Origin of the sequence: Curtobacterium sp. MR_MD2014, assembly GCF_000772085.1 — a bacterium.
GTDB lineage: Bacteria > Actinomycetota > Actinomycetes > Actinomycetales > Microbacteriaceae > Curtobacterium.
This window is the reverse complement of record NZ_CP009755.1, coordinates 3,041,584-3,099,254: the sequence shown is the minus strand read 5'-3', so window position 1 is coordinate 3,099,254 and position 57,671 is coordinate 3,041,584. Positions and strand designations below refer to the sequence as shown.

Below are 57,671 nucleotides of genomic sequence, written 5' to 3'. Positions count from 1 at the left end.
CTTCTGGGTGAGCAGGTCCGCCTGCGTCCAACGGCGGAACTCGTCGCTCGCCTCGGTGTCCGACGGGTAGGCGTCCGGGAACATCCGCGCGGCGACGGGGTCGGACGCGAGGTCACCGCCGAGCACCTGTTGCAGCTGTTCGGTGAGCGACGTGAGGACGGCGCGCTCACCCTCGGACATCGCGAGGTGCACACCGTCCTGGCGCCGGCTGAAGGGGATCACGCGTCCGGTCCCGCCGCGCGGTCGACGGTGGCCTGCAGGCCGTAGCCGTGCATGGCCTCGACGTGGCGCTCCATGGCCTCGCGGGCGCCGGTCGCGACGATCGCCCGGCCGTCGTCGTGCACCTGGCGCATGAGTCGCTCGGCGCGGGCGTGCGAGAAGCCGAAGTAGCTCTGGAAGACGTAGGTGACGTAGGACATCAGGTTCACCGGGTCGTCCCAGACCACGGTGACCCACGGCACGTCGAGGCGCGCGGCGAGGTCGGTGCGCTCCTCGACGTCGGGGCTGATCAGCGTCATGCGTCGACGGGGATGCTCGGGTGCATGTCCCCAAGGGTGACACGAACGTGCGCGCTCGGTACGATCGACGGGTCGCGACTGGCGTTGGATGGGTCACCATCGGGGAGCGACACCTGACACGGAGCGCGGCCGTACGCCTGGGCCGCGCCCACCCGTCCACCTCGTCGCGTCCGCGCGGCGACTCAGACAACGAGGAGTCCCGTGTCCATCACCGATCTGACGCCTGCCACCGCGCAGTCCACGTTCAACGCCCCGCTCGCCGAGGTCGACCCCGAGATCGCCGCCGTGCTGCAGAACGAGCTCGGCCGCCAGCGCGACACCCTCGAGATGATCGCGTCCGAGAACTTCGTCCCGCGCGCCGTCCTCGAGTCGCAGGGCTCCGTCCTGACGAACAAGTACGCCGAGGGCTACCCGGGCAAGCGCTACTACGGCGGCTGCGAGTTCGTCGACGTCGCCGAGCAGCTCGCCATCGACCGGGCGAAGGCCCTGTTCGGTGCCGCCTACGCGAACGTGCAGCCGCACTCCGGCGCGAGCGCGAACGCCGCGGTGCTGCACGCCATCGCCTCCGCCGGGGACACGATCCTCGGCCTCGAGCTCGCCCACGGCGGTCACCTGACGCACGGCATGAAGCTCAACTTCTCCGGCCGCATCTACAACGCGGTGTCCTACGGCGTCGACCCGGAGACGTTCGAGGTCGACTACGACGACATCCGTGCGAAGGCCATCGAGCACCAGCCGAAGGTCCTCATCGCCGGCTGGTCGGCGTACCCCCGCCAGCTCGACTTCGCGAAGTTCCGCGAGATCGCGGACGAGGTCGGCGCGACGCTCTGGGTGGACATGGCGCACTTCGCCGGGCTCGTCGCCGCGGGCCTGCACCCGTCGCCCCTGCCGCACGCCCACGTCGTGTCGTCGACGGTGCACAAGACGCTCGCCGGTCCCCGCTCGGGCATCATCCTGTCCAACGAGGAGTCGCTCTTCAAGAAGCTGAACTCCGCGGTGTTCCCGGGCCAGCAGGGCGGTCCGCTCATGCACGTGATCGCCGCGAAGGCCACCGCGTTCCTGCTCGCCGGCCAGCCGGAGTTCAAGGACCGCCAGGAGCGCACGCTGCGCGGTGCCCGCCTGCTGGCGGACCGGCTCACGCAGCCCGACGCGAAGGCCGCCGGCATCGACGTCCTCACCGGTGGCACCGACGTGCACCTGGTGCTCGTCGACCTCCGTGAGTCCGAGGTCGACGGCAAGCAGGCCGAGGACCTGCTGCACGAGGTCGGCATCACCGTCAACCGCAACTCCGTCCCCTTCGACCCGCGCCCGCCGATGGTCACCTCCGGTGTCCGCATCGGCACCCCGGCGCTGGCGACCCGCGGCTTCGGCGACGCCGAGTTCACCGAGGTGGCCGACATCATCGCGCTGACGCTCATGCCGAACCCGGACATCGCAGCGCTCTCGGCACGGGTGAAGGCCCTGACCGACGCGTTCCCCCTGTACGCGTGAGCGCCGCGCTCCCACGTGAGCGCTGGGCGGGGGAGGGCAGTGCCGTCCGTATCGACGGCACCGCCCTCGCCGCGCGCACGCTCGACGACCTGAAGGTCCGCATCGACCGCCTGCACGACCACGGGTTCCGGCCCGGGCTCGGCACGATCATGGTCGGCGCGAACCCGGGGTCGGTGTCGTACGTCGCCGGCAAGCACAAGGACTCGGCACAGATCGGGCTCGACTCGGTCCGCATCGACCTCCCGGAGACCGCTTCGGCTGCCGACATCCGCGCCGCGATCCTGCAGATGAACGACGACCCTCGGGTCACCGCGTTCATCGTGCAGCTCCCGCTGCCGCAGGGCATCGACCCGATCCCGATGCTCGAGCTGATGAACCCGGCGAAGGACGCCGACGGCCTGCACCCGACGAACCTCGGTGAGCTCGTGCTCGCCGTGCCCGGTGGGGCCGGCACGATCGACGCCCCGCTGCCGTGCACCCCGCGGGGCATCGTCGCGATGCTCGAGGCCTACGACGTCCCGATCCGCGGGCAGCACGTGACGATCATCGGGCAGGGCCTGACGGTCGGTCGTCCGCTCGGCCTGCTGCTCACCCGGCTCGAGGCGACCGCCACCCTCACGCACTCGCTGACCGAGGACGTCGCCGCCGAGTGCCGTCGCGCCGACATCATCGTCGCCGCGGCCGGGGTCGCCGGGCTCGTGCAGCCGGACTGGGTCAAGCCGGGTGCTGCGGTCATCGACGTGGGCATCAGCCGCGTCGTCTCCCCGGAGACGGGCAAGGCAAAGCTGCGCGGCGACGTCGACCCCGCCGTGGCGTCCGTCGCCGGGTTCCTGTCGCCCACGCCGGGCGGGGTCGGGCCGATGACCCGCGCGATGCTCATGAAGAACGTCGTCGAGGCCGCCGAGCGCCACCTGCGGTAGCGCGAGCCCGGTCGACCGAGACTCGGCCAGGCGGACACTTCCGTCCCCTGTGCAGGACGAAACTGTCCGCTCGGCCGAGTCTCGGTGTGCGGCTTCGGACGGGAGGCGCGGATCACCCCCGCCACGCGCCTCCCGCGGTGCTACGGTCACGCCATGGGGGATGAACGACAGCTGACCGAACCGGTGCTGCGCCCGCGGCCCGAGCCGTCGCAGCTCACGAAGGACGCCCGCTGGCTGGTCCTCATCGTGGTGCTCTGCATCCTGTTCCAGCAGCCCGGCTCGAGCTGGAGCACGACCTTCGTCCACGCCGGGCAGGAGTTCGACTTCCGGTCGTCGCCGGCCCTCGGGACGACGCTCCTGACCGTCGGCATCGCCCTCGTCGGGTTCGCCGTCGCGGTCGCCCGCCGAGGCGCGAGCCGGTTCGACGAGCACACCGTGATGGGACTCACCCTCGCCGGCGTGCTCGGCGTCACCGTGGCGGTGTGGCTGCTCATGCCCGTGCAGACGGCGTGGGTGCAGTGGGCCGTCGAGCACGGTCGGACGCACCCGTTCGTGCTCGGGAACGTCGTCGAGACGACGCGGTACGCCGACTACGGAGGCTGACCGGCGGGCCGGCGGGCCGGTCGGCCGCTCGTGGCCGTGCAGCGTGCAGCGCTCGCTGCAGACCGTCCTGGCCCCGCACAACGAGAAGCGGCTCGCGCCACGGGACTCCGTGGCGCGAGCCGCTTCCGGTTGTGCGGAAGCGCGACGCGCTGCCGCGCGTCAGTCGCGCCGGGCGCCCTGCGCGGCGTGCACCGTGAACACGGTGGGCTCGCGGTACCCGGCCGAGGCGAAGGCGGACATGACGGCGTCCGTGATCGCGCCACGGGCCTCCCGGTCGACCAGCGCGATCGCCGCACCGCCGAAGCCGCCACCGGTCATGCGTGCGCCGACAGCGCCGTGCGCCATCGCCGTCTCGACCGCCAGGTCGAGCTCCGGCACCGAGATCTCGAAGTCGTCGCGCATCGATGCGTGCGAGGCGACGAGCAGCTCGCCGATCGCGCGCGGACCCTGCTCGCGGAGCGTGCGCACCGTGTCGAGGACCCGCTGGTCCTCGGTGACGATGTGCCGGACCCGTCGGAAGGTCTCGTCGTCGAGGAGTTCCTGTGCGCGGGGCAGGTCCTCGACGGCGACGTCGCGGAGTGCCTCGGCGCCCATGGCCGCAGCGCCGCGCTCGCACGAGTCGCGCCGGGCCTTGTAGCCGCCCGTCGCGTGGGCGTGCTCGACGCGGGTGTCGATGACGAGGACCTCGAGGCCGTTGGCCTCGAGCGCGAGGTCGACCACGGCGGTGTCGAGCGTGCGGCAGTCGAGGAAGACGACCGCGTCCTGCTCACCGAGCAACGAGGCGGACTGGTCCATGATGCCGGTCGGGGCGCCGACGGCGTGGTTCTCGGAGTACTGCCCGACGCGGGCGAGTGCCTTGCGGTCGAGGCCGAGCTCCCACAGGTCGGTGAAGGCCAGCGCGACGCCGCACTCGATCGCGGCGCTCGACGACAGGCCGGCGCCGACCGGGACGTCCGACTCGATGAAGACGTCGAAGCCGGTCTTGTCCGACAGGTCCGCACCCGCCTGCTCGCGCAGCGCCCAGGCGATGCCGAAGACGTAGGCGGACCAGCCCTCCATGTTCTCCGGTGACAGCGCGTCGAGCGAGAGCTCGTGCACCGTGTCGGGCTCGAAGGCCGACGCGACCCGGATCAGCCGGTCGTCGCGCTGCGCGATCGACGCCACCGTCCGGCGGTCGATCGCGAACGGCAGCACGTAGCCGTCGTTGTAGTCGGTGTGCTCACCGATCAGGTTGACGCGGCCGGGAGCGGAGTACCGCACCGCCGGCTCGTACCCGTAGACCTGCTGGAACGTCATGCGCGTTCGATCCCTCCTCGGATGAACTCGGCCGCCTTCTCGGGCACGAGGTCCCCGATCCAGGCGCCCATGGCGGCCTCGCTGCCGGCCAGGAACTTGAGCTTGTCCGCCGCGCGACGCGGGGACGTGATCTGCAGCATGAGCCGCACGGTGTCCCGCGCAGTGTGCACCGGCGCCTGGTGCCACGCCGCGATGTACGGCGTCGGGGTGTCGTAGAGCGCGTCGAGCCCGCGGGTGAGCCGCAGGTGCATGTGCGCCAGCTCGTCCTTCTCGGCGTCGGTCAGGCCGGCGAAGTCGGGGACGTGCCGGTGCGGCAGCATGTGGATCTCGATCGGCCAGCGTGCTGCGAACGGCACGAATGCGGTGAAGTGCTCGCCCTGCAGCACCACGCGCTCGGAGACGCGCTCGTTCGCGAGGTGCTGCTCGAACAGGTCGGGACCGAAGCGCTCGATCGACGCGAGGAGCCGCTGCGTGCGGGGCGTGACGTACGGGTACGAGTAGATCTGCCCGTGCGGGTGGTGCAGCGTGACGCCGATCGCCTCGCCCCGGTTCTCGAACGGGAACACCTGCTGGATGCCGGGCATCGCCGACAGCGCCGCGGTGCGGTCCGCCCAGGCCTCGACCACGGTGCGGGCGCGCGACTCGCTGATCGAGGCGAACGAGCCGCTCGTCTCGGGGGAGAAGCACACGACCTCGCAGCGACCGACGCTCCGGAGCTGGCGGTTGAGGCCGACGTCGGACAGGGACTCGAGGGACTCCGGGCCGTCCTCGGCCTCGAGCAGGGGCCCGAACGACGGCGAGCGGTTCTCGAACACCGCGACGTCGTAGCGGCTCGGGATCTCCGACGGGTTCGCGGCGGTCTGCGGCGCGAGCGGGTCCTGGTCGGCCGGCGGCAGGAACACGCGGTTCTGCCGGCTCGCCGCGATGGACACCCACTCGCCGGTCAGGACGTCCTGCCGCATCCGAGCCGTCTCCGGTCGGGGGTCGAGGACACGCTGGTCGATGCTGCGCTCGGCGGGCAGCTGCGTGTCGGCGTCGTCGAAGTAGATGAGCTCGCGGCCGTCGGCGAGCGTCGTCACGCGCTTGGTGATCACCGACCCACCCTACCGCGCTCGTGAAGCGTTGCGAAAGGCTCCGTAAGTGCGCGAAACTCGTGCCGTGGACGACGACCTCTCCTTCCTCGCCGGGTCGCTGCCCGCGCCGCTGCGGCAGGACCGCATCGTCTCCATCGTCGAGGGCGCGCCCGGGCTGGTCCGGACCGCCGCCCTCGCGGCGGCGCTGGGCACGAGCGAGGTGACCGTCCGCCAGGACCTCGCCCTGCTCGACCAGGAGGCCCGCATCCGGCGGGTGCGCGGCGGTGCGGTCCGCCTCGGGGTCGGTTCCACCGAGCGCCCCTTCGAGGAGACCGCCGTCGAGCACCAGGTGGCGAAGGCCGCGATCGGCCGCGCTGCGGCCGACCTGGTCCGGTCGGGGCAGTGCGTCGTGCTCGACGTCGGCACCACGCCCGCAGCGGTCGCGGAGGCCCTGGTCGCGCGGTCCGACCTGGTCGACGTCACCGTCGTCACGAACTCGCTCACCACCGCACTCGCGCTCGAGCGGGCGGTCCCGCGCTTCACCGTCGTCGTCACCGGTGGCACCCTCCGGCCGCTGCAGCACTCCCTCGTCGCGCCGTTCATGGGTGCCGTGCTGCCGATGATCGCCGCCGACCTGGTGTTCCTCGGGGGGACGGGACTCGACGTCGGCCACGGCCTGACGAACGTGAACCTGCCCGAGACCGAGGCGAAGCGGATGCTCGCCGCCGCGGCCCGGCGTACCGTCGTGGTGGCGGACGGCTCGAAGTTCGGCCGGGCCCACCTCGGTGTCGTCCGTCCGCTCGAGGACATCGACGTCGTCGTCACCGCCGGGGTCACGGCGGACGCGGTCGCTCCGATCCGGGCGGCCGGCGTCGAGGTGGTCGTGGCGGACGAGGACGGCCGTGCAGCACCAGACGGAAGGAAGTCGCAGCCATGACCGCAGCAGCACCCACCGGAGGGCAGTACCACCTCCGGCACGCAGGACCGGACGGGGTCGTCGAGGCCGTCGTCACCGAGGTCGCCGCGGGGATCCGGGAGCTCCGGGTCGCCGGGTTCGACCTGACCGAGCCGTTCCCGGTGACGTCGCTGCCGCCGGGCGCCGACGGCATCGTGCTCGTGCCGTGGCCGAACCGCGTCGCCGGTGCCGTCTGGGAGCTCGACGGGAAGCGGCAGCAGCTGGACGTCTCCGAGCCCAAGTACGGCAACGCCTCGCACGGGCTGCTGCGGTTCTCGCCGTACCGCGTGGTGTCGCAGACCGGGTCGTCGATCGAACAGCAGGCGACGATCCACCCGCAGCACGGCTGGCCCTTCACGCTCGAGACCCGCGTGCACCACGAGCTCGTCGACGACGGGATCCGGGTGACCCACACCGTCGTCAACCGCTCCGGCGTCCGCGCTCCGTTCGCGGTCGGCGCGCACCCGTACCTGCGTGCGGGTGACACCCCCGCCGAGGACCTCGTCGTCACGCTCGACGCCGCCACGGCGTTCACGGTCGACGAGCACAAGATCCCGGACGGCACGGTGTCCGTCGAAGGCACGCCCTACGACCTGCGATCGGGGCAGCGCGCCGGGGACGCCGACCTCGACACCGCGTACCGGGACGTCGCCGCCGACGAGCACGGCGTGCGCCGCACGTCGCTGCACGGTCCGGAGGGCGACGGCGTCGAGCTCTGGCAGGACGAGTCGTTCCCGTACGTGCAGGTCTTCACGTCCCGCGAGTTCCCCCGCGGCGACGGCACCGGGCTCGCCGTGGCGGTGGAGCCGATGACCGCGCCCGCGAACGCCCTGAACTCCGGCGAGGGCCTGCGCTGGCTCGAGCCCGACGAGTCGTGGACCGGCACCTGGGGCATCCGCCGCGTCTGGTCCTGAGCGCCGCGGTCTCGCCTGGGACCGCTCTGCCGGACCCGGACCCGGACCCGGACCCGGCCGGACCCGGTCGTGGTTCCTGGTCGCGAGACATGCCGCTCAGGTCTTCGGCCAGCGGCACGTCGTGCGACCGGAACGATCTCGGGCGGCGCGTTGTGCGACCAGGACGGCGGGCACGAGACCTGCGAACGCGAGATGCATGCGCAGCACGTGAGCGACCACGAGACCTCCGGACACGACGAAGGCCGCCCCGTCCGGGGCGGCCTTCGTCGTACGTGCTTCCGGTGCGTCAGGCGCGGCGCATGCGCAGCGCCTCGACCGCGAGGGACTCCGTGCCGTAGCGCCCGATCTCCTGTGCCCAGGCCGGGTCGTCGCCGCGCAGGGCCGTGTACTCCTTGCCCTGCCGGCACACGTAGCCGAGGACGGCGGTGGCGGTGGCGACCTCGACGAAGTCGGTGCGGATGTGCCGCGTGGTGACGCGGGCGTTCCGGCGGAGGGTGTCGAGGAGGAGCTGGTTGCTCATCGTGGTGTTCGTCGCTGCGGCGAGCTCGACGATGCGGCGCGCGTCACCGGTGGTGCTGGCCTGCGTGGCGTCGATGGGCTCGGTCACGGTGTACCCCGTTCGTTCTCTGGTGCTGCGGTCCTGTTCGGTCCGTGGATCAGGACCGGGAACGACACTATCGGCGCTGTGCAGGCAAACCGCTGAACAGGGTCTGGACTGTGCACAAGACGCACCATGAACATCCTGTGACGGAGTTGTACCCCGGTAGGCGTCTCACGGAAGAGGAGGTGGGCCCCGTGGGGCTCGAACCCACGACCCTCGGATTAAAAGTCCGGTGCTCTACCGACTGAGCTAGAGGCCCTCACCCGCAAGGCTAGCGGGTGAGGGCCTCCAGACGAGAACCAGTGCTGTCGGTCAGCTGCGGCGCCCGGTGAGCGTCCGCAGGAGCCACATGACCACCGCGATGACGAGCAGCACGATGCCGACCCACAGCAGGAACTTGAGGCTCGCGGTGAAGCCACCGACGAACAGCAGGACGACCGCGATCACGGCCAGGATGACGAGCAGGGCGTTCATGGAGTCTCCTCTTCTCAACGTCCGGGAGGAGTGCCTCCCTGCCGGAGCACGGTACCCGTGCGCGCCCCGTTGCGTTCGTGGCGAACGGGGGACGTGGGCGTCGGCGGCCGCGCCTACACTCGCCGGGTGCCTCGCGATCACCACCGTCCCGTCCACTTCACCGACCAGGAGTTCGCCGCGATCCAGGGCGGCGAGGACCCGGCACTGGTGAACCGTGTCGCGCACGAGACGGCGAACGCGCTGCTCCACCGCGTGCGGCAGGACCCGGACCCGGCGGTGGTCGAGCGTCTCGTGACGTACACGGACGTGCACGGCATCGATGCGATCGCCGAGCTGTGGGCCCGCGTGGGCGCGCACACGCTCCCGGGGGCACTGTGGCGCATCTACCTGGTGCGGGTCGTCATCCGGCAGAACCCGGAGGAGATCGCGTACTTCTTCGAGCGGGGCACGGAGCGGATCGGCACGATCGACGAGGCCGTCGCGGGTGCCGAGCAGCCGACGGGTCCTGCGGAGATCCTGACCCTGGCGGACCACATCCTGCACGGCCTCTACACGGGGGACCTCGCGGTGGCGCTCGACCGCGGCGCGGCGTTCTGCCGGCTGACCGCGGCGGGCGCGACCTCGGTGGCGGACGACGCCGACCTGACCGCGGGGGACCGCGCGAGCGAGCTGACGCGTCGGGCGCTGCGCTTGACGGAGCTCGCGGCCGACCTGACCGAGGCGGCGGCGCTCTGGCGTCGCGACAGCCTGGACTGAGCGAGGGGCGGGGCGGATCGACGCCGCGCCTCCAGACCGGCTACCGCCCACGCCGGATCGCGCCCCCGCTCGGACGTCACACGCCTGAGCACACGGGGCGACATCCGGGCGAGGGCGGGGCGCAGCGACAGACCGCGACGGCGGACGGCGACGAGCAGGGCCTGCGACGGTGGACGGCCTGACCCGACCGCCCCCGGACATGCGAAGACCGGGCCGCAGAAGCGCCTCTCGGCGCGAGGCCGCTCGAAGCGGCGAATTTTGGAGCCCGGGGCTTGCTGCGGCCCGGCGAGATCGATCCTACGAGACACGTCCTGTGCACGTGGCCGTGTTCACTCTCGGTGGACACGTTGCGCGGTCGGGCGCGTCACGGACACACGCAGCCGCAGCGCACGCAGCCGCAGTACGCACGGCCTCGCAGACGTCCCAAGCGCACAACCGCACATCCGCACCCTGCACACCGGGCGGGCGGACGCGCAGCAGGCGACCAGCAGACACGACCCGAACACAGTTCCTGCACCCGGGACGGGCACGTCGCCCAATCCGCTCGGGCGACGGTGCCGAACAGATGGTGTGACGCTCCTCGCGGACGTCACAGCGAGGGCCCGCTCGACCCGGTCCGGTACCCGCCGGTCAATTCCCTGCGGGTCGTGCGGCCCTCGCCCAGACTCCACCGCCGCGAGGATCCGAACCACCCGAACCCGACCTGCGAAGTGATTGCACATGTCGGAACCGATGCCACCGAGAGGGGGGAAACCTGCAATGCTTGCGCTCGTGGAACACGACACCGAGGCCTGGAGCTCCACCGAGCCCACCCCCGTGTCGCCTGACGATCTGCTCGCCCGCGTCGCCTCCGGCGACCAGGCAGCCTTCTCCGACCTCTACGACGCCCTGTCGGGTCGTGTGCTCGGTCTGGTGACGCGACTGCTGAAGGACCGCGCCCAGTCCGAGGAGGTCACGCAGGAGGTCTTCCTCGAGGTGTGGCAGCAGGCCACCCGCTTCGACCGTTCGCGCGGCACCGCCGCCAGCTGGGTCCTCACCATGGCCCACCGACGAGCGGTCGACCGGGTCCGGGCATCGCAGGCGTCGCACGACCGGGACACCAAGATCGGCATCCGCGACCTGGAGTCCGGTTTCGACCAGGTCTCCGAGTCGGTCGAGATCCGGATCGAGCACGAACGCGTCAGCCGCGCGCTCGCCAAGCTCACCGAGTTCCAACGCCAGGCGGTGCAGCTCGCGTACTACGGCGGCTACTCGCACAGCGAGATGGCCGAACGGCTCGGTGTCCCGATCGGCACCGTCAAGACCCGTCTCCGTGACGGGATGATCCGACTCCGAGACGAGATGGGGGTGACGTCATGACCGAACGCCACGACGACCCTGCCCTGCTCACCGGGTCGCACGCCCTGGACGCCCTCTCGGACGACGAGCGCGCGCTCCTCGAGCACGCTCTGACGACGTCGCCGGAACTGCAGGCCGAGACGGACTCGCTCCGCGAGACCGCGCTGCAGCTCGCGTACGCCGTCGAACCGATCGACCCTCCGGCGTCGCTCAAGGCGTCGCTGATGGCACAGATCGCACGGACCCCGCAGGCCGCGCCGACGGACCGCACGGCGCCGGTTGCCGGCCTGGAGGCTCCGCTCGCCTCCGCCGCGTCCCCCGCGCCCGTCGTCGGAGCAGCTCCCGCCCCGGCGCCGGTCGCCGAGACCGGGAACGTCATCGGTCTCGGAGCGGCTGACGCCGCCGGGTACGCCGACGGTGCGGCATCCGCGAAGGCCCGCCGCCGCTGGTTCCAGCGTCCGGCAGCCGCCCTGTCCGCCGCAGCCGCCGTCGCCGTGGTGTTCCTCGGTGTCGGGCTCGGCGTCGGCACGAACTTCGGCCAGACCGAGGGGACCAGCCCCGGGACCACGCAGGCCTCCGGCACGCTCGACTCGATCTACGCCGCGTCCGACTTCCAGCGCACGACCGCGAAGGTCCCCGGTGGGGGCTCCGCGACCGTGGTCTGGTCGCATGACGTGGGCAAGTCCGCGGTGATCCTCGACGGCGTCGAGCAGGCGCCGCAGGGCAAGACGTACGAGCTCTGGTACATCGGCTCCGAGGGTGGCGAGATCGTCCCCGCCGGTCTGGTCGACAGCGCCCGCAACGGCGTGCACACGGCGGTCCTCGACGGCAAGCTCACGCCGGGTGCGGCGATCGGCATGACGGTCGAGCCGGAGGGCGGCTCCGACCAGCCGACCTCGACGCCGCTCATGGCCGTCCCCACGACCCAGGCGTAGCACCAGCCCACCCGGACGGCGGGCAGCGGATCATCCGCTGCCCGCCGCTCGTCCGTGCGGGGCCGTGGAGCGCACGACGGAGGCCCGGTGCCGTCCGTGGCGGACGTGCGCCGGGCCTCCAGGCCGACCGTCAGGAGACGGACCGGGTGCCGATCACCCGAAGCGACCCGAGACGTAGTCCTCGGTCGCCTGCACCGACGGGTTCGAGAAGATCGTCGCGGTGTCGTCGAACTCGATGAGCTTGCCGGGCGCACCGGTCCCCGCGATGTTGAAGAACGCGGTCTTGTCGCTGACGCGCGACGCCTGCTGCATGTTGTGCGTGACGATCACGATCGTGAAGTCCTTCTTGAGCTCCTCGATCAGGTCCTCGATCGCGAGGGTCGAGATCGGGTCGAGCGCCGAGCAGGGCTCGTCCATGAGCAGGACGTCCGGCTGCACGGCGATCGCCCGGGCGATGCAGAGCCGCTGCTGCTGCCCACCGGACAGGCCCATACCGGGCTTCTCGAGGCGGTCCTTGACCTCGTTCCACAGGTTCGCGCCCTGCAGCGAGCGCTCGACGACGTCGTCGGCCTCGGACTTCGAGACACGCTTGTTGTTGAGCTTCACGCCGGCGAGCACGTTGTCGCGGATCGACATCGTGGGGAACGGGTTCGGACGCTGGAACACCATGCCGACCTGCCGGCGGACGAGCACGGGGTCGACGCCCTGGCCGTAGAGGTCGTCGCCGTCGATCTTGACGGAGCCCTCGACGTACGCGCCGGGGATGACCTCGTGCATGCGGTTCAGCGTGCGGAGGAAGGTGGACTTGCCGCAGCCCGACGGGCCGATGAAGGCGGTGACGGTGCGGGGCTCGATCGTCATGTCGACGCCCTCGACGGCCTTGAACTTCGAGTAGTAGACGTTGAGGCCGTCGACCTCGATGCGCTTGGACACGTGGTTTCCTCCGGGGTGGGTGGTCGTTGCCGCTCCGCTGACGCGGTGCGCGGGCGGGCCGTGCTGGCCGATGCTGTCGGCCGGAGCGCGGGCGCTCGGTGCTAGCGGGGGAGCTTGGGGGCGAAGAGTCGGGTGATGAAGCGGGCGAGCAGGTTGAGCACCATCACGATGAGGATGAGGACGAGTGCCGCGGTCCAGGCCCGGTCGACGAACGGCACCGGGTTGGCGCCCTGCTGCGAGTACTGCGTGTAGGCGAACACCGGCAGCGTCATCATCGGGTCCTTGAACAGGTCGTAGTTCATGCTCGCGGTGAAGCCGGCCGTCACGAGCAGCGGCGCGGTCTCGCCGATGACGCGCGCGATCGACAGCATGACGCCCGTGGTGATGCCGGCGAGGCTCGTCGGCAGCACCACCTTGAGGATCGTCAGGTACTTCGGCACGCCGAGTGCGTAGGACGCTTCGCGGAGCTCCATCGGGACGATCTTCAGGACCTCCTCGGTGGAGCGGACGACCACGGGGATCATCAGCACGCTCAGGGCGATCGAGCCGACGAGACCGAAGCGGGCACCGGGGCCGAGGAACAGCGCGAACAGCGAGTAGGCGAAGAGACCGGCGACGATCGACGGGATGCCCGTCATGACGTCGACGAAGAAGGTGATGCCCTTCGCGAGGGCGCCCTTGCCGTACTCGACCAGGTAGATCGAGGTGAGCAGGCCGATCGGTACGGAGATGAGCGCGGCGAACAGCGTGATCTCGAGCGTCCCGACGAGGGCGTGCAGTGCGCCGCCGCCCTCGGAGATGACGCCGCGCATCGACGAGTTGAAGTACTGGGCGTCGAAGCGGGCGAGGCCGTCGGCCAGGACCGTCCAGAGCAGCGACACCAGCGGCAGCACCGCGATGACGAAGGCCGTGACCACCAGCGAGGTGATCAGCCGGTCGACCGCCTTGCGCCCGCCCTCGACGATGCGCGAGACGACGACGATGAGCACGTCGAACAGGACGGTGCCGAGGAACAGGGCGGCGACGACGTTGAAGTCCTTCACCGCACCGCCCGCGTTCAGCAGGGCGAAGACCGCGACCAGGGCGACCCAGGAGCCGACGAGGAGGAGCCACGGCACGGACTTGTGCAGCTTGCCGTTGGCGTAGACGTTGCCGGCGGTGCCGGTCTGACGGAGGGCGAGGGACATCGGGCGTGACCTCTCAGGAGACCCGCTTGCGCACGATGTAGCGCGCCAGCATGTTGATGACCAGGGTGATGACGAAGAGGATCAGGCCCGACGCGACCAGTGCGTTCAGGGCCGTGCCCGACGCCTCGGCGAACTGCAGGGCGATGTTCGCCGCGATCGTCGAGGGGTTGAGCGACGTCAGCATCTGGAAGGTGACGTTCGTCGAGACCGACAGCACGAGGGCGATCGCCATCGTCTCGCCGAGCGCACGACCGAGGCCGAGCATGATCGCCGACACGATGCCGGACTTCGCGAACGGCAGGACGGACAGGCGGATCATCTCCCAGCGCGTGGCGCCGAGGGCGAGCGCGGCCTCCTCGTTGAGGGTCGGCGCCTGCAGGAAGATCTCGCGCATCACCGCGGTCATGATCGGGATCGCCATCACCGCGAGGACGATCGACGCGGTCAGGATCGTGCGGCCGGTACCGGACACCTGGCCGGAGAACAGCGGGAACCAGCCGAGGTACTCGTTGAGGAAGCCGTAGAACGGCTTGAGGAGCGGCGCGAGGACCACGATGCCCCAGAGGCCGTAGACGACCGACGGCACCGCGGCCAGCAGGTCGATGACGTACCCGAGCACCGGCGCGATGCGGCGCGGTGCGTAGTGCGAGATGAAGAGCGCGATGCCGAGGGAGAGCGGGACGGCGATCACGAGCGCGATGAGTGCCGAGTAGACGGTGCCGAAGACGAGCGGACCGACGTAGACCCAGAAGTTCGAGGCGTTGTTCGGCAGCTCACCGACCTTCGCCGAGAAGGCCGGGAGGCTCTGCCACACCAGGAAGGCGGCGACGAGCACGAGCACGAAGAGGATCAGGCTGCCGGCGACCACCGAGGCGGTCGAGAACACCCGGTCGCCGACGCGGACGACGGCCTTCGGCTTGGCGGGGGAGACGGTGGCCCCTGGCTGGGCCGGTGCGGTCGTCATGGGACTCCTGTCGGAGGGGAGGCCGGGCTCGTGGAGGAGCGGCCGGGGGAGGCGACGGGGTGGTGCTGGTGGGGCCGGGCGTGCCCGGTGGTGCTGGTGCTGCGTCCGGGCCGGACGGGCGAGAACCCGGACGCCGGTCAGGGTGGGTGGGACCGGCGTCCGGGTGCTCAGCGGGCCTTACTTGATGGAGGCGACGGCCTTCGCGGCCTTCTCCGACAGGTCGGAGGAGAGGGCGGCCGACTTGGCCTCCTTCGCGGCGGCCTCCTGCGCGTCCTGCGTGACGACGTAGTCGAGGTAGCCCTTCACGAGCGCACCCTTGTCGGCGTCCTTGTACTCCTGGCAGGCGATCGCGTAGGAGACGAGGACCAGCGGCCACGCACCCTCGGCGGTGTCCTTGCGGTTGATGTCGATCGCGAGGTCGTTCTCCTCACGGCCCGAGACCGTCTCGGAGTCCGCGACGACCTTGGCAGCACCCTCGGCCGAGATCTCGGTGGCCTTGTCGCCGACCATGAGCTTCGCCTTGTCGAGGTCACCGGCGCCCGAGTCGTCGATGTAGGTGATGGCGTTCGAGGCGCTGGCCATCGCCGAGGCGACGCCCGAGGTGCCCTTGGCCGAGTCGCCGACCTGGTAGGGGAAGGTCTGGCTGGGCTCTTCGGTCCAGACGTCCGACGCGTTCGCCGAGACGTACTCGGAGAAGTTCTGCGTGGTGCCCGAGTCGTCCGAGCGGTGGATCACGGTGATGTTCGAGTCCGGCAGGTCGACGCCCTTGTTCAGGTCGGCGATCTCCGAGGCGTTCCACTTGGTGATCTTGCCCGAGAAGATGCCCGCGATGGTCTTCGCGTCGAGCGTCAGGTCGGAGACGCCGTCCACCTTGTAGGCGATGGCGATCGGGGAGATGTAGACCGGGATGTCGATGGCCTTGTCCGTGCACAGGTCGAACGAGCCCGAGAGCTCCTCGTCCTTCAGTGCAGCGTCGGAGCCGGCGAAGTCCGCGGCACCCGAGATGAAGTTCTTGCGACCGGCGCCGGAGCCGTCCGGCGAGTAGTTGACCGTCACGCCGGAGGCGACGTTCTGGAAGTTCGCAGCCCAGGTGGCCTCAGCGGTCTGCTGCGCCGACGAGCCGGAGCCGGTCAGCGTGCCCGAGAGCTTCGAGTAGTCGGTGCCCGAGCTCGAGGTCGGCGCTGCGGTGTCGCCGCTGCCGCTCTCGTTCGCCGCGCAGGAGGACAGCACGACGGCGCCGGCGATCGCGATCGCTGCGATCGAACCGATTCGCTTGATGTTCAACAGGGGTCCCTTCGGGAATGTCAGTGCAGGCGGGACCGCTGCTGGTCCCTCGGGCCGGTGCTGACCCGGGAGCGACTGTAGGGACGCGAGGTGACGGGGATGACGCTCCTCGGTGAACGGGAGGTGAACGAGGGGTTGTCCCGGCTCGGGTGCCGGACGACCGAGCCGTGGTGGGTGCAGGATCGGGTCACCGTGCGTGGGTGAGACCCATGCAGGTGCATCGGTTCACGCGGCGGCGGCGCGGGTCGGATCGCCGCGCCGAGCGCTGGTCCGAAGGGTCTCCGTGGTGGCCCGTCCGGAGGCGCGGCTCACGACCGTCGCGGAGCCCGGCCTGGAGGCGCGGCTCACCACCGCCTCGGCGCTCGGCCTGGTGTTCACCGAGCGGACGGTCGTCTCCGCCCCGCTCGACTCAGGCCGGGACGGTGTTGCGGTGCGTCTCGACGGCGACGAGCTTCTCGCCCGCGATGTGGAGCACGGCGAAGTCCCCCACCGAGAGCATCGCGGCGCGGCGCAGGTCGAAGCGACGACGGTCGTCCGCGGTCGCGGAGGCGATGCGGGCGATGATGTCCGGCAGCACCGGACCGTGGGAGCACAGCACCGCGGACTTGGCCTTCGCGATCCGCTTCTGCACGACGCCCTTGACGTCGGCGGCGCCGCGGTCGTGGGCGTCCTGGCTGATGTCCGTCGTGCTGGAGACACCGACCTTCGTGCGCGCGGAGAGCGGCTCGACGGTCGCGAGGCACCGCGCCGCCGTACTGCTGACGATCTTCTTCGGACCGAACGCCGCGACGGGTGCTGCGACGGCCTTGGCCTGGGACCGTCCGACCGGCAGCAGCGGGCGGGTGGCGTCGGGGCCGTCCCAGTCCGAACCGGGCACGGTCTTCGCGTGCCGGAGGGCGATCAGCGCGAAGGTCCGGTGCTCACCGGCGGCGACGCGGTCGGCGAACCGGTCGAGGATCGCAACGTCGCGCTCGTACGTGAGCCGTGCCCGTGCCTGGTCGACGGTCACCCACTCGATCGCGGCGACCTCGTCGTTCGGACGGAACTTGCCCGCGCGGTCGTACTCCTTCGAGCCGACGCGGGCGGCCCAGTAGTGCACGACCTTGTCGCGACCACTCGGGAGCACGTACTCCGCCGTGCCGAGCGGCGCCCCGAGGTGCACGCGGTACCCGGTCTCCTCGTCGATCTCCCGGACGGCGGTCGTCGGGATGCTCTCGCCGGGGTCGACCTTGCCCTTCGGCAGGGAGACGTCCTGGTGGTGGTCCCGGTGGACGAGGAGCACCAGCGGTACTCCGTCCCGTTCACGCCAGACGACCGCGCCCGCCGCGACGACGGGCCCCGTGGGGCCGCCGCTCACCGAGCCGAACGCTTCCGGGCCGAGATCTTCCGCATGAGCACATTCTGCACGTCGTCGAGCGGGCGGCCGTCCGGGTCGGTGGAGCGGCGCGTCCACTCGCCGTCGGACTCGAGGTGCCACGAGCTCGTCGTCTCCGCCATCGCCAGGTCGAACATCTCCTCGACCTCGGCCACGTGTGCCGGGTCGGTGAGCCGGACCAGAGCCTCGACGCGACGGTCGAGGTTGCGGTGCATCATGTCCGCCGAGCCGATGAACACCAGCGGGTCGCCGTCGTTGTGGAACGTGAAGGCCCGCGAGTGCTCGAGGTACCGGCCGACGACGCTCCGAACGCGGATCGTCTCGCTGACGCCTTCGATGCCCGGCTTCAGCGAGCAGATGCCGCGCACCCACACGTCGACGGGCACACCGGCCTGGCTCGCCAGGTAGAGGGCGTCGATGATCTGCTCGTCGACCATCGAGTTGACCTTGATCCGGATGCCGGACGGCTTGCCGGCGCGGGCGTTCGCGGCTTCGGTCTGGATGCGCTTCACCAGCCCCTTGCGCAGGTGCAGCGGCGCGACGAGCAGGCGCTTGAACTTCTTCTCGATCGCGTAGCCCGACAGCTCGTTGAACAGGCGGGTGAGGTCCTTGCCCACCGTGTCGTCCGCAGTGAACAGCCCCATGTCCTCGTAGATGCGGGACGTCTTCGGGTTGTAGTTGCCGGTACCGATGTGGCTGTAGTGCTTGAGCGTGCCACCCTCCTGCCGGATGACGAGCACGAGCTTCGAGTGCGTCTTCAGTCCGACCAGGCCGTAGACGACGTGCACACCGGCCTTCTCGAGCTTGCGCGCCCAGGTGATGTTGTTCTGCTCGTCGAACCGCGCCTTGATCTCGACCAGGGCCAGGACCTGCTTGCCCGCGGCGGCGGCGTCGATCAGGGCCTCGACGATCGGGCTGTCGCCGGACGTGCGGTACAGCGTCTGCTTGATCGCCAGGACGTTCGGGTCGGCGGCGGCCTGCTCGAGGAACGCCTGAACGCTCGTCGCGAAGGACTCGTACGGGTGGTGCACGAGCACGTCGCGCGAGGCGATGGCGCGGAACAGGTCCGGCTTCGTGTTCGGCTCGCCGGGCTGGAACTGCACCGGCGTCGTGGGGACGTGGCGCGGGTAGTGGAGGTCCGGGCGCGCGATCTTCGCGATCTCGAACAGCCCGCCGAGGTCGAGCGGCGACGGCAGCCGGAAGACCTCCTGCTCGGTGATGTCGAGCTCGCGCACGAGCAGGTCGAGGGTCACCGGGTCCATGTCCTCGGTGATCTCGAGCCGGATCGGCGGGCCGAAGCGGCGACGGAGCAGCTCGCGCTCGAGCGCCTGGATGAGGTTCTCGGCCTCGTCCTCCTCGATCTCGACGTCCTCGTTGCGGGTGACGCGGAAGACGTGGTGCTCGAGGACCTCCATCCCCGGGAACAGGTCGTCGAGGTGGTTCGCGATGAGGTCCTCGAGCGGGATGAAGCGCATGCGCCCGGATCCGTCGTCGGGCAGCGCGATGAAGCGGGAGAAGTTCTGCGGCACCTTGAGGCGCGCGAACTCCTGCCGCTGGGACTTGGGGTTGCGGACCCGGACGGCGAGGTTCAGCGACAGCCCGGAGATGTAGGGGAAGGGGTGCGCCGGGTCGACCGCGAGCGGCATGAGCACCGGGAAGATCCGCTCGTTGAAGTACTCACGCATGCGCAGCCGGTCGGCCTCGTCGAGGTCGGACCAGTGCTCGACGTGGATGCCCGCGGCGTCGAGGTCGGGCTTCAACGACTCGATGAAGGCGGCGGCGTGCCGGTCCTGGAGCTCGTGCGCCTTCGCCGCGATGTCGCGCAGCACGTCGCTCGGTGCTCGCCCGACGTTGGTCGGGACCGCGATCCCGGTGTCGATGCGACGCTTGAGGCCCGCGACGCGCACCATGAAGAACTCGTCGAGGTTGGACGCGAAGATCGCCAGGAAGTTGGCGCGCTCGAGGAGTGGCTGCGTGCGGTCCTCACCCAGCTCGAGCACGCGCTGGTTGAAGCGGAGCCAGCTCAGCTCGCGGTCGAAGTAGCGGTCCGAGGGCAGCGACTCGTGCTCGATCTCGACGACCTCGTCGAAGTCGTCGAGGTCGGGAGCGACGGATTCGCCGTCGAGCTGCGGTTCGGTGTCCATGCCGACATCCTGCCACCAGCCCCCGCTGCCCGGAGGAGCACAGGTGGCCGCTGTGGAAACCGAGCGTGAACGACCCGCCTGTGCAGGGGCGTCTGCCTGTCGCGCCGGTCGTACCCCTCGAAGTGGGGGAGGAAACGTCACGATATACGGACGGTGACATTGCCGGGCTTCGCGGGTATGGTGGGCGGCGTTCAGGCCTCCGGGGGGATTCCACTGCGCGGGGGTGCAGGTACGAAGAGAATGAGGTTGACCATGTCGCGTGTCCTTTCCACCGAGCAGGCGAAGTCCGCCATCCGACAGATCCAGTCCATCGTGAACGGCGGCTTCACGGACCAGATCTCGCAGCTCGACGCCCAGGGGCGCATCCTGTCCGACTCGAACGTGTGGGACGGCCCGCTCGCCTCGACGTTCCGTGGGTCGACCTGGCCCGAGACCAAGGCTGCCCTCGACAAGGCGAAGACCGAGCTCGAGCAGCTCCGCACGCAGCTCGACAAGATCTCGCAGGACATCTTCACCGCGGGTGGCGGCGCGTAAGCACCCACCCCACGCCCGGTCCGCCGTCTCGGTGGGCCGGGCGTTCGCGGTCGGGGGGCCGACCGCACCACGGCACGTCGAGCACGACGGGCACGACCAGAAGGCCCAGCAGAGCCGGCGCGACCGGTTCGACCAGCACGACCAGTACGTCCAGCACCAGCTCCGGGGGGAACGACCATGGCCCAGATCCACGCCAACATGGATCCGATCGAGTTCGACGATGCGACGGCCGATGCGCTGCAGAGCGCGATGAAGTCGGCGGCGGGGGCGATCAACGGCCAGCGCGGCTCACGTCGCTCCTACGTCTCCACCGCGTCGCAGGAGTTCCGTGGCCGCTTCGCCCAGCTGTTCTCGTCGAACGCCGACGTGGCCGACTCGGACGCCGACCGGATCGCGACGGCGCTGGAGAAGGTCGCCGGTTGGGTCGGCCAGATGAAGGAAGCCGCGGCGAAGGAGCGGGACAACCGCAGGCGCGCTCGCGAGTGGCAGGAGCGCGAGGACGAGCGGAACGGCTTCCAGGACCTCTGGAACGACACCTTCCACTACGACCCGATGCCGGACATCAAGAACGACGCGCCGCCGACCTTCGAGCAACCGGACGTGCGCGCGCGGCCTCGTGAGACGCCGAACCCGGGTTCCGGTGGGGGCGGAGGCGGCGGGACGTCGTCGGCGCGACCGAGCGACCTCCGCTCCTTCGCGACCGGTTCGGTGTCGCTGGACAGTGCCCTCGAGGGACGACCCGCCGCACTGCGGGGGAAGCTCACCGAATTCGCCGCCAAGTGCTCGTGGGGCCACATCGACGCTGACAGCGTCGTCACCGCCTTCGAGCAGTGGCTCGGCGCAAACGCCCAGGACGCGAAGTGGGCCACCACCATCGCGGATGCCTTCACCGCGGCCGGCGGCGAGGGCAACGTCTCGACGGTCGCGGACTCCGCGCTCGCCGCGGCGCTCGCAGCCGCCGGGGTCTCCGAGACCCGCCAGGACCTGCAGTTCGAACCGCCGTCGGCGTACGGTGCGCAGCCCACGACGGGGTTCTCGATGGACCCGGTCAACACCTCGACCGGCAACTTCCTCGAACCGGAGCTCGACCTCGGGTTCACCGGCGCCTCGGCCTCGCTCGAGGTCACCCGCATGTACAACTCGCTCGACGAGCACGTCGGGATCTTCGGCCCGGGCTGGTCCTCGGTCCTCGAGACGCGCCTGCTCCTCGACGACGAGGGTGCGACGTTCGTCGGCGCCGACGGCCGTCAGATCCGCTTCCCGCGTTCCGGCGAGGGCTGGGACCGCGGGGTCGGCGAGAACCGCTGGCTCGCCGCCGAGGGCGACCTGCTCGTCGTGCGCGACAATGCCGGGGTCCGGATCGACTTCACCCCGTCCGGTCTCTGGACCGGGCAGCGAGGCGGAGTCGGGACGGCGGTCCGGGTCGTCCGCGACGCCGACGACCTCGTCGTCCGTCTCGAGCACGAACGCGGCCGCTGGGTCGAGATCGAGCACGTCGACGGACGCGTCGCGGTCCTCCGGGCCTCCGACGGTCGGCGGGTCGAGTACGGGTACGACGACCGCGGGCGACTCGTCAGTGTGACCGACCCCGTCGGTACCCGCCGCTACGGGTGGAACGACGACGACCTCGTCGTCACCGTGACATCGGCTGCCGGGGTCGTCGAGGTCGACAACACCTACGACGACCAGCGCCGTGTGGTCGAACAGGTCAGTCCGCACGGCCGAGCGGTGCGCTTCGCCTACCTGCCCGGCCGCGTCACGGTCGTGTCCGACCACGACGGCTCGCGCGCGAACTCCTACATCGCCGATGCCAAGGGCCGGCTCGTCGGGGTCATCGACTCCGACGACCGGCGACAGTCGATGAGCTACGACCGACACGGCAACCTGGTGTCGGCGACCGAACGCGACGGCTCCGTCACCGTGCACGCCTACGACGACCGCGGTCGGAAGACCCGGACGGTGACCCCCTCCGGCGGTGACGTCACCTACGGCTACGACGACCAGGACCGGGTGACCACCGTCGTCACCGAGGCCGGTGCGGTCGTGTCCTACGAGTACCGCGGCGACGACCGCGACCCGTCCGTCATCGTCGATCCGGTCGGCGGCCGCACCGAGCTCACGTGGACGGACGGGGTCCTCACCCACGTGGTCGACCCGACCGGGGTCGTCCTCGATCTCGAGCACGACGAGTTCGGCGAGCTGGTGGCGACCACGAACGCGGTCGGGGACACCGCCCGGATCGAGCGTGACGCGGCCGGTCGTCCGGTCGCCGCGGTCAGCCCGTCCGGTGCCCGGACCGAGTACCGCTGGGACGCGGCGGGGCTCCTCGTCGAGCGCCGCGACGCCGACGGTGCCGTCTGGCGGTACGAGCACACGGCCGGTGGGCGGGTCGCGGCGGTCATCGATCCGCTTGGTGCCCGCACCACCTCCGAGTACGCGGCGAACGGCGAGCTGGCGACGACCGTCGACCCCCTGGGTCGGCGGGTCACGCGGACGTTCGACGACCAGGGGAACGTCGCCGCCCTCGCCCTGCCGGGTGACGCGGTCTGGACGTTCGCGCACGACGGGTTGTCGCGCCTCCAGGCCGTCACCGACCCGACGGGCGCGACGTGGCGGCGCGAGTACGACGTCAACGGCGGCCTCGCCGCGACCGTCGACCCGACCGGCGTCCGGCAGGAGGTCGCACGGGACGTCGCGACCGGCGTCGCGACCCTGCGTGATGCGTTCTCCGCGACCACTGTCCGCTTCGATGAGTTCGGGCGACCCGTCGAGCAGACGAGTGACGAGACCGGTTCCGAGCTGGTGACGTACGACGCAGCTGGTCGGCCCGTCGAACTCGTCGACGGCGAAGGCGGCCTGATGCGCATCGAGCGCGACCTGGGCGGGCGGGTGACGGCGATCGTCAGTCCGTCCGGCGCCCGCTCGACCTACGAGTACGACGCCTGCGGGCGCCCGTCCGCAGCGGTGGACGCCACAGGAGCGCGGGCGACGCTCACGTACGACGCGGACTCCCGCGTCGTCGCCCGCACGTTGCCCACCGGCGAGGTCGAGGAGACCACCTACGACGCTGTCGGCCGCGTGGTCGCGCAGACCACGGCGGGATCCGGCACGAGCCGGTACCGCTACGACCGGGCCGGGAGGCTCGTCTCCAGCCACGACGCACGCTTCGGTCACCGACGGTTCCGCTACGACGCCGCGGGGCAGCTGGTCGAGGCAGTCGATGCCCTCGGCGGCACCACCCGCTTCGCCTACGACGAGCGGGGCCGGCTGACCGAGGTGACGGACCCTGCCGGCGGTGTCACGCAGCGTCGGTACGACGCAGCAGACCGCGTGGTCGCGGTCGTCGACCCGCTCGGCCGTGAGACGACGGCGCGGTACGACGCGGCCGGTCGCCAGGTGGAGCAGACCGACCCTGAGGGGCGCACCACCAGCCGGACCTTCGACGCAGCAGGCCGCGCGACCGAGGTCCTGGTCGACGGACAGCTGGTGAGCGAGACCCGACGCGACGTCGTCGACCGCACCGTCGTCATCACCGACCACACGCGCGGTGCGGGTCGGACGGTCGATCACGAGCTCGAGTACGACCGCCGAGGGCTCCTCGTCCGCCGGAGCCGCGGTGGGCGCTCCGTGTGGTGGGAGTACGACGCCGACGGCAACCGGGTCGCACGGATCGACCCGACGGGTAGGCGAACCGAGTGGCGCTGTGATGCATTGGGTCGCGCCGTCGTCGTCGAGCGACAGGGCCTCGCCGCGGCGACCTTCGCCTACGACGCAGCCGGGCGGATCGTCCAGGCGTCGACCGGCGACGTCGTCCAGTCGTGGTCCTACGAGCGCGGCGCCCTGGTCGCACACACGACGACGACGCCCGAGGGCGCGACGGTCACGCGCATCGAGCACGACGACCAGGGGCGCATCACCGCGATCGACGGAGCGGACGGACGCGTCGAGTACGCGTACGACGAGGCCGGGCAACTCGTCCGGTCCGGAGGTTCCGAGTGGGAGTACGGCGACGGCGGGCGGCTGCTCCGCGAGGTCGTCGACGGAGTCGAGACGACGTTCGAGTACGACGCGGCCGGGCAACTCGTCGCGTCCGTCCGGGGCGGGGAGCGGACGGAGTACCTGTACGACGGACTCGGTCGACGGGTACGTCGCACCAACGCCGACGGGTCGACCGCCGAGTACGCGTGGTCCGACCTGGGCTCCCTGACCGCCATCGTGTCGCGCGATCGCTCGTACGGCGAGACCGGCCGGTTCCAGATGTGGACCGACGTGCTCGGCGAGCTCGCTGAGGTCGGCGGCGCCGAGGTGTGGTGGGACTCTGCTGCGCCGCTGCCCGCGATGGTGTCGATCGGCGGGGAGAGCGTGCTCGACCTGCCGGGCGGCGCGGTCGCGCTGGGGGACGCCTGGGCCACCGCCGGCTGGCGGAGCGCCCGTTCGACGGATGCTTCGGACCCATGGGCGGTGCTCGCATCGGTCGAGGGAACGGCGCTGCCCACTGGCGTCTCGCTCACCGCTGACGGCGGGCTGTCGATCGCGGGGCTGGAGTGGCTCGGGGCGCGCGTCTACGACCCGGCGGCGCGGGGCTTCCTGTCGACGGACCCGTTGGCGCCCGTACTCGGCGCAGCGTGGTCGGGGAACCCGTACTCGTACGCCGGGAACGACCCGATGCACGCGATCGACCCCCTGGGGCTTCGACCGGCGACGGATGAGGACCTGGCGGCGTACCGGGATGCGAACCAGAGCTTCCTGTCGCGGGCTGCGAACTGGGTCGGGGACAACTGGGAGTACATCGCCGCCGGAGTCGCCATCGTGGGCGGGATTGCGCTCATGGCAACGGGGATCGGAGGCCCTGCCGGGATTGCGGCGATGGCACTGGCAGGCGGACTGATGAGCGGCGGGATCTCGGTGGCTTCGCAGAAAGCCACAACTGGGCAAGTCGATTGGGGCACCGTCGGGAAGGACGCTCTCATCGGGACCGCAACGGGGGCGCTCGGAGCGGGAACGGGTGCCGCACTCGCCGCGAAGATGGGAACGGGACTCGCGGCCCGTGCCGCGACTGGGGCGGCAAGCGGCATGGTGGAAGGCGGTGGTACGGGAGCGCTCAACTACGCGACCTCGCCCGGGCCCCACACCGTCAACGGCTTTGTTCAGGCCACCGCGACGCAGGCCACAATCGGAGCCTTGAGTGGCGGTTCCACTGCGTACCGACCGAAGTGGCTCTCGCGCGCGGATGCGTCGACCTTCGCCGGGGGACTGTACCGGTCGACTTACGTGAAGGAAGGAACGACGATGTTCCGTTCAGGAGATGTGAACGGGTTCCATTCGGGTAATTTCTGGTCCACGGACATGCCCAGAAGCGTCAGCCAGGTGCGCGAAGACAAGGCGCTTCCATACAGGTGGGCGAGTAGCGGTCAGGATTCGATTCAGAACGCTGGTTTCGCTGCAGAGTTCACGAAGAAGATGCCTGCTTACAAGGGTTTGACTGCTCCACAGACTGGCGCTGATGGCGACTACTGGCGGGGTGGCACGAATCAGACGTACGTGCCCGGCGGCTACGCTGCCACGGACGTGAAGGGATACTGGTCGCTGGTGCCGTGATCGGAGGACCGATGAGTACGAACTACGAGGAAGTGTCCCGGCTTTGCGCAGAGGTCAGCGGTTACCTACGCGGGGCGCACCATGAACAGGCCGCTCGCTGGTACGAGCAACAGGCGGCGGCGCTCAGGAGCGACGAAGGGGTTGAACGGGTCGCGCTGATCCGGGCAATACACGAGTCCGTTTCGGCTGGGGCTGGAGGCCCACTCGGCGTTGTGTTGACCGATGCCACAGGAAAACCGGATGTCGAGGCGACAACCAGGTACAAGGAATCTCTTGACCGTCTGTATCGATTGACTTCGCAGGCGCGATGGCGTGATTGGCTGCGAACCTTCACGGGATGACGCCGAGTGACTACCGAGGAGAACCGGTGCATCTGCGGCGCGGGCGATGGCTGCCCCTGAGCCGCCGCTCGAGGAAGGCTGAGAACGATGGACAGGCGCGTGTTGCGCGGGCGCGTCGTCGCCGCGCTGCTGCTCGTGGTGTTCCTGGTCGTCCCGGCCCTGTCCCTTTACGTCGGACCGATCACGCTGAAGAGCTACGACGCTGAGCAGCAGATCAAGATTGTCTGCTCGGTCTCGTCGGCGGAGTCGAGCACCGACTCCTCGTATTCGTCGCGAGGCGTCGGAGCCTCGACGCTGGGGATCGCCATCAAGACGGAGGACTGCGGGCCGCTCGCGCTCCGCTGGGGCGTGACGGGCGCCAACATCGAGCAGACGACCCGACGTCTCGACGCTGGTGGAAGGTGGTGCTTCACGGTCGGTCGCGGTTCCTACGAGCTGAGGGATCTGCTCCACCGCGTGCGACAGGCCGTCTTCGTACGCGAAGCGACCCGATGCGGCGATGCTGCCGCGGTTGACCGTGTCGGGGGCGGGAGCCGGATCGGAGCCATCCCCACCTGATACGTTGGATGCAGGTGCTGGCCCTGCCGGCGCCTGAGATCGAGTACCGCGCACAGGGGGCGCCGGCGCTCGAGGGGGCGTGTACTACCGGCCGCGGGGCGGCCGGAGCACGGAACTTCGGGGACGTCCGGCGCGAGTGCTGACCGCGAAGGACCATCATGACGACGCCGAACAACGGGCAGCCCGGCGACTGGCAGCCGAACAACGTGCAGCCGGACCAGCAAACGCCCGGGTTCCAGCAGCCGAGCCAGCAGCCGAACCAGCAGGCGCCCGGCGACTGGCAGCCGAACCAGCAGCAGGCACCCGGCTTCGGGCAGCCGGACCAGCAGACGCCCGGGTACCAGCAGCAGCCCTACGCCGGTACCGGCGCGGGTGTCCCCGCTTGGCAGCCGCCGACCCCGGAGAAGAAGGGGAAGAGCGTCGCGCTCCGCATCCTCATCCCGGTCGTGTCCGTCCTCGCCGCTGTCGGTGCCTCCGTGGGCGTCCGCGCGCTCTTCAACGCCAACGCCGAGCCGTCGCCGTCGGCGCTCGCGACCGAAGCGGCGAAGCAGGTCAACGAGAACTACACGTTCCCGCTCGAACTCGACGAGGTCACGCGGTGGGACGGCGTGACGGCGGACGGCGCGGAGCTCGACTACGCCTACACGATCGACTCCTCGGTCGATCCGGCGAGCCTGACCGCGGCGGACCTCAAGTCGTCGGTCGTGTCGAACGTCTGCCAGAAGAAGGAGTCGCGCGACCTGCTGTCGAAGGCGATCGTGATGCGCTACTCGTACGTCTTCGAGGGCACCGACCGCACGATCGACTTCGCGGTCACCACCGCCGACTGCTGACACCCGAGCGGGAGGACTGACGCGCGGTGACCCCAGCACGCCGGGTCTTCCACGCGCTGCTCGTGGCGGTGGCACTGTCCAGCAGTGCGTGGATCGAGGTCGCGCACTTCGACGTCCCGGTCTGGGCGTTCGCGTTCGTCTCCGTCTTCGGGCTCGCCTACGGCGCGGCGCTCGTCCGCGTCGGGGCGGCGGGCTGCCTCGTGCCGACGGTGCTGTTCCTCGGGAGCTTCGTGGTGCTCGGCGTCCTCGTCGAGCATGCGTCGGACTGGGGGCCGCTGCAGTACGGGTGGCTGCCCGCGGTGCTCGCCGGCGCGTTCCTCGCCAGGGTGCTGTTCCCGGACGTCGGGCCTCGGCGGCGCAAGGAGACGGCGGGCCGCGGGCTGCGCACGGCCGGCGGGGAGTGGCTGCGCGAGCTCGGCCCGATCATGCTGTGCATGGGGGCGTTCTGCGTCGCCGCGATGGGGGCGCTCCTGCACAGCGAGGGCGATGAAGCGCTGCGCTACGACGATGCACTCCGGCGGTCCGGTGTGGTCGTCACCGGCGAGGTCGTCCACGTCGAGCGTGCACACTTCATGGGCTACAAGGGACGCGGTCGGACTGAGTACACGCCGGTCACGCGGCGGTCGTTCGAGGGTGTCGAGTACGAGACGGCGCTCGACGAGTACACGGTGACGAACGACCAGGACTACTACCGCGTCGGGGAGCGTGTGCGCGTCATGGTGGATCCGAACGACCCGACGACCGCAGGCATCCGATCCGCGGAACTCCGCGAGATGTTCGTCGGCAGGGTCGACCGCGGCCGCGGCTTCGCGTTCACGGCCCTGCCGCTGCTGGCCGCGGGGGCGCCGCTCCTCGCGGTGCAGACGGTCGAGGGCGTCACGCGGAGGATCCGGACCAGGCGCACCCGGCGGTGGGGGAAGGCCCGACGACAGGTGCTCGCCGCTCGGCGGCGGGCTCGACGGCGGGCCGACGGTGTCGCAGCAGCCCACCGCGCCGGAGCTCACCCGCCGAGCGTCGCGCGGTCGCCCCGGGAGCCGCGCACGCCGGCCGAGTGATCACGTAACCCCGACAGGAGCAGTCGGCGACAGAGCGAGACGATCACCCGTCGGAGCCGGTCGTCCGTCGGAGCCGGTCGTCCGTCGGAGCCGGTCGTCCGTCGGAGCCGGTCGTCCGTCGGAGCCGCACCGCGCCTCCAGGCCGGATCGTGGGACCAGCCGCCGGCGGTCAGCGCGGGAGCCCGCTCACCCACGCGCGGAACGTGACGGCATCGCTGTCACGGAGGACGACTGCCGGTGCGTCCTGCGCCTCGTACAGGAGCGCGAGGCTCTCCGGCGGCAGACCGGCCAACTGCCGACCCCCGAGCGACGTCGGGGCGACGAGCGCAGGGCTGGCGAGGAACGCGAGGGGCTGCGAGTCGGATTCGACGACCCCTGTCCTGCCGTCGATGAGAGCGCGGACCTCTCCGGGGTGCAGCGCGACGACGTCGCCACCGACGAACAGTCGGATCACCGGACGCAGGCGACCGCCGGGACCGAGCGGGGCGGTGGTCCAGTCGGCGCTGCACGCGATACCGCGCCAGGGTGGGATGGGGACGCCGTTCGGTCGGAGCGCTGCTTGGGCCGTCGCGCGGGGACGGACGACGCGCTCCTGCAGGTACGCCTCGAGCTCTGCGTAGCCGCGGGCCAGGCCCATGACGGAGAAGAGGCGCTTCCCGGTCGCGTCACGTGCCTGCAGGCCGCCGTACTGGTTCGCGATCGGTAGCACCGCCGCAATCTCGGCCAGGTCGACGCGACGCTCCTGGTGGAGGCCCTGGCGGACCAGCAGGTGGTCCTCCATCGCGAGCACCCGAGTCCGGCGCATCGAGCGGGAGAGCACGATGCCTCCGATGCCTGCCAGCAGGAGGACGATCGCCATGACGACGAGGCTGGGTTCGACACCGGTCGAGATCGTCGTGGCGGCGCCGAGCGCCAGCAGGGCTCCGCCCAGGAGGAAGATGATGGCGACCACGCGGATGAGCACCCACTGGAAGGTCCGCAGGCGCACGGTGACGAGCGCGCCGCCCTCGTTCGGCAGCGGCTCCCCACGCTCGCGCCGGCGTCGGTCGCTGTGCTTGGTCGCCGCCGTCACGGATCTCGTGATGACGAACGCCGCCACCATCGCGATCCCCACGGACGTGATCGTGATCCACATGTGTCGTCCCCCTCGTGCTGCGGCCCCTGGACCGAGTGGTCGACCGCCACGTTCGGGACGGTCGACCACTCGATCATGCATCCCCGACCACCGGATGGTGTTCGGTGATCCCCCCAGGGTGCGTTGTGCAGAGTATCAATTCCAGCAGGCCCCGCAAGTTCGCATGTCGCCGTGCTGTGGCTCGAACGGGGGTGGTCTCCTCCTGTGGAGGACGGAACCTCACGGTATTTCAGCGGCTAGGATCGACCACGCAGTCGATTCTTGAGGGGGACGATCGTGATGTTGACGCGCGCCGGGGGAACCGGGAACCGGCAGGGGAGCCGCATCGCGGGAGTGGTGGCCTTCACGGGCGCACTCGCGCTGGTGCTCACCGGGTGCACCGCCGACCAGGACCAGGTGACGGATCCGTCACGCGTGCTGCAGACGGTGGACACGACGCTCACGACGAACGGCGCCGTGAACGCGATCTCGGACACGACGATCTCGGTCGCCGGAGAGCGCTCGTCCTCGAAGACCGTCGACCACGACGTGCAGGACGCGGCGGGGGACCTGCCGCTCCGGATCACCACGCAGTACACGACCGACAAGCGCTCCGGGACCGACCTCGCCGACCTCGACGGGTACTCGGGTCGCGTCGAGATCGACGTCACCGTCGAGAACCTCACGGTCCGGTCGCAGAACCTGTCGTACGACGTCGCAGGGGCCTCCCGTTCCACGCCGGCGCTGGTCGGCGCACCGTTCAGCGTCGCCGCGTCGACCGTCCTCGACGGGGTCGCACCGGACCGCATCGTGACCGAGTCCGTCGACGGCGGCGCGTCCACCGACGGCGTCGTGAGCACCAACGCCTCCGGTGACGCAGTCGTGCAGTGGGGCCGGCTGCTGGCGCCGCCGACGTCGGGAGCGAGCAGCACGCTGCACCTCGTCGCCGACGTCCGTGACTTCTCGACGCCCGCCATCGACGTCGCGGCGCAGCCCGGGCTGACGACCGACCTGTCGACCAGCGGCGTGATGAACGGGGCGTTCGGGTCCGAGACGGACTCCGAGCTCGCCCTGCAGCGTCGGACGATCGACCTCATCGCGCAGGTCAACGAGGTCCTCGCCCGTGCCGGCGGGACCATCACCGAGGTCCGCACGAACCTCGAGTCGACGTCCGAGACCCTCGGTGTGCGGACGGCGGAGCGGCTGCAGGAGAGCAGCGCGTCGCTCGCGAGCACGATGCAGTCGCTGTCGGGTGAGCTCGGTTCGCTGAACGGTGACCTCGGCTCGACCGTGCAGGCGACGCAGTCGACGGTGCTGCAGCAGCTGCAGCAGACGACGGGCAGCCTCGACGCGCTGCTCGGGGACACGTCGGCGACGGCGCCGAAGGCGGTGCTCGACGGTGAGGGATGCAACGCGGTCCCGCAGACCGGTGCAGCGGGCTCGAGCGTCTACGGGAACCTGCTGCGCGTGTCCGCGCAGCTCGAGGGCTACGCCGACGCGAGCGAGGCGTGCAAGCAGCAGGTGAGCGCGCAGCTCGCGACCTCGGTGGGGCCGACCTCTCCGGATGCCACGGCCTGCGCCGCCGAGGAGGCCCGTGGTTCGTTGACCTGCGCGCTCTGGGAATCGTCGGCTGCCGTCAACACCTCGCTGATCGGCCTGGTCAGCAAGGGGCAGCAGCTCGCGGACGGGCTGAACCCGGACCTCGCGAAGAAGGCGATCGAGCAGTCGGACGACCTGAACGGGGATCTGCAGCAGATCTCCGAGGCGCTGCAGGACATCGCGAGCGACGAGGACGGCACGGTCGGCGAGAAGCTGCGAGCACTCGACGCGCTCGTCACCACCACCAACGCGTCGGTGCGACCGGTGCAGGAGGCCGTCACCAGCGTGCACCGGCGCGCCGTCGCCGCGCGTGCGGAGGTCGGGGACCTCGACGATTCCGGCCTGTTCGGGAAGTCGACCCTGCAGGCGCAGAACCGGGCGCTCGCCGATCGCCTGTGCCAGCTCGCCCGACCGGGCGTCCTCAGCCCGGGGGACCTCGACCAGGACCAGGTCGACACCCTGCGGGGTTACCTCACCGCGGAGCCCTGCCCGGGAACGGATCAGCCCGAGGGCACGACGCTCCGCCCCGGCTTCGGCTTCTCGACCCCGATGGACGAGCGGCTCGACGAGCAGGCGGCGGCGTGGGACGACGTCGTCACCGGTACCGATCTCTCGGCCGCCAGCGGTGTCGGGCCCGCCGTACGCGACCTCGCCGCTGCTGTCGACGCGCTCGAGCCCGGTGTGCGTGACCTGCGTGAGGCGATCCGGGACGACAGCGGGTCGGTCGACCAGTCGGTCACGGACCTGCAAGCCCTGCTGGACCCAGCCATCGAGTCGGGCGCTGTCGTCAACGACCAGCTCCAGCAGGTGCGTGACCAGCAGGCGAAGCTGCAGGACGCCGTGCGCGAGGCGTTCCAGCAGGCGTCGGACGACTCGGGCAAGCAGGTGCAGGCCCTCATCGACGAGCAGGTGCGCAAGGTCAGCGACACCGCCGGCACGAGCCGAGAAGCCGTCGTCGACGCGTTCGACAAGTCGATCGCCGGCCTGCGCACCACCTCGGGCGAGGTCACGAGCGACTCGAAGGGCACCATCGACGAGCAGAAGGGCTCGCTGCAGGAGCAGAGCAGCAGCCTCGCCTCGTCCGTGGACGAGCAGACCGCGGCGAGCCTCCAGCGCATCGACGCGAGCACCAGCGCCTCGGTCCGCGACGTCGAGGGCGCCAGCACGCTGCTCACCGGCGACCTCAACCGCGTGATGCTCGACCTCGGCGACCGCGAGGTCAACGGCTCCGGCATCCTCGGCGCGATGGCCACGAGCGCGGCGAAGTCCGACTCCGCCGACTACCAGCTCGCCCTCGCGTCGCAGAACGCCTCCGGCTACGCCAACGTCCGTGCCGAGGACGTCGCGGGCATCCTCCTGCAGCAGCAGCAGTTCCGCGCCTCGCTCGACCGGGCGGCGAAGCTCCCCGCCTTCCGTCTCGACGTTCCGTCCAGCGCGACGTCGACGACGCTCTACGCCTTCCGGATCGGAGCCGAGCGATGAGCCACGTGCAGGACCACTCGACCGAGGCGGCCGCAGCGGAGCCCGCGGAGACCGCAGCGCCCGACGCCGCCCGGACCCGGAAACGCCGCCGCACCGCGATCATCGTCGCGGTGGCCGTCCTCGTGGTCGCCGCCGTCGTCACCGCGCTGCTCGCGGTACGTGTCTCGGCATCGACCCCGGCCGAGGCGGTCTCCGCGACGGCCCCGGTGCCGATCAGCGTCGCCCACGTCCCCGACAGCACGAAGATCGGCGTCGTGGTCACGCTCGGTGACGGCGAGGGTGCGCAGTGGGACGACGCCGCCCAGGGGGCCCTCGTGGCGCAGCGCCGCCTGGAGCTCGGCGGCACGGACGTGCAACTCGTGACGAAGAACGACGGCGGATCGACCGACGGCGCACGGAAGGCCGTCGAAGCGCTCGCTGCCGACGGTGTCTCGGGCATCGTGGTGGCGACGTCCGGCGACCACGTCCGTGGTGCCTTCGCTGCAGCGGCCGACGCCGGCATCCCGGTCGTCGCACCGTACGCGGCCGGCGCGGACGACGCCTGGTCGACCGCGCCGTCGACGGAGTCCGTCGCGACGGCGCTGCAGGACGCGCTCGGCGACGCCGCGTCGCCGCTGCTCGTCGACCTGGGCGGCGGAGCGCCGTCCGGAGTGCGGTTCGCCCACGTCGTCGACGCGACGAGCGCACCCGACCTCGGCGCTCTCGCCACCACCGTCGCGCAGCGCACCGGCGCGGCGGCGGGCTCCACCGACGCCACGACGGCCGACGACCAGGCTGCAGCCGAGCAGGCCGGAGCCGAGCAGGACGGGGACGAGCAGGCGGCACCCGACTCCGACGCCGTGGTCGTCAGCGGTCCGGCCGGACGACAGGGAGCGCTCGTCGCCGCCCTCCAGGAGGCCAACGTCACCGCTCCGGTCGTCCTGACCCCCGAGGCCACCAGCCCCGCCTTCGCGGCTGCGCTCGCCCAGGCGGGCGGCAGCCTCAGCGGCGCCTTCCGCACCGTCGGGGTCGAGACCGACGACGCCCGTGCCCTGTCCTCGGACGCCGAGGGCCGCGCCATGTCGGCGTTCCTCGGCGGCGTGCGGGTCCTCGCCGACGACGCGGACGCAAAGAACCTCACGGGCGACCGGTCGTTCGCCTCGGTGGCGACCGTGGCCGACGCCCGCAGCCACGACGCCGTCGTGGCGCTCGTGACGGCCGTCGGGACGGCGCGGAGCACGGACGCCGCCGCGGTGTCGGACGCGTTGGCCCGGCTCGACCTCGGGGCCGGAGACGGCCTCGCAGGCCCGGCACTCGACTTCGGCTCGCGACAGGCCCTCGGCGATGCCGCCGGCGTGCTCGCCGCCTCCGCGCAGGACCTCGGGCTCCGCCCCGCCGCTGCGACCGAGGACGACGGGGCCACGCCCGCGCTCGTCTGGTTCTCCGACTCGACCGACTGACCCCGTCCCACCTGCACCATCCGCGCCGCCGCACCACGCCCAGGGAGGACCGCCCATGCGCCTGCTGATCGAGCTCGACGACCGCCGCGAGACGATCGAGGCCGACGGGTGGGCGGAGTCCTCCACGCTGGGAGACCTCGTCGCGGCGTCGCTCGGCACCCCGCTCGACCCCGGCACACCCCTGGCGGTCGACGGTCACCGGACGAGCTCCGACACCCCGTTGCGCGACCTGGTGCTCCTCGAAGGGTCCCGGGTCGCCCGCACCACCGAGGAGCCACCGCGCGCCGTCGACGGGTGGAGCGTGACCCTGGCGGGCGGCCTCGGGGCGGGCGTCGTCGTCCCGGTGCCGCGCAGCCGTCGGCTCGTCGTCGGACGCGCTCCGCAGGCGGACGTCGTGCTCCCCACCGAGAGCGCGTCCTGGGAGCACTGCACCGTGGAGCGCGAGGACGACGGTGTCCGGGTGCGCGACTCCGGGTCGACGAACGGCACGGTCATCGCGGGGGAGCGCATCGACGACGAGGGCGTCCTGCTGACCGGGACCACGAGCGTCATCGTGGGCGGCGCGGTCCTGCTGCTCCGTCCGGAGCTGCCGGAGACGACCGTGCCGGCAGCGGGCACGTTGCCCAACCTCACGCCGGCCGCCACGGCGCCGTTCAACCGACCGCCCCGGCCGGGACGGCTCACCGACACCGAGCCGGTGTCCCCGCCGACGCGCAGGGACGTCGCCCCGGCGTCGAAGTTCAGCTGGATCACGGTGGCGGCTCCGCTCGTGCTCGCCGGGGCGATGGTGCTCCTGCTCGGGGACGCCCGCTTCGCACTGTTCGCGCTGCTCAGCCCCGTGACCGCGATCGGCATGTGGTTCGAGCAGAAGCACCGCCGGGCGAAGAACCTGAAGGAGGAGGAGACGCGCTTCACCGAGGCGGTCGAGACCTTCCGGGGCGAGATCGCCGCTGCCGCTGCCGTCGAGGCGGCCCGTCGGCAGGACCTCGTGCCCGACCCGGCGACCGTCGTGCGTCGAGCGCTCGTCCCCACCACCGACCTGTGGCAGCGTCGGTCGGACGACGACGACTTCCTCAGCCTGCACGCCGGTACCGGTGACGCGCCGTGGCGTCCCGAGGTCGACCAGCGGGCGGCGTCGTCGAAGCTCGAGGACGAGGCGAAGGCCGCGATCGCGGACAGCCGGCTCACGGCGGCGCCGGTCGTCGCCGACCTGTCGGACGCCGGCGTCGTCGGCATCGTCGGTGACCGCGACGGTGCGCTCGCCCTGGCCCGCAGCCTGCTGGCGCAGGCGACCGTGCACTGCGGACCCGCGGACCTGACGGTCGGGGTGTTCTGCGACGCGGGCCGCGAGGACGACTGGTCCTGGGCCTCCTGGCTGCCGCACACGCGCGTCGCGGGCAGCAGCACCGGCGCCCGGTGGATGTCGGCGCAGCGCGACCAGAGCGCCGCCGTCCTGCGCGGGCTGCAGGAGTCGCTCGACGAGCTGCCCACGGCGAACCTGCTCGTCGTCGTGGACTCCGACGTCCTCACCGAGGGCCGCGACGCTCCGGCGCGCAGCCTGCTCGGCCAGGGCCGCGCGGTCCCCGGTGTGTCGCTGCGCCCGGGGGAGCGACGCCAGCGGGTGAGCGGCATCGTCATCGCGACGAACGAGCAGCAGCTGCCCGCCGCCTGCACGTCCATCGTCACGGTCGGTGCGGACGCGGCCGCGACGGTCTACCGCCCCGAGGACCGCACGCGGGTCGAGGACGTCGTGCTCGCGGGCCTCACCCCGGCCACGGCGGAGCGCGCCGCCCGCGCCGTCGCCCACTTCGACGACCCCGAACTCACGGTGCCCGGTGCATCGCTGCCGTCGCTCGTCCGCCTGCCCGAACTCCTCGCGCGGAGCGCCGCGAGCCCTGGCGGCACCGCCCGCGCCGCGGCCCCTGGCGGCACCGCCCGCGCCACCGCCCCGGGCGCAGGCCACGGTGCCGCCGCCGTCGACACGACCACCGCCGAGGGCATCCGGACCCTCTGGCAGACCAGCACCGGTACCTCGACCCCGGTCGGTTCCTCGGAGTCCGGTCTCCTGGAGATCGACCTGGTGCGCGACGGCCCCCACGGCCTGGTCGGTGGGACCACGGGTTCCGGCAAGAGCGAGTTCCTCCGCTCGTTCGTCGCCGGCCTCGCGGCCCGGAACGACCCCACCCGGCTCAACTTCCTCCTCGTCGACTTCAAGGGCGGCGCCGCCTTCGCCGCCTGCGAGCGGCTGCCGCACACCATCGGCACGATCAGCAACCTCGACGAGCAGCTGGCAGACCGAGCCATCCGCGCGCTCGAGGCCGAGCTCGAGCGTCGCCAGCGGGTCTTCGCGACGGCCGGCGCCGACATCGACAACCTCGACGCCTACCTGGCGACACGGCCGACCGAGCCGATGCCGCGCCTGCTCTTCGTCGTCGACGAGTTCGCCATGCTCGCGAAGGAGTTCCCGGACGTCCTGACCTCGCTCGTCGCGATCGCTGCGGTCGGCCGGACGCTCGGCGTGCACATGGTGCTGGCCACCCAGCGGCCGGCCGGCGTCGTGAGCGAGGACATCCTCGCGAACACGAACCTCCGGGTGGCGCTCCGCGTGCAGAGCCGCGAGGACTCGACGAACGTCATCGGCGTGCCCGCCGCGGCGGGCATCGGCCGCCAGCAGACCGGCCGCGCCTACGTGAAGCTCGGGCAGGACGACATCACCCCGGTGCAGACCGCCCTGGTCACCGGCCGCGCGCGCGACGAACGGGTCGAGCAGCCGGTCTCGGTCCGCCCGACCGACGTCTTCGGCGTCCCGGCACCGGCGCCCGCACCCGGGCCGAGTGCGTCGGACGACACCGACCTCGACGTCCTCATCGAGGCGATCCGCGCAGCGAACGACGCCGCCGGGTACGCGGCACCCCGCCCCATCTGGCCCGAGGCGCTGGGAGCCCGGGTCGACCTGGCGGACGTCCCGGAACCGTCCGACGACGGTGCCCGCCGCTTCGTGCCCGTCGCGCTCGCCGACGACCCCGACCACCAGCGTCAGGTCGCCGGCGGCTGGGACCTCGACGAGGGCAACCTCGTCCTGATGGGCATCCCGGGCAGCGGCACGAGCACCGCCCTGTCCGCCCTCGCCCTGCGCCTCGCGCGGACGACGAGCCCCGACGACCTCGACCTCCTCGTGCTGGACATGGGACCGGGGGACCTGGCACCGCTCGCGCAGCTGCCGCACACGACGGCCTACGTCGGGTCCGGCGCCGGGGCGGGCGAGCTGCAGGCCCGCTTCCTCCGACACCTGCGCGCGGACCTCGAGCGCCGTCGGGCGAGCCCCGGCGGACGTCGCGCCGTCGTCCTCATCGACGGCCTCGCCGCGCTCCGCGACGAGTACCAGGACTTCGAGGGCCAGCAGCTCCTCGACGCCCTGTACCGCGTCTACGCGGAGGGGCCGGCGCTGGGGATCTCCTTCGCCGTCTCGACGACGCGGGCGAAGGCCGTGCCGTCCGCCATGGACGAGGTCACGACCCAGAAGTGGATGTTCCGCCTGGCCGACCCGTACGACTACGCGTCCATCGGGGTCCGTCCGAAGGACGTCCCGCCGCCCGTGCCGGGTCGGTACATCGACTCGACGACGAAGCTGCAGAGCCACGTCGCGACGCCGTCGGTGCCCCTCGCCGGAGCCGTCGCCGAGGTCGCCACGGCGTGGCCGGACGCCGCGGCGAAGACGAGCGCCGTCGGACGTCTGCCCGATGCGGTCCGGGTGCAGGACCTCCGGACCCCGGCCCGTTTCGACACCGAGCCGTGGCGCCTGCCGGTCGGCATCGCGGAGGACGACCTCGGCACCGCGGCGCTCGAGGTCTACGACGGCGAGCACGTGCTCGTCGCCGGCCCGGCGCGCTCCGGCAAGTCGACGGTGCTCCTCGCCCTCGCCGACCTGGCACGGTCCGCCGAGGGCGTCCGCCCCGCCGTGTGGGCGGTCTGCGACCGCCGGTCCCCGCTCGCCGACGGCGTGTTCGACCGCCTCGCGGTCGGTGCGGACGAGGTCCCCGCCCTGCTGGCCGGCCTCCGCCTGGAGCGGGGCCCGGTCCTGCTGCTCGTCGACGACGCCGAACGCTTCGACGACGCCGACCAGTCGATCGCCTCGCTGCTGTCCTCCGAGCGGCCGGGCCTGTGCGTGGTCGCGGCCGGCCGGTCCGCCGACCTCCGATCGCTCTACAGCCACTGGACGCGATCGGTCCGGAAGTCCCGCTGCGGCGTGCTGCTGCAGCCCGACATCGACTACGACGGCGAACTGCTCGGTGTCACGCTGCCGAGACGGGCCCCCGTCGCGCTGACCGTCGGCCGCGGCTACGCCGCATCGGGCGGTGCGGTCCGGCTCGTCCAGACCGCCGCTGCCGGCGCCTGACCGGCGCGACCACCACCGGACGGGAGGCGCATCGCACCGCCGCCACGTGCCTCCCGTCCGGCGGATCAGCGACCGGGAGGCACGGCACACCACCGGCACGCACCTCCCGTCCGGCGGATCCGCGACCGGGAGTCGCGGTGCACGCCCGCCGCGCGCGTCCCGGCGTGACCCACGTCACGTCCCGCGACGGCGGACGCCGGTCAGTCGCGGGTGGTGATGCCGAAGGGTGAGCTCTCGAGGTCCGTGAAGTTGCCCACCGTCGCCCGGACGGTGCAGGACGGCGCGACGGACAGCGCGGTCACGACGAGGCCGTCCGAGGACACGGCCAGCGCACCCGAGCACCCGTCGGCGAAGCGCACCCCGGCCTCCCCGCCGGCGACGTCGGTGAGCATCTCCGACGGCTTCCCGGTCGAGGGGCTGCGGTAGAGGGGGTTCAGTTCGTCGGCACCGCTCGGCCACACCGGTACCAGCGTCACGGGCAGCGTGGTCTGGCTGACCGTGCGGTCGGGCGTGCGGACCTCGACGCCCTGCAGTCGCTGCACGGGGTACGAGGTCCCGGTCACGGCCTGGTCGGTGACGGCCGTCGTGGTCGCGCTGCCCGCCGCGTCGAGCCACTCCTGGAGCCCGGCCTGGTCGGGCACGTCGGACAGCCGCACGGTCGCCTGCACGGTCAGGTCCTCGCCCGCCGGGACCACCACGTCGGAGAGCGTCCAGCCGCAGCGGACGTCGACGCCGGTCAGCGACGGTTGGTTCCGGGCACCGCTCACCTCGTCGCCGGTCCACGTCACCGCGGGACACTCGGACCGCGCTCCGACCCCGGGCACCACCTCGAGCAGCGGGCCGCGGAGCGTCGCGGACTGGGCGGCGTACGTGATCGACAGGTCCACCGTGCCGGCCTGCGGGTCGACGGTCGCCTTGCGGGTCGTCGAGAGCCCGGTCGGCAGCGGACGGTCCTGCTGGTAGGCGCTCGCGGCCTGCGCCGTGCGGGCCGCACTCGGGGTGTCCTTGCCGCCCAGGGCGCCGGGGAGCCAGACGACCCCGCCGACGACGAGTGCGGCGACGAGCACCACGCCGAGGGCACCGAGCCCGAGCATGCGGTTCGTGAGCCAGTCCGGGCGCTGCCACCGGCCGCGCGCCGGGGCCTCGGGTTCGCGAGCGGCGGCGACCGGAGGGCGTGCGAGCGGCCGGAAGACCGTCTGCGAGCCCGCCTGCCCGAGTTCGGGCACCGGTCCGGCGTCCTCCGCAGCAGGTGACGGGCCGGAGCCGTCCGCGGGGGGACCGTCGGACGCGGTACCGCCGCCGGGACGGAGTCCGCGCACCACGGTGGCGGGCCGCTCGACCTCGGCGAAGGACTCCGGCTCGGCAGTCGGGGCCAGCGCCGGGGCGTCGGCCAGCTGTCGGGCAAGGCGGCGCAGGGTGGCCGCGGCGTCGGCGGCCGCGGGTCGTGCGGCCGGGTCCTTGGCGAGCATCGTCGACACCGCCGTCCACAGCGACGCGGGGACGTCGAGCTGCGGCGGGTCCGAGGTGACGTGGCGGTAGGCGACGGCGAAGTCGGTGCCCGGTCCGGCGAAGGGGGTGCGTCCGGCGAGCAGCTCGTAGAACATCACCCCGGCGCCGTACACGTCGGCCGCGGGGCCTGAGCGCCCCTGGCTGATCGACTCGGGGGCCATGTACTGCGGCGTGCCGAGCAGCCCGGTCGTGGTGCGCTGCCGGTCGGCCATGACGGACGCGATCCCGAAGTCCGACACCCGGACGTCGCCCGTGGTGCCGGGTACCCACGGGGACGCGAGCAGCACGTTGTCGGGCTTGACGTCGCGGTGGGTGACGTCCTGCCCGTGCGCGGCGGCGAGGGCGTCGAGCGTCTCGGCGGTGATCGTCAGGGCGTCCCGGGGCGGCAGCGTCCCGGCGTCGGCGAGCAGGTCGCGGGCGGAGCCCCCACCGACCAGGTCCATGACGATCGCGAGTCGGTCGCCCTCGACGACGAGGTCGCGCACCCGGACGATCGACGCATGCTGCAGGCCGAGCAGCACGGTGCGTTCGCGGACGAACCGCTCGACGACGGTCGGGTCGGCGGCGAGCTCGGCGCGCAGCAGCTTGGCGGCGACGTGCTCCCCGGTCGCGGTGTGCTCGGCGCGCCAGACCTCGCCGGTCGCGCCGGTGCCGAGCAGGTCGACCAGCCGGTACGACGCACCGAGCGGTTCGCCGCGGCCGTACTGCGCCCGACCCTGCTCCGTCACGTTGCCCCCGACTGCCCCCGGTCGACCCCTCGTCGACCTCGCGTCATGTTACCGGCCGGACCCTGCGGCGTACTGCACGTCGATCGCGTGCTGCGTGAAGCCGGACCGGCGGTAGAGCGCCAGCGCGGGCTCGTTGTCGCCCTCGACGTAGAGCGCAGACGCGGTCAGTCCACGACCGGCCAGCCGGGCCGAGCCCGCGCGCATCAGGACCCCGCCGAGCCGACGCCCCTGCAGGTCCGGCCGGACCGCGACCGCGTAGAACTCGCCGACGCCGTCCTCGACCTTGAGCCAGCACGATCCCGCGAGCGCGCCGGAGTCGTCGCGCAGGAGCAGCAGGTCGTCGCCGGAGAACCACGACTCGGCCTCGCGGGCGCGCAGGTCCTCGAGCGTCATCCGGCCCTGCTCGGGGTGGTGCGCGAAGGCCGCGGCGTTGAGGGTCAGCCAGGCGTCCTCGTCCTCGGGGTCGCCCGGGCGGAAGGCGTCGATGCGGTACCCGTCGGGGACATCGGCCCCGGTGGGTTCGTCCGACACCGTCGCCCGGAGCTGCAGCAGGGTCCGTACCGGAGTCCAGCCGTACCGGTCGGCGAGGGCGCGGGCGGCCGGGTGGTCCCCGTGCGCCCACGCGAGGCGCGGAACGTCCGAGGCCGGCGTCGCGCCCCCGGCGCCCGGGGTGAGCACCTGCGCGACGAGGGCCGACCCGACGCCCTGGCCACGGGCCTCCGGGGCGACGACGAGTTCCAGCTCGCCGTCCCGGACCACGGCGACCCCGCGTTCGTCCCCGACCACCGCGGCACGGCCGGCGCGCACGTCGACCAGGGTCTGGTCGGAGAACGGCGGGGCCTCGCCCGCGGCGGTCGCGGCGGCCGCGAGCATCTCGACGACGGCGAGCACTACTGCGCCGCCAGCCGGTCGGCCTCGTCGTCGTGCACGTTGAAGCGGTAGCCGACGTTGCGGACCGTGCCGATGAGCGACTCGAGGTCGCCGAGCTTGGCACGGAGCCGTCGCACGTGCACGTCGACCGTGCGGGTGCCGCCGAAGTAGTCGTAGCCCCAGACCTCGCTCAGGAGCTGCTCACGGGTGAAGACGCGCGAGGGGTGGGAGGCGAAGAAGCGCAGGAGCTCGAACTCCTTGAAGGTGAGGTCCAGCGGCCGGCCCCGCACCTTCGCCGAGTAGCTCGCCTCGTCGATGACGACCCCGGAGGCCTGGATCTTCGAGCCCGACGGGTTCTTGGCGGCGCGTCCCGTGGTGAGGCGGATGCGCGCGTCGACCTCGGCGGGCCCGGCGCTCTCGAGCACGACGTCGTCGACGTTCCACTCGCTGTTCACCGCGGTCAGCCCGCCCTCGGTCACGACGAGGATGACCGGTGTCGTCGAGCCGCTCGTCGCGAGGATCTTGCACAGGGCCTTGGCGCTCACGAGGTCGAGGCGGGCGTCCACGAACATCAGGTCGCTCTGCGGGGCGTTGACCAGCTGGGCGGCCTCGGCCGGGACGTGGCGGATCCGGTGGCTCAGCAGACCGAGACTCGGCAGGACGTCGCCGGGCGCGGCTGAGGTGAGTACCAGGAGCTGGGCCACAGGACCTCCAGAACGAGGGGACGTCGTGGAGCCATCCTAGTGATGTGTCGGAAGGGGCCCGCCGACCGGCCGGTCGGTCGGGCGTCCCGGTCGGCGAGGCCCTGTCATGATGGAGCGCGTGACCGAGCCCGTCCCACCCCTCGACCAGCGCCGCCTGCGGCTCACCTCCGTGCTGCCGGTCTGGGTCCTCGCCGTGGTCGGTGCGGTGCTCGTGCTGACCCTGACGCAGAAGGACTCGTTCGCCTGGCTCCTGCTCGTCTTCGTGCTCTGCGTGCTCGTGAGCTTCGTGCTGCAGCTCATCACCGCGACCAAGGACGGGCTGGTCGAGCGGATCAGCATCGCGTCCTCCGGCGCCTTCGTCGTCGTGCTCGTCACGGCCGTGGTGCTGCTGGCGCGCTGAGCCGCGCGACCTGCGACCGCGCGGCACGCCCCCTGGCGCCGTCAGGCGTCCCGCGTAGACTCGCGGCATGGATTCGCTGCTTGCGCTCGAGCTGTTCTACGTGGGCCTCCTCGGCCTGGCGTCGCTCGCGATCGCGTTCATCTCGGTCGTCGTCGTCGTGAAGCTGTTCAAGGGTCAGCGTTGATCGAACTGCCCGAGGGTCTGGCACCCGAACTCGTCCCGCTGTCCTGGCTCGTCGGTGTCTGGGAGGGCACGGGCGTCGTCGAGTACCCGGTGGGTGACGAGGACGAGCCCCGCAAGTACGAGTTCGGCCAGCGCGTGAGCTTCAGCCACGACGGCCTGCCGTACCTCAACTACTCCTCGACGACGTGGCTGCTCGACGACGACCACACGCCCCTCGCCGCCGAGATGGGCTACTGGCGCATCGACCGGCCGAACGAGCCCGGTGACCGCGGTCCCGCGATGCTCATGGGCGACGGTCCCGCGCCGTTCAGCACGGTGGAGAGCGTCGAGGCGCTCCGGAACACGACCGACGGCTTCGACGTCGAGGCCGCGATCATCCACCCGACGGGCGTCAACGAGCTCTACGTCGGACGCGTCAGGAAGGGCCGGATCGACCTGGCCACCGACGCCGTGATGCGCTCGCCGAACGCGAAGGACTACTCGGCCGCGACCCGCCTGTACGGCCTGGTCGAGGGCAAGCTCTTCTGGGCGTGGGACATCGCCGCGCTCGGGCAGCAGCTCACCTCGCACGCCTCGGGGCAGCTCGCGAAGGTCGACTGATGTCCGCCTTCAGCGGGCGCGACGGCTTCGTCGCGACCGAGGCCGGTCCCGCCGCCCACTTCGGCAGCCCCGTCGGTGAGCAGCGGGCGCTCGCCTCCGGTCGCGCGGTCGTCGAGCTCGGCCTCGGGGTCGTCACGGTCAGCGGACCGGACCGCCTGTCCTGGCTCAACTCGATCACCTCGCAGCTGCTCACCGGCCTCGAGCCCGGCGTCAGCACCGAGACGCTCGTCCTCGACCAGTCCGGCCGCGTCGAGCACGCCGCACGGGTGGTCGACGACGGCGAGATCACCTGGCTCCTCACCGAGGCCGCCGACGCCGCACCGCTCGCGGCCTGGCTCGACTCGATGCGCTTCATGCTCCGCGTCGAGGTCACCGACCGGTCGGCCGACCTCGTCACGCTCGGCCGCTTCGCGGGTTCGGCAGCGCCCGACGGCGTGGTCGTCGAGTGGGTCGACCCGTGGTCGTCGGTCACGCCCGGTGGATGGGGCTACGCCGCCCCGGAGGCCCATCCCGCCTCCGACTGGACCCTCCGCATCGACGTGGTCACCCCAGACGCCGTGGCTGCGCTGGCAGCGTCGGACACGCCGGTCGCGGGGCTGCTCGCGTTCGAGGCCCTGCGCATCGCCGCGTGGCGGCCCTCGCTCGCGGACGTCGACGAGCGGACGATCCCGCACGAGCTCGACTGGCTCCGCTCCGCCGTGCACCTGTCGAAGGGTTGCTACCGCGGACAGGAGACCGTCGCCAAGGTGCACAACCTCGGGCACCCGCCGCGCCGCGTGGTGATGCTGCACCTGGACGGCTCGGACGGCGTGCTGCCCGCGCCGGGCACCGCGGTCGAGCTCGACGGCAAGGACGTCGGGCGGCTCACCGCGTCGGCGCTCCACCACGAGCTCGGGCCGGTCGGGCTCGCGGTCGTGAAGCGCTCGCTCGACCCCGCCGTGACGCTGACCCTGACCGTGGACGACGTCGTGGTCACGGCCGCGCAGGAGACGATCGTCCCGCCGGAGGCCGGCGCGACGGCGAACGTCCCGCGCCTGCCCCGGCTCGGAGCCGTGCGCCGCTCGTAGTCGTCGTCGGACGCGGTCCGGCGAGACTCGGCCCCGCGGACGTGTTCGCGCCCGCACGACCGTGGACGTGTCCGCTTGGGCGAGTCTCGTGGCGCGGCGGCCGCTCAGGCGGGAGCGACGGCCGACCACGGGACGCTGAGCTCGCCGAGACGCCAGCGCGTCACCCCGTGCAGTACCGGCCAGCCCCGGTCGCGCATGCCGTGCACCGTCGCGATCCACCGCTGGCGGGGGCCGTACGTGCCGAGCGGGGCGGCGACCGCCCACGCACGGTCGAGGTCGAGCAGGAACGCGTGCACCCGCTCCCCGGGGACGTTGCGGTGGATCAGGACCTTCGGCAGTCGCTCCGCCACGATGCTCGGCAGCTCGAGGTCGGCGACGCGCAGGGACACCGTGAACGTGTGCGGCTCGTGCTCGTCGAGCGTGACCCAGGACGCCACGCGGCCGACCTCGTTGCAGGTGCCCTCGACGAGCGCCCCGCCGGGTTGCAGGCGGTCCTGCATGATCCGCCACGAGTCGACGACGGCGGATTCGTCGTACTGCCGCAGGACGTTGAACGCCCGGATCACGGCGGGACGGCGGCCACCGGGCGTCGGCGTCTCGAAGCCGCCGAGCCGGAACGTCACCCCGTCACGGGTGCCCGCGTTCGCCAGCGCCACGCGCGACGGCTCGATCTCGATGCCGGTGACCTCGACGTCGGGTCGGACCCGGGCCAGCCGGTCGCGGAGCTCCAGGGTCGTCGTCGGTCGGGCGCCGTACCCGACGTCGGCCACGAGCGGGTCGTCCGTCCGGCGTAGGACTGGGAGCGCGGCGATCCAGCGGTCGACACGACGGAGCCGGTTGTACCCGGTGGTCCCGCGCGTGACGTTCCCGATGGGCATGGACCCCAGGGTACCGAGGCGCACCCGCTCGGTAGACTCGGACGCATGACCTCCACGCTCGTCCTGCTGCGTCACGGCAACAGTGACTGGAACCAGAAGAACCTGTTCACCGGTTGGGTCGACGTCCGGCTCTCCGAGCTCGGCGAGAAGGAGGCGAAGCGTGCCGGCACCCTCATCGCCGAGTCGGGCATCGTCCCCGACGTCCTCTACACGTCGCTGCTGACCCGCGCGATCCAGACCGCCGACATCGCCCTGCTCGAGGCCGACCTGGCCTGGCTGCCGGTGAAGCGCGACTGGCGCCTCAACGAGCGCCACTACGGAGACCTGCAGGGCAAGGACAAGGCCCAGACGCTCGAGCAGTACGGCGAGCAGCAGTTCATGGAGTGGCGTCGCTCGTTCGACGTGCCGCCGCCCCCCATCGCGGACGACGCCGAGTGGTCGCAGGCCGGGGACCGCCGCTACGCCGACCTCGGCGACCAGCTGCCCCGCACCGAGTCGCTGAAGCTCGTCATCGACCGGCTGCTGCCGTACTGGGAGTCGGACATCACGAAGGACCTGGGCGAGGGGAAGACCGTCCTGGTCACCGCGCACGGCAACTCGCTCCGCGCCCTCGTGAAGCACCTCGACGGCATCTCCGACGACGACATCGCGGGCCTCAACATCCCGACGGGCATCCCCCTCGTGTACGAGCTCGACGACGACTTCCGTCCGACGAAGCCCTCGTACTACCTCGACCCGGAGGCCGCCGCTGCCGGTGCCGCCGCGGTCGCCGCGCAGGGCGCCAAGAAGTAGCACCAGCACGACGAACGCCCCGCCGGACACCGGCGGGGCGTTCGTGCACCTCGGGCGGGCCTCAGACGAAGTGGTCGGCGATCTCCTGCACGAGCGCCCCGACGTCGTAGGGGCGGCCGGTGTCGACCCGCACGACGGGGACGCCCGGCAGCCCGATCGGTGCGGCCGCGTCGCCGTGCTCGTCCCAGAAGGCCAGGATCTCCGCGAGGTCCCCGTGCACCTCGTGCCGGACGGGCAGTGTGCCGGGCTCGTACCGGTCGCGCAGCCGGTCCGCGGCGGTGACCCGGTCGACCTGGCAGAACACCTCGACGGCGCGCGGTGCGCCGGCGGAGGCGAGTCCGGCCTCCAGGCGGTCGCGGTCACGGGACGGCAGCCAGACGGCGTCGAGGACGACCCCGTTCTCGACGGCCTGCGCCATCGACCACATCGTGTCCATCGCGATGCCGCCGAGCTCGCGCGAGCCGATCATCGGACCGACCACGTCGGCCAGGGGTTCCTTGATGCGGTCCTTCGACAGGAAGGGACAGCCGAGCACCTCGGCCAGGGCGGCGCCCACCGTGCTCTTGCCCGAACCGGGCATCCCGTTGACGACGATCGCGACCTGAGCCATGCCACGATCCTGGCAGAACCCGTCAGGCGGGGGAGGCCGTCACCGACGCGGCGCCGGTCCAGTCGCCGGTCGCCAGGTACTCGACCTTCTTGGCGATGGACACCGCGTGGTCCGCGAAGCGCTCGTGGTAGCGCGAGGCCAGGGTCGCGTCGACCGTGTCGATCGGGTTCCCCTTCCAGGTCTCGCCGAGCACGAAGTCGAACACGCTCGCGTGCAGCTCGTCGACGGCGTCGTCCTCGTCGCGGATCTCCGCGGCCAGGGCGATGTCCTCGGTCGCGAGCAGGCGCGTGAGCTTCTGGGCCATCTGCACGTCGTGCGCGCCCATCTGCTTGAAGGTGCCGCGCAGGCCCTTCGGCACGACCTTCTCGGGGAAGCGCTGGCGGGCGAGCTGCGCGATGTGCTCGGCCATGTCGCCCATGCGCTCGAGCGACGAGCTGACACGCAGCGCGGTCACGACGACGCGGAGGTCACGGGCGACCGGCGCCTGCCGCGCGAGGATGTCGATCGCGATCTCGTCGAGGCTGTTCGCCGCGTGGTCGATCATGGCGTCGTCGGCGATCACCTCCTCGGCGAGGGCGACGTCGGACTCGCTGAACGCCTGCGTCGCACGGGTGATGGCGGACTCGACGAGTCCGGCGATCTCGGTCAGACGCTCCTGGACGTCCTGGAGCTCCTGCTGGAAGACTTCGCGCATGGGGGATGTGCCTCTCTGATGCGTACCGGACGAGTGTCGTCAGCCCAGGTGAACGAACGGTGACCTGCGGCTGAACACCTCACGATCCGGGGCCTCGACTGCGCGGAAGCGGGGTGAACGGCGTCGGAACCCCGCGTGACGATCCCTACACTGGCGGCATGGACAACGCGTGGCTCGTGCCACTGTCGATGCTCCTCGGCGGGGTCTTCGGCGCAGGGGTCGTGGTGCTGGTCATCACGGCGGAGCGCACGGCCCGGGCAGCCGACGTCGCGGAACGGACGCTGCCCGACGGCGTCGCCGCGGTCATCGCAACGATGCACAACCCGGCCGTGGTCGTCGACCCCTCGAACACGGTCGTCGCCGCGTCGCCGCAGGCACTGACCGTCGGGCTCGTCGTGCGGCGGAAGCTCGTGCACGCCGAGCTCGTCGCCCTGGTGGACCAGGTGCGCAGGAGCGGGGAGATGGGGTCGGAGGACCTCGAGCTGCCCCGCGGGCGCAGCGGGGAACTGGTCGGCTACCTGAGCTTTCGGGCGGCGCAGCTCGGCAACCGCTACGTGCTCGTCACGGCCGACGACCTGACCGAGAGTCGCCGCATCGACGAGGTCCGACGCGACTTCGTGGCGAACATCTCGCACGAGCTGAAGACCCCCATCGGGGCGATCGGCCTGCTCGCCGAGACCCTCGTCGTCGCCGCCGACGACCCGGACCACGTGAAGCGGTTCGCCGGGCAGCTCATCACCGAGTCCGAGCGGCTCGGGGCCCTGACGAAGGACATCATCGAGCTGTCGCGGCTGCAGTCGGTCGACACCCTCGAGAACAGCGAGGAGACGTCGGTCGACAAGATCGTGCAGGCGGCGGTCGACGCGAACGAGGTCGTCGCCCGCGCCCGGGAGATCGAGATCGTGCGGGCCAAGCGGTCGAAGCTGCGGGTCATGGGCGACCCGGGGCTGCTGCAGGTCGCGGTGTCGAACCTCATCGCCAACGCGGTCAAGTACTCCCCGGACCACACCCGTGTGGGCGTCGGCGTCCGGTCCACCAAGGGGTTCGTCGAGATCGCGGTGACCGACCAGGGCGTCGGCATCCCGGAGGCCGACCTCGACCGCGTGTTCGAGCGCTTCTACCGCGTCGACCCCGCACGGTCGCGGGCGACCGGCGGCACCGGTCTCGGGCTCGCCATCGTCAAGCACGTCGTCGGCAACCACGGCGGCGACGTCCGCGTCTGGTCGCAGCCCGGCAAGGGCTCGACCTTCACGATCCGCCTGCCCGAGGCGGATCCCGAACTCACCACCGCACTCGAAGAGCAACTGGAAGAGCAGTCATCGTGACCAAGATCCTCATCGTCGACGACGAGCCGGCCCTGAGCGAGCCCCTGGAGTTCCTCCTGCAGCGCGAGGGGTACGAGACCGCCGTCGCCGCGGACGGCGTGACCGCGCTGTCGAAGTTCGACACCGAGAACCCCGACCTGATCCTGCTCGACCTCATGCTGCCCGGACTGAGCGGCACCGAGGTCTGCCGGCAGGTCCGGACGCGCTCGAACGTGCCCATCATCATGCTCACCGCGAAGGACTCCGAGGTGGACATCGTCGTCGGGCTCGAGCTCGGCGCCGACGACTACGTGACGAAGCCCTACTCGACCCGGGAGCTCCTGGCCCGGCTCCGGGCGGTGCTGCGTCGGCGCACCGAGGACGACCCGGGCGACAGCGGCATCCTGCAGGTCGGCGGGATCCGGATGGACGTCGAGCGGCACACCGTGACGGTCGACGGGGCGGAGACGCCGATGCCCCTCAAGGAGTTCGAGCTGCTCGAACTCCTGCTCCGGAACGCCGGACGCGTGCTCACCCGCGGGCAGCTCATCGACCGCGTGTGGGGGTCGGACTACTTCGGGGACACGAAGACGCTCGACGTGCACATCAAGCGCATCCGGTCGAAGATCGAGCGCGTGCCGAGCGCCCCGGAGGTCCTGGTGACGGTGCGCGGTCTGGGGTACCGGATCGAGGGCTGACCGGCGACGCACGGGAGGCCCGGTGCCGGTTCTCGGAACCGGCACCGGGCCTCCGGTGCGTTGCGTCAGGTCGTCGCGCCCGTCCGGCGCGCGGCGGTCAGTTCGTGCCGCTGTCGCCCTCGGACGAGTCGGTCTGCGAGTCGCCCGACTGGGTGCCCGGAGCCGTGGCGTCGCCGGTGGGCTCGGAGCCGCTCTCCGACGGCGAGGTCTCCGTGCTCGACGGGGTGGCCGACGGGGACGTCGTCGGGGCGAGGGTCTGGTACTCCTCGAGGGCGCTGGTGAGCACCGGGACGTTGGCCGAGACACCCTCGGCGCCCGAGTACGAGAAGTACGTCTTGACGAGCGAGCCGGGGACGGCGTCGGCGCCCGAGAAGACGAGCTCCGGCTGGCCGGCGGAGCGCGTGCCCTGCGTCTCGGCGCCGGACTGGACGCTGGACTCGGCCTCGCTCGAGGGGCCGGCCGGGACGGCGGGATCGACGTGCGAGTTCGCCGGGATCTCGACCGTCTGGGTCACGCCGCCGACCTCGACGCTCATGGTGACGTCCTTCGACCCCGTGTTGATGAAGCTCCCGACGAAGCGCGCGTCCTCGCCGCCGTCGGAGATGAGCAGCGCGTTCCGGATGTCGATCGAGCCGGTGCTGACGTTCACGCCGTCGGTGATCTGCTTGATCTCCTTGGTGTGCGCGGGCGACATGAACTCGCAGCCGGTGGCGCCGAGCGCGATGGATGCCGCAACGGCGACGGACACGAGTACCCGAGCTCGCAAGAGATTCCTCCGGAAGATCACGATGTGGACCAGGCGGTCCGCGCCCATCCTACCGATCGTCGGGGGTGCGGGCCGCCCAGGCCCCTTACCCGAAAGGTCCTTGTGGTAAACTGGGGGTCCTGGGAACGGAGCCTGATACATGCAATTCGAGGTCGGCGAGACCGTCGTCTACCCCCACCACGGGGCGGCAACCATCTCTGAAGTCAAGACGCGCGTCATCAAGGGCGAGGAAAAGGTCTACCTGAAGCTGCGTGTCACGCAGGGTGACCTGACGATCGAGGTGCCGGCGGACAACGTCGACCTGGTCGGCGTCCGTGACGTCATCGGCAAGGAAGGCCTCGACAAGGTCTTCGAGGTCCTGCGGGCGCCCTTCACGGAAGAGCCCACGAACTGGTCGCGCCGGTACAAGGCGAACCTGGAGAAGCTGGCGTCCGGTGACGTCATCAAGGTCTCCGAGGTCGTGCGCGACCTCTGGCGCCGCGACCAGGACCGCGGGCTCTCCGCGGGTGAGAAGCGGATGCTGGCCAAGGCCCGGCAGATCCTGATCTCCGAGCTCGCCCTGGCCGAGAAGACCGACGAGGACAAGGCATCGACCGTCCTCGACGAGGTCCTCGCCTCGTAGCGCGGACCGCCGCTGGACGACACGACGACGACCGCCCTGCTCCCCGATCGGGTGAGCAGGGCGGTCGTCGTCGTCGCAGCCGGGTCCGGCACGCGGTTGGGCATCGGGGACGCGAAGGCGTTCGTCCCGGTCGCGGGCGAGCCGATGCTCACCCGCGCCCTGCGCACCGTGCTCACCCTGGCCGAGCCGACCGTCCTCGTGGTCGTGGCACCCGCAGCCCGGCTCGACGAGTGCCGCGCCCTGGTCGCGGCGACCGCCGGACACGCGGTCGACCTCACCGTGGTCGTCGCGGGCGGTGCTGACCGCCACGCCTCGGTCCAGGCGGGCCTCGACGCCCTGCCGCACGGCATCGAGTGGGTCGGTGTCCACGACGCCGCCCGCTGCCTGACGCCGGCGGCGCAGTTCGACGCCGTGTTCGACCGTGCACGCGCGACCGGTGACGGCGTCGTCCCGGCCCTGCCCGTCACGGACACGGTCAAGCGTGTCGACGCGGACGTCGTGGTCGAGACCGTCGACCGGTCGGCGCTCGTCGGGGTGCAGACGCCGCAGGTCTTCCCGCTCGCCGCACTCCGGGCCGCCTACGCGGGCGCCGAGCGCTCCGAGACCGACGACGCGGGTGTGTTCCGGGCGGCCGGGGGAACGGTCCGCACGGTGCCGGGAGACGCCGACGCGTTCAAGATCACCACGCGGTGGGACCTCGCGCGGGCCGAGGCGCTCGTGGCCTCCCGCACCGGTGCGGCAGCCGCGGCGCCCGACGTCCGCGTGGGCCTCGGGGTCGACGTGCACGCCTTCGACGCCGCGTCGCCGTGCCGGGTCGGGCTGCTCGACTTCCCCGGCGAACCGGGGCTCTCCGGGCACAGCGACGGCGACGCGGTCGCCCACGCGGTCTGCGACGCACTGCTGTCGGCGGGCGGCCTCGGTGACATCGGCGGGCGCTTCGGCACCTCCGACCCGCGCTACGCCGGGGCCACCGGTGACGTCTTCGTCCGCGGGGCCGTCGAGCTCCTGCGCTCGGCCGGTCTCGCGCCGACCTCGGTCACGGTCCAGGTGATCGGGAACCGTCCCCGCATCGGTGCCCGACGCGACGAGATGCAGGCCGCCCTGGCCGCGGTCGTCGGTGCTCCCGTCGCGGTCTCCGGCACGACGACGGACGGCCTCGGCCTGACCGGGCGCGGGGAGGGGCTCGCGGCGATCGCGACCGCCGTCGTCCGGCCGCGCTGACCGCTGCCGACCCCCTCCGTCACCCCGCGCGTCCGACGTCCTAGGCTTGGGGCGTGACCGTTCGCCTGTACGACTCCCGCGCCGCAGCCGTCGTCGACCTCGTCCCGCTGGTCGACGGACAGGTGAGCATGTACGTGTGCGGGCCGACGGTGCAGTCGTCGCCGCACATCGGGCACCTGCGCTCGGCACTGGTCTACGACGTGTGGCGCCGGTGGCTGACGTACCGCGGGTACCGGGTGACCCTCGTGCGGAACGTCACCGACATCGACGACAAGGTGCTCGACCTGGCCGCGGGCACCGACGAGCAGTGGTTCGCCCGGGCGTACCGCGTCGAGCGGGAGTTCACCGCCGCGTACGACGCCCTCGGGATCCTCGCCCCGACGTACGAGCCGCGGGCGACCGCGAGCGTGCCGCAGATGCACGAGATCATCGAGCGGCTGATCGAGCGCGGGCACGCGTACGCCGCCGCCGACGGCACGGGCGACGTGTACTTCGACACCGGCAGCTGGGAGTCCTACGGCGCCCTGACGCGCCAGCGACGCGAGGACATGGTCGAGGCCACCGACGCCGACCCCCGCGGCAAGCGCGACCCGCGGGACTTCGCGCTGTGGAAGGGCGCCAAGCCGGGTGAGCCGACGACGGCGACCTGGGACTCCCCGTGGGGGCAGGGCCGCCCGGGCTGGCACATCGAGTGCTCGGCGATGTCGCGGCGCTACCTCGGCCCGGCGTTCGACATCCACGGCGGCGGCCTCGACCTGCGCTTCCCGCACCACGAGAACGAGCTCGCGCAGTCGACCGCGGCCGGCGACCCGTTCGCGTCGTACTGGCTGCACAACGGCCTGGTGACGGTCGAGGGGCAGAAGATGTCGAAGTCCCTCGGGAACTCGATCTTCGCCGCCGACTTCCTCGCGTCCGCCCGTCCGGCCGTGGTCCGGTACTTCCTCGGCGCGGCGCACTACCGGTCCTCGATCGACCACCACGACGGCTCGCTGGCCGAGGCCGAGGCCGCCTACGACCGGATCGAGGGGTTCCTGGCCCGCGCGGAACCCCGGCTGGAGGGGGTCCCGCTCCGCGACGCCCCGGCCGTGCCCGACGCGTTCGCGGCCGCGATGGACGACGACCTCGCGGTGCCGCAGGCGCTGGCCGTGCTGCACGAGACGGTCCGTGCCGGGAACGCCGCGCTCGACGCCGACGATGCGGAAGCGCTCGGGGTCGCGTACCATCAGGTGGCCGCCATGGTCGAGGTCCTCGGCATCGACCCGCGAGCGGCCCACTGGTCCGGTGGTGCGCAGGACGTCTCGGCCGCACCGCTCGCCGCGCTCGTCGACCGCCTCGTGCAGGAGCGCGCCGACGCCCGTGCGGCACGCGACTTCGCCACGGCGGACCGGGTGCGGGACGACCTCGCAGCCGCGGGGATCACCATCGAGGACACCGCAGCAGGAACACGCTGGAGCATCGCCTGACAACGGCCGTGCCGGACAGGAGAGAGCAATGAAGAACGTCTCGGGGAGCAAGAAGGGTCGGCCCGGCGCCGTCCGCTCCGGCCGCAAGGGCAACAAGCAGGTCGGCTCCGGCGGCCAGGGCGCGCAGGCGCTCGAGGGGCGCAAGCCCACGCCGAAGGCCGAGGACCGGCCGTACCACCCCGCCGGCAAGCGCAAGGCGGCGAAGGACCGGCTCGACGCTGCCCGCGGCCGTCACGGTGCGTCGAGCTCGCCGCAGCAGCGCACCGGTCGGCCGCCGCAGCGCAAGAGCGACGACTCCGAGCTCGTGACCGGGCGCAACTCCGTGCTCGAGGCCCTGCGCACGAAGACCCCGTCGACGACGCTGTACATCGCCGCCCGCATCGAGGTCGACGACCGCGTCAAGGAGATCCTGGCGCTCGCCAACCACCGCGGCGTCCCGATCATGGAGATCATGCGGCCGGAGCTCGACCGCATCACGGGCCACGACAGCGTGCACCAGGGTGTCGCGCTGAAGGTCCCGGCGTACGAGTACGCCGTCGCCGAGGACCTCGCCGAGCGCGCGTTCTCCCGCGACCAGGTCCCGCTCATGGTCGCCCTCGACGGCATCACCGACCCGCGGAACCTCGGCGCGATCATCCGCTCGACCGCGGCCTTCGGTGGCCACGGCGTCATCGTGCCGCAGCGCCGCTCGGTCGGCGTCACGGCGTCGGCGTGGAAGACGAGTGCCGGTGCCGCTGCGCGCACGCCCGTCGCGATGGCGCCGAACCTGACGCAGACGCTCAAGTCGCTGAAGTCGATGGGGCTCTTCGTGCTCGGTCTCGACGGCGACGGGGACGTCGAGCTCGACGCCCTCGAGCTCGCCGACCGGCCGATCGTGATCGTCGTCGGGTCCGAGGGCAAGGGGCTGTCCCGCCTGGTCACCGAGACCTGCGACGCGATCGTCTCGATCCCGATCTCCAGCGCCACCGAGTCGCTCAACGCGGGCATCGCCGCGAGCGTCACCCTGTGGGAGGTCGCCCGGCGCCGTCGCGCCGAGTAGGCGCGCGCTGCGCGGTGGCGCAGCGCGCAGCCACCCGACCACCTGGAGGCCCGGTGCCGGTCCACGAGACCGGCACCGGGCCTCCAGTCCGTCCGGCTACACCGTCGCGCGCCAGTCCTCGACGTCGTCCTCGTCTGCCGTGTCGTCCTCGACGACGGGGATCGGCAGCGTCATGGACGACGTCGGCGGGTTGATGAGCAGCCGCTCGTCGCGGCGGTGCCGCAGCACGTCGTTGATGTACGCCGTCGTGGCCTCGGGCAGGGAGACCGAACGCTCTTCCTCCTGGGACATGAACCAGCGGTGCTCGAGCAGCTCGTGGAAGACCTCGGCGGGCTCCAGACGTCCGCGCAGGTCACGCGGGATCGAGCGGATCACCGGCTCGAACACCCGGGACACCCACTCGTGCGCCACCATCTCCTCGTCGAGCTGGTCCCGCCCGTTCCGCGCCCGGTAGGCGTCGAGGTCGTTGAGCAGGCGCCGCGCCTGGTTCTCGCCGGCGTCGAGCCCGGTCAGCCGGAGCAGACGCCTCTGGTGGTGTCCGGCGTCGACGACCTTCGGCTGGATCCGCACCTGCGAGCCGCCCTCGGTGGTGTGGATCGAGAGCTCCTCGATGTCGAACCCGAGGGCGTTCAGACGCTCGACCCGGTCGTTGATGCGCCAGCGCTCCTTGACGTCGAACTGCTCGGTGCCGGTCAGCTCCTTCCAGAGCGTCCGGTACTGCGCGACGATCCGGTTCGACACGTCCACGGGGTCGGCGTTCTCGTCGAGGCGCCCGCCGGCCTCGAGGTCGAGGAGCTCACCGGCGATGTTGACCCGGGCCACCTCGAGGTCGTTCTCGCGCTGTCCGTTGGAGAGGCCGCCCGGGTAGAGCTTCCCGGTCTCGGCGTCCACGAGGTACGCGGCGAAGGCACCCGCGTCGCGGCGGAACAGGGTGTTCGACAGTGAGACGTCGCCCCAGTAGAAGCCGATGACGTGCAGGCGCACGAGCAGCAGCGCGAGGGCGTCGACCAGGCGCGTGGCGGTCTCCGGTCGCAGGGTCTGCGAGTACAGCGCGCGGTACGGCAGCGAGAAGCGCAGGTGTCGGGTCACGAGCACCGGGTGCAGCGGCTCGCCGTCGGTGTCGGCTCGGTTCGTGATCACCGCGACCGGGTCGACGCACGGCACGTCCATGCGCTGCAGCGTGCGGAGCATCTCGTACTCGGCCCGCGCGACCTCCTCCCCGGTCTCCTTGACGGCCGCGACGTACCCGCTCAGGTGCACGAAGCGCACGAGGTGCCGCGAGATGCCCTTCGGCAGGGCGACGATGACGTCGTCGGGCCAGTCCTCGAGCGGCAGGTCCCACGGCAGGTCGAGCAGGCCGGGGTCGACGGTGGCGGCGGTGATGGCGAGGGAGTCGGGCACGGTTGGCTCCTGGAGGGCGCGGTACCGGACGTCGGGCTCGTGGCGGCGGCACCACGCGCACGGCGTCCGGTGGGTGGAACAGCGGGAGCCCGCGCCCGCCCTGGTGAGGCGGGCGCGGGCTCCCGGGGGAACTGCGCAGACTACGCGCTGACGACTGCCTTGTCGTCGAGGCGCTCGCCCGACTCGGTGTCGAAGGCGTGCACGTGGCCCTGCTTCGGCGTGATGACGATCGTGTCGCCGATCGACGGGTGCGAACGCCCGTCGACGCGGGCGACGATGTCCGTGCGCTGGCCGTTCACGTCGGCGTGACCGTAGAGGTAGCCGTCGGCGCCGAGCTCCTCGACGACGTCGACCGTCACCGGCAGGCCCTCGCCCGAGGTCGACACGACGACGTCCTCGGGGCGGATGCCGACGGTGATGTTGCCGGAGCGCGCGTTCGACAGGGTGTCGCGGTCGAGCGGGTGGTTCAGCGTGCCGAACTTGATGCCGCCCTCGATGACGTCGGCCGGCAGCAGGTTCATGGCCGGCGAACCGATGAAGCCGGCGACGAACACGTTGTTCGGCTTCTCGTACAGGTCGCGCGGGGAGCCGACCTGCTGCAGGATGCCGTCCTTGAGCACCGCGATGCGGTCACCCATGGTCAGGGCCTCGGTCTGGTCGTGCGTGACGTAGACCGTGGTGACGCCGAGACGACGCTGCAGCGACGCGATCTGCGTGCGGGTCTGCACGCGGAGCTTGGCGTCGAGGTTCGACAGCGGCTCGTCCATGAGGAACACCTGCGGCTGACGGACGATCGCGCGGCCCATCGCGACGCGCTGACGCTGACCACCCGAGAGCGCCTTCGGCTTGCGGCCGAGGTACTGCTCGAGGTCGAGGAGCTTCGCGGCCTCCTGCACGCGGGTGGCGCGCTCCTCCTTCCCGACACCGGCGATCTTGAGCGCGAAGCCCATGTTCTCGGCGACGGTCATGTGCGGGTACAGCGCGTAGTTCTGGAACACCATCGCGATGTCGCGGTCCTTCGGCGGGACGTCGGTGACGTCGCGCTCGCCGATGCGGATGGCGCCGGAGTTGACCTCTTCGAGGCCGGCGAGCATGCGCAGGGAGGTGGACTTGCCGCAGCCCGAGGGGCCGACGAGGACGAGGAACTCGCCGTCGGCGACGTCCAGGTCGAGGGAGTCGACCGCGGGGCGGGTGCCTCCGGGGTAGAGACGGGTTGCCTTGTCGTAGGTGACGGACGCCATGAGCGTTCGATCCTTCCTTCACCGGCAGGTACGTGCCGGACGATCCGTTGTGAAGCGGTTGCCCGTGGGGGCCCCGGATGGTCGTCGTCGACCATCGGTGCTCATACAACACGAGTTCCCCCGCCAGCGCCAGTGTCCGGTCCGACCTGGTTGGCTGGTCCCAGGAAGGAC

Annotated in this window: 48 protein-coding genes, 1 tRNA gene and 1 riboswitch (1 of these 50 running past the window's edge); of the genes, 26 read left to right on the top strand and 23 right to left on the bottom strand. The window is 71.7% G+C overall.

Features of this window, described 5'->3' with window-relative positions:
• On the bottom strand, window positions 1-222 hold the 5' portion of the coding sequence (locus tag NI26_RS14320) for a DUF2017 family protein (RefSeq protein ID WP_066656760.1). The gene continues 252 nt to the left of window position 1, outside the view; the window shows 222 of its 474 coding nt (coding positions 1-222); it begins with the start codon at window positions 220-222; its stop codon lies off the left edge, out of view.
• Window positions 219-518 carry an ATP-dependent Clp protease adapter ClpS gene (clpS, locus tag NI26_RS14315; RefSeq protein ID WP_066656757.1) on the bottom strand — a complete coding sequence of 100 codons (300 nt, stop codon included), beginning with the start codon at window positions 516-518 and terminating at the stop codon, window positions 219-221. The genes NI26_RS14320 and clpS overlap by 4 nt, the downstream gene beginning before the upstream one ends.
• A 64-nt stretch (window positions 519-582) precedes the next feature.
• Window positions 583-668, top strand: a riboswitch (ZMP/ZTP riboswitch).
• 51 nt (window positions 669-719) lie between these two features.
• On the opposite strand from clpS, the gene glyA reads away from it, so the two are divergent.
• The 3 genes from glyA to NI26_RS14300 all read left to right on the top strand — a co-directional run bounded on the left by glyA (window position 720) and on the right by NI26_RS14300 (window position 3,532).
• Window positions 720-2,009, top strand: a complete 1,290-nt coding sequence (glyA, locus tag NI26_RS14310) for a serine hydroxymethyltransferase (RefSeq protein ID WP_374109339.1) — start codon at window positions 720-722, stop codon at window positions 2,007-2,009.
• Window positions 2,006-2,929: a tetrahydrofolate dehydrogenase/cyclohydrolase catalytic domain-containing protein gene (locus NI26_RS14305; RefSeq protein ID WP_066656755.1), complete on the top strand. Its 924-nt coding sequence runs from the start codon at window positions 2,006-2,008 to the stop codon at window positions 2,927-2,929. Before glyA ends, NI26_RS14305 begins: the two co-directional genes overlap by 4 nt.
• 153 nt (window positions 2,930-3,082) lie before the next feature.
• Window positions 3,083-3,532: a hypothetical protein gene (locus NI26_RS14300; protein ID WP_066656753.1), complete on the top strand. Its 450-nt coding sequence runs from the start codon at window positions 3,083-3,085 to the stop codon at window positions 3,530-3,532.
• A gap of 159 nt (window positions 3,533-3,691) precedes the next feature.
• On the opposite strand, the gene galK is transcribed toward NI26_RS14300, so the two are convergent.
• Both galK and galT read right to left on the bottom strand, forming a co-directional pair.
• Window positions 3,692-4,828 (bottom strand): galactokinase, encoded by a 1,137-nt coding sequence (gene galK, locus NI26_RS14295; RefSeq protein ID WP_066656751.1) that lies wholly within the window; start codon window positions 4,826-4,828, stop codon window positions 3,692-3,694.
• Window positions 4,825-5,922 (bottom strand): galactose-1-phosphate uridylyltransferase, encoded by a 1,098-nt coding sequence (gene galT / locus NI26_RS14290; protein ID WP_066656749.1) that lies wholly within the window; start codon window positions 5,920-5,922, stop codon window positions 4,825-4,827. Before galT ends, galK begins: the two co-directional genes overlap by 4 nt.
• Window positions 5,923-5,986: 64 nt before the next feature.
• Between galT and NI26_RS14285 the strand changes: the two genes are divergently transcribed.
• Complete coding sequence (locus tag NI26_RS14285; protein ID WP_066656748.1) at window positions 5,987-6,838, top strand: DeoR/GlpR family DNA-binding transcription regulator; 852 nt, start codon at window positions 5,987-5,989, stop codon at window positions 6,836-6,838.
• Complete coding sequence (locus tag NI26_RS14280) at window positions 6,835-7,770, top strand: aldose 1-epimerase family protein (protein WP_066656747.1); 936 nt, start codon at window positions 6,835-6,837, stop codon at window positions 7,768-7,770. The genes NI26_RS14285 and NI26_RS14280 overlap by 4 nt, the downstream gene beginning before the upstream one ends.
• A gap of 286 nt (window positions 7,771-8,056) precedes the next feature.
• Here NI26_RS14280 and NI26_RS14275 read toward each other — a convergent pair whose 3' ends face one another.
• The 3 genes from NI26_RS14275 to NI26_RS17015 all read right to left on the bottom strand — a co-directional run bounded on the left by NI26_RS14275 (window position 8,057) and on the right by NI26_RS17015 (window position 8,845).
• Window positions 8,057-8,377, bottom strand: coding sequence for a hypothetical protein (locus tag NI26_RS14275; RefSeq protein ID WP_066656746.1), 321 nt, complete (start codon window positions 8,375-8,377; stop codon window positions 8,057-8,059).
• Between the two features lie 180 nt (window positions 8,378-8,557).
• Window positions 8,558-8,630 (bottom strand) — tRNA-Lys (locus NI26_RS14270).
• 53 nt (window positions 8,631-8,683) lie between these two features.
• Window positions 8,684-8,845 carry a DUF2207 domain-containing protein gene (locus NI26_RS17015; RefSeq protein ID WP_139197360.1) on the bottom strand — a complete coding sequence of 54 codons (162 nt, stop codon included), beginning with the start codon at window positions 8,843-8,845 and terminating at the stop codon, window positions 8,684-8,686.
• A gap of 126 nt (window positions 8,846-8,971) precedes the next feature.
• Between NI26_RS17015 and NI26_RS14265 the strand changes: the two genes are divergently transcribed.
• From NI26_RS14265 to NI26_RS14255, 3 genes are all read left to right on the top strand, one after another.
• A complete protein-coding gene (locus tag NI26_RS14265; protein ID WP_066658739.1) occupies window positions 8,972-9,601 on the top strand; it encodes a DNA-directed RNA polymerase subunit beta in 630 nt (209 codons plus the stop codon).
• Window positions 9,602-10,360: 759 nt separating this feature from the next.
• Complete coding sequence (locus NI26_RS14260) at window positions 10,361-10,960, top strand: sigma-70 family RNA polymerase sigma factor (protein WP_066656745.1); 600 nt, start codon at window positions 10,361-10,363, stop codon at window positions 10,958-10,960.
• Window positions 10,957-11,874, top strand: a complete 918-nt coding sequence (locus NI26_RS14255; RefSeq protein WP_066656742.1) for an anti-sigma factor — start codon at window positions 10,957-10,959, stop codon at window positions 11,872-11,874. The genes NI26_RS14260 and NI26_RS14255 overlap by 4 nt, the downstream gene beginning before the upstream one ends.
• 153 nt (window positions 11,875-12,027) lie before the next feature.
• On the opposite strand, the gene pstB is transcribed toward NI26_RS14255, so the two are convergent.
• The 6 genes from pstB to NI26_RS14225 all read right to left on the bottom strand — a co-directional run bounded on the left by pstB (window position 12,028) and on the right by NI26_RS14225 (window position 19,761).
• Window positions 12,028-12,807 (bottom strand): phosphate ABC transporter ATP-binding protein PstB, encoded by a 780-nt coding sequence (gene pstB, locus NI26_RS14250; protein ID WP_066656740.1) that lies wholly within the window; start codon window positions 12,805-12,807, stop codon window positions 12,028-12,030.
• A gap of 101 nt (window positions 12,808-12,908) precedes the next feature.
• The gene (gene pstA / locus NI26_RS14245) at window positions 12,909-13,994 is read right to left on the bottom strand and encodes a phosphate ABC transporter permease PstA (protein WP_066656738.1); all 1,086 of its coding nucleotides are present in this window, start codon (window positions 13,992-13,994) and stop codon (window positions 12,909-12,911) included.
• Window positions 13,995-14,007: 13 nt separating this feature from the next.
• Window positions 14,008-14,958, bottom strand: a complete 951-nt coding sequence (pstC, locus tag NI26_RS14240; RefSeq protein WP_066656736.1) for a phosphate ABC transporter permease subunit PstC — start codon at window positions 14,956-14,958, stop codon at window positions 14,008-14,010.
• A gap of 177 nt (window positions 14,959-15,135) precedes the next feature.
• Window positions 15,136-16,242 (bottom strand): phosphate ABC transporter substrate-binding protein PstS, encoded by a 1,107-nt coding sequence (locus NI26_RS14235; protein WP_066656735.1) that lies wholly within the window; start codon window positions 16,240-16,242, stop codon window positions 15,136-15,138.
• Between the two features lie 409 nt (window positions 16,243-16,651).
• A complete protein-coding gene (locus NI26_RS14230) occupies window positions 16,652-17,599 on the bottom strand; it encodes an NUDIX hydrolase (protein ID WP_066656734.1) in 948 nt (315 codons plus the stop codon).
• Window positions 17,596-19,761, bottom strand: a complete 2,166-nt coding sequence (locus NI26_RS14225) for an RNA degradosome polyphosphate kinase (protein WP_066656733.1) — start codon at window positions 19,759-19,761, stop codon at window positions 17,596-17,598. Before NI26_RS14225 ends, NI26_RS14230 begins: the two co-directional genes overlap by 4 nt.
• A gap of 252 nt (window positions 19,762-20,013) precedes the next feature.
• Between NI26_RS14225 and NI26_RS14220 the strand changes: the two genes are divergently transcribed.
• From NI26_RS14220 to NI26_RS14200, 5 genes are all read left to right on the top strand, one after another.
• Window positions 20,014-20,295 (top strand): hypothetical protein, encoded by a 282-nt coding sequence (locus NI26_RS14220; protein WP_058740961.1) that lies wholly within the window; start codon window positions 20,014-20,016, stop codon window positions 20,293-20,295.
• A 177-nt stretch (window positions 20,296-20,472) separates the two neighbouring features.
• On the top strand, window positions 20,473-25,893 hold the full coding sequence (locus NI26_RS14215) for a DUF6531 domain-containing protein (RefSeq protein ID WP_066656731.1): 5,421 nt from the start codon (window positions 20,473-20,475) through the stop codon (window positions 25,891-25,893).
• Window positions 25,894-26,321: 428 nt separating this feature from the next.
• Entirely contained in the window at window positions 26,322-26,792 is a 471-nt protein-coding gene (locus NI26_RS14210) for a hypothetical protein (RefSeq protein ID WP_066656729.1), read from the top strand.
• 158 nt (window positions 26,793-26,950) lie between these two features.
• Window positions 26,951-27,625 carry a hypothetical protein gene (locus NI26_RS14205; protein ID WP_066656727.1) on the top strand — a complete coding sequence of 225 codons (675 nt, stop codon included), beginning with the start codon at window positions 26,951-26,953 and terminating at the stop codon, window positions 27,623-27,625.
• 26 nt (window positions 27,626-27,651) lie between these two features.
• Window positions 27,652-28,680, top strand: a complete 1,029-nt coding sequence (locus tag NI26_RS14200) for a DUF3592 domain-containing protein (protein WP_066656718.1) — start codon at window positions 27,652-27,654, stop codon at window positions 28,678-28,680.
• A 169-nt stretch (window positions 28,681-28,849) separates the two neighbouring features.
• Here the strand turns inward: NI26_RS14200 and NI26_RS14195 are convergent, their stop codons facing one another.
• Window positions 28,850-29,815 (bottom strand): hypothetical protein, encoded by a 966-nt coding sequence (locus NI26_RS14195; protein ID WP_066656716.1) that lies wholly within the window; start codon window positions 29,813-29,815, stop codon window positions 28,850-28,852.
• A 276-nt stretch (window positions 29,816-30,091) separates the two neighbouring features.
• Between NI26_RS14195 and NI26_RS14190 the strand changes: the two genes are divergently transcribed.
• From NI26_RS14190 to NI26_RS14180, 3 genes are read left to right on the top strand one after another with little or no spacing between them, the layout of a single operon-like run.
• Window positions 30,092-32,875 (top strand): hypothetical protein, encoded by a 2,784-nt coding sequence (locus NI26_RS14190; RefSeq protein WP_144411384.1) that lies wholly within the window; start codon window positions 30,092-30,094, stop codon window positions 32,873-32,875.
• A complete protein-coding gene (locus NI26_RS14185; protein WP_066656706.1) occupies window positions 32,872-34,314 on the top strand; it encodes a hypothetical protein in 1,443 nt (480 codons plus the stop codon). The genes NI26_RS14190 and NI26_RS14185 overlap by 4 nt, the downstream gene beginning before the upstream one ends.
• 55 nt (window positions 34,315-34,369) lie before the next feature.
• Window positions 34,370-38,710 carry an FtsK/SpoIIIE domain-containing protein gene (locus NI26_RS14180; protein ID WP_066656705.1) on the top strand — a complete coding sequence of 1,447 codons (4,341 nt, stop codon included), beginning with the start codon at window positions 34,370-34,372 and terminating at the stop codon, window positions 38,708-38,710.
• A gap of 200 nt (window positions 38,711-38,910) precedes the next feature.
• On the opposite strand, the gene NI26_RS14175 is transcribed toward NI26_RS14180, so the two are convergent.
• Genes NI26_RS14175 through NI26_RS14165 form a run of 3 tightly spaced genes read right to left on the bottom strand, consistent with a single transcriptional unit; the run spans window position 38,911 to window position 42,521 of the window.
• On the bottom strand, window positions 38,911-40,947 hold the full coding sequence (locus tag NI26_RS14175) for a serine/threonine-protein kinase (RefSeq protein ID WP_066656704.1): 2,037 nt from the start codon (window positions 40,945-40,947) through the stop codon (window positions 38,911-38,913).
• A gap of 48 nt (window positions 40,948-40,995) precedes the next feature.
• Entirely contained in the window at window positions 40,996-41,838 is an 843-nt protein-coding gene (gene mshD / locus NI26_RS14170) for a mycothiol synthase (protein WP_066656702.1), read from the bottom strand.
• Window positions 41,838-42,521, bottom strand: coding sequence for a response regulator transcription factor (locus NI26_RS14165; RefSeq protein WP_066656694.1), 684 nt, complete (start codon window positions 42,519-42,521; stop codon window positions 41,838-41,840). The genes mshD and NI26_RS14165 overlap by 1 nt, the downstream gene beginning before the upstream one ends.
• A 118-nt stretch (window positions 42,522-42,639) precedes the next feature.
• Here NI26_RS14165 and NI26_RS14160 point away from each other — a divergent pair, with 118 nt between their 5' ends.
• The 3 genes from NI26_RS14160 (at window position 42,640) to ygfZ (ending at window position 44,771) form a co-directional block, all read left to right on the top strand.
• Window positions 42,640-42,921: a hypothetical protein gene (locus NI26_RS14160; RefSeq protein WP_137768304.1), complete on the top strand. Its 282-nt coding sequence runs from the start codon at window positions 42,640-42,642 to the stop codon at window positions 42,919-42,921.
• Between the two features lie 180 nt (window positions 42,922-43,101).
• Window positions 43,102-43,704 carry an FABP family protein gene (locus NI26_RS14155; RefSeq protein ID WP_066656691.1) on the top strand — a complete coding sequence of 201 codons (603 nt, stop codon included), beginning with the start codon at window positions 43,102-43,104 and terminating at the stop codon, window positions 43,702-43,704.
• The gene (ygfZ, locus tag NI26_RS14150) at window positions 43,704-44,771 is read left to right on the top strand and encodes a CAF17-like 4Fe-4S cluster assembly/insertion protein YgfZ (protein ID WP_066656689.1); all 1,068 of its coding nucleotides are present in this window, start codon (window positions 43,704-43,706) and stop codon (window positions 44,769-44,771) included. Before NI26_RS14155 ends, ygfZ begins: the two co-directional genes overlap by 1 nt.
• 104 nt (window positions 44,772-44,875) lie before the next feature.
• Here the strand turns inward: ygfZ and NI26_RS14145 are convergent, their stop codons facing one another.
• Window positions 44,876-45,649, bottom strand: a complete 774-nt coding sequence (locus NI26_RS14145) for a class I SAM-dependent methyltransferase (RefSeq protein WP_200884116.1) — start codon at window positions 45,647-45,649, stop codon at window positions 44,876-44,878.
• Window positions 45,650-45,694: 45 nt separating this feature from the next.
• On the opposite strand from NI26_RS14145, the gene NI26_RS14140 reads away from it, so the two are divergent.
• A complete protein-coding gene (locus NI26_RS14140; protein ID WP_066656688.1) occupies window positions 45,695-46,441 on the top strand; it encodes a phosphoglyceromutase in 747 nt (248 codons plus the stop codon).
• Between the two features lie 61 nt (window positions 46,442-46,502).
• On the opposite strand, the gene NI26_RS14135 is transcribed toward NI26_RS14140, so the two are convergent.
• Together NI26_RS14135 and phoU are read right to left on the bottom strand one after the other, a co-directional pair.
• A complete protein-coding gene (locus NI26_RS14135) occupies window positions 46,503-47,051 on the bottom strand; it encodes an AAA family ATPase (protein ID WP_066656686.1) in 549 nt (182 codons plus the stop codon).
• Between the two features lie 22 nt (window positions 47,052-47,073).
• A complete protein-coding gene (gene phoU, locus NI26_RS14130; protein WP_066656682.1) occupies window positions 47,074-47,745 on the bottom strand; it encodes a phosphate signaling complex protein PhoU in 672 nt (223 codons plus the stop codon).
• A 158-nt stretch (window positions 47,746-47,903) separates the two neighbouring features.
• On the opposite strand from phoU, the gene NI26_RS14125 reads away from it, so the two are divergent.
• Window positions 47,904-49,070, top strand: coding sequence for a sensor histidine kinase (locus tag NI26_RS14125; protein ID WP_066656668.1), 1,167 nt, complete (start codon window positions 47,904-47,906; stop codon window positions 49,068-49,070).
• Window positions 49,067-49,747 (top strand): response regulator transcription factor, encoded by a 681-nt coding sequence (locus tag NI26_RS14120; RefSeq protein WP_066656662.1) that lies wholly within the window; start codon window positions 49,067-49,069, stop codon window positions 49,745-49,747. Before NI26_RS14125 ends, NI26_RS14120 begins: the two co-directional genes overlap by 4 nt.
• A gap of 97 nt (window positions 49,748-49,844) precedes the next feature.
• On the opposite strand, the gene NI26_RS14115 is transcribed toward NI26_RS14120, so the two are convergent.
• The gene (locus NI26_RS14115) at window positions 49,845-50,495 is read right to left on the bottom strand and encodes a hypothetical protein (protein ID WP_066656653.1); all 651 of its coding nucleotides are present in this window, start codon (window positions 50,493-50,495) and stop codon (window positions 49,845-49,847) included.
• Window positions 50,496-50,652: 157 nt separating this feature from the next.
• On the opposite strand from NI26_RS14115, the gene NI26_RS14110 reads away from it, so the two are divergent.
• From NI26_RS14110 to rlmB, 4 genes are read left to right on the top strand one after another with little or no spacing between them, the layout of a single operon-like run.
• Window positions 50,653-51,135, top strand: coding sequence for a CarD family transcriptional regulator (locus tag NI26_RS14110; protein WP_017888066.1), 483 nt, complete (start codon window positions 50,653-50,655; stop codon window positions 51,133-51,135).
• Between the two features lie 51 nt (window positions 51,136-51,186).
• Window positions 51,187-52,356, top strand: coding sequence for a 2-C-methyl-D-erythritol 4-phosphate cytidylyltransferase (gene ispD, locus NI26_RS14105; RefSeq protein WP_081985109.1), 1,170 nt, complete (start codon window positions 51,187-51,189; stop codon window positions 52,354-52,356).
• A gap of 53 nt (window positions 52,357-52,409) precedes the next feature.
• Complete coding sequence (gene cysS / locus NI26_RS14100; RefSeq protein ID WP_066656635.1) at window positions 52,410-53,819, top strand: cysteine--tRNA ligase; 1,410 nt, start codon at window positions 52,410-52,412, stop codon at window positions 53,817-53,819.
• A gap of 28 nt (window positions 53,820-53,847) precedes the next feature.
• A complete protein-coding gene (gene rlmB, locus NI26_RS14095) occupies window positions 53,848-54,858 on the top strand; it encodes a 23S rRNA (guanosine(2251)-2'-O)-methyltransferase RlmB (protein WP_066656632.1) in 1,011 nt (336 codons plus the stop codon).
• A 96-nt stretch (window positions 54,859-54,954) separates the two neighbouring features.
• Here rlmB and NI26_RS14090 read toward each other — a convergent pair whose 3' ends face one another.
• On the bottom strand, window positions 54,955-56,259 hold the full coding sequence (locus tag NI26_RS14090) for a DUF4032 domain-containing protein (RefSeq protein ID WP_066656629.1): 1,305 nt from the start codon (window positions 56,257-56,259) through the stop codon (window positions 54,955-54,957).
• Window positions 56,260-56,399: 140 nt separating this feature from the next.
• Window positions 56,400-57,500, bottom strand: coding sequence for an ABC transporter ATP-binding protein (locus tag NI26_RS14085; protein WP_066656626.1), 1,101 nt, complete (start codon window positions 57,498-57,500; stop codon window positions 56,400-56,402).
• Window positions 57,501-57,671: the final 171 nt, after the last annotated feature.

Coding starts and splice junctions, on each gene's coding strand:
- NI26_RS14225 (WP_066656733.1), bottom strand. CDS start 19,761: ATGGACACCGAACCGCAGCTCGACGGCGAATCCGTCGCTCCCGACCTC.
- NI26_RS14205 (WP_066656727.1), top strand. CDS start 26,951: ATGACGACGCCGAACAACGGGCAGCCCGGCGACTGGCAGCCGAACAAC.
- phoU (WP_066656682.1), bottom strand. CDS start 47,745: ATGCGCGAAGTCTTCCAGCAGGAGCTCCAGGACGTCCAGGAGCGTCTG.
- NI26_RS14210 (WP_066656729.1), top strand. CDS start 26,322: ATGGACAGGCGCGTGTTGCGCGGGCGCGTCGTCGCCGCGCTGCTGCTC.
- NI26_RS14195 (WP_066656716.1), bottom strand. CDS start 29,815: ATGTGGATCACGATCACGTCCGTGGGGATCGCGATGGTGGCGGCGTTC.
- NI26_RS14260 (WP_066656745.1), top strand. CDS start 10,361: ATGCTTGCGCTCGTGGAACACGACACCGAGGCCTGGAGCTCCACCGAG.
- ygfZ (WP_066656689.1), top strand. CDS start 43,704: ATGTCCGCCTTCAGCGGGCGCGACGGCTTCGTCGCGACCGAGGCCGGT.
- pstC (WP_066656736.1), bottom strand. CDS start 14,958: ATGACGACCGCACCGGCCCAGCCAGGGGCCACCGTCTCCCCCGCCAAG.
- NI26_RS14140 (WP_066656688.1), top strand. CDS start 45,695: ATGACCTCCACGCTCGTCCTGCTGCGTCACGGCAACAGTGACTGGAAC.
- pstA (WP_066656738.1), bottom strand. CDS start 13,994: ATGTCCCTCGCCCTCCGTCAGACCGGCACCGCCGGCAACGTCTACGCC.
- NI26_RS14085 (WP_066656626.1), bottom strand. CDS start 57,500: ATGGCGTCCGTCACCTACGACAAGGCAACCCGTCTCTACCCCGGAGGC.
- NI26_RS14135 (WP_066656686.1), bottom strand. CDS start 47,051: ATGGCTCAGGTCGCGATCGTCGTCAACGGGATGCCCGGTTCGGGCAAG.
- NI26_RS14215 (WP_066656731.1), top strand. CDS start 20,473: ATGGCCCAGATCCACGCCAACATGGATCCGATCGAGTTCGACGATGCG.
- NI26_RS14280 (WP_066656747.1), top strand. CDS start 6,835: ATGACCGCAGCAGCACCCACCGGAGGGCAGTACCACCTCCGGCACGCA.
- NI26_RS14185 (WP_066656706.1), top strand. CDS start 32,872: ATGAGCCACGTGCAGGACCACTCGACCGAGGCGGCCGCAGCGGAGCCC.
- NI26_RS14255 (WP_066656742.1), top strand. CDS start 10,957: ATGACCGAACGCCACGACGACCCTGCCCTGCTCACCGGGTCGCACGCC.
- NI26_RS14180 (WP_066656705.1), top strand. CDS start 34,370: ATGCGCCTGCTGATCGAGCTCGACGACCGCCGCGAGACGATCGAGGCC.
- galK (WP_066656751.1), bottom strand. CDS start 4,828: ATGACGTTCCAGCAGGTCTACGGGTACGAGCCGGCGGTGCGGTACTCC.
- NI26_RS14125 (WP_066656668.1), top strand. CDS start 47,904: ATGGACAACGCGTGGCTCGTGCCACTGTCGATGCTCCTCGGCGGGGTC.
- NI26_RS14300 (WP_066656753.1), top strand. CDS start 3,083: ATGGGGGATGAACGACAGCTGACCGAACCGGTGCTGCGCCCGCGGCCC.
- rlmB (WP_066656632.1), top strand. CDS start 53,848: ATGAAGAACGTCTCGGGGAGCAAGAAGGGTCGGCCCGGCGCCGTCCGC.
- NI26_RS14110 (WP_017888066.1), top strand. CDS start 50,653: ATGCAATTCGAGGTCGGCGAGACCGTCGTCTACCCCCACCACGGGGCG.
- NI26_RS14145 (WP_200884116.1), bottom strand. CDS start 45,649: ATGCCCATCGGGAACGTCACGCGCGGGACCACCGGGTACAACCGGCTC.
- clpS (WP_066656757.1), bottom strand. CDS start 518: ATGACGCTGATCAGCCCCGACGTCGAGGAGCGCACCGACCTCGCCGCG.
- NI26_RS17015 (WP_139197360.1), bottom strand. CDS start 8,845: ATGAACGCCCTGCTCGTCATCCTGGCCGTGATCGCGGTCGTCCTGCTG.
- NI26_RS14220 (WP_058740961.1), top strand. CDS start 20,014: ATGTCGCGTGTCCTTTCCACCGAGCAGGCGAAGTCCGCCATCCGACAG.